Below are 54813 nucleotides of genomic sequence, written 5' to 3' on the forward strand. Positions count from 1 at the left end.
GATTGATGCCCTTATAGACCCAGACCAGGCTGCCATCCGGGTCCTTCAGGTCGGGCAAATTCGGCGCAAGCAGGACATCTTTGTTGCCGGCATACCCTGCGGAATGATTCTGGTCATATCCGACATCCGCCCCAAAATCCAGCGTCAGCCGGTTGTCGTTGGAAACATGATGGAACATGCTGTGAAGGGTCAGCCGCTGATCTGCAAAAATTCCCCGGATAATTGAAATCGGACCGGGTATATCCACCGGAAAAAATGAACGTGTTATTGTAACTACCACCCGATATGCTGGCGTGTATATCGGTGTTATTGGTCGTCCTGCCGTATATCTGCTTAGGCCAGTTGGTATATTTATTTGCATCGAAGACGGTCAGATCGGGCGCATATCCGCCGGTATACGGGGTATTGCTGGGCGTAACACTGTCCTGCGCAAGGGCCTCGCGCCGATATTTCAGGTATTGCTCCGTATTCATTACATGCAGTTCGCGCGCAGTACTGTTGAACCCCGTTGTGGCCGTCAGATTGAACATCGTCTTGCCGGCCTTACCCTTTTTAGTGGTGATCAGGATCACGCCGTTGGACCCCTGTGTACCATAGATGGAGGTGCCATCTGCATCCTTGAGGACCGTGATGCTCTCGATATCGGAAGGGTTGATGGAAGCAAAGGGGCTGACACCGCCGAACTGATTGATGCCGCCATTGCTGCTGCCATCCGTTCCAAAGTTACCGAACTGGCTGAGATTTTTATTTTGCGGCGCGAAGGGCACGCCGTCGATGATGATCAGTGGCTGGTCATAAGGCCGTTGGCCGTACGGCGCATTGGACATCACCGTATTCTGTCCCCTGATCTGCAGCAGAACCGTATTGGTCGGGACGCCGCTGGTAGCCGTGACGGCCAGACCGGGCACCTGCCCCTGCAACGCCAGCATCACATTGGTCACCGGCTGCTTCTCGATGGTAGAAGCATTGACGGTCGATATCGAGCCGACATTGAACCGCCGGCTCGTAGTGCCATACGCCTGGATCACCGTCACATCCAATTCGTCCTGGCTGCGCTGCAGCGTCATATAGTGATAGTTGCCGACACCCGCACCCACCGTAAACTCCCTGGTGACATAGCCCGTATAGGAGACAACCAGCGCCGTACCCTCGGGGACATGCTTCAACTTGAAATCACCATGGACATCCGACTGCGTCCCCTTCGTCGTACCCTTGATACGTATCGACGCTCCGACAAGAGGAGCGCCAAGGCTATCCGCCACCCGGCCGTGGACACTGTCCCCCGATGGCGCATCGACCAACCTCAATCTCCCGACCGCCGGAATCGTATCTTTCAGCACGACCATCTTGTCGATGATGGCATAGGTAAAAGGCTGGTCTTTAAAACAGATGTCCAGCACCTCCCTGAGAGCCGCATTGCGGACCGAGATACTGATATCATGCGTCTGTTTCATCCACTCATCGCGGTAGACGAATAAATACCCCGTCTGATCGGTTATCTTTTTGAAGACCTTGTCCAGCGGAACATGCTGTTCAGACAGGTTGATCTGCTGCGCCCGCGTATTCGCGCTGAGATGTAAACAGAAAGCCAATAATAAGAAAGTTGTCAATCTCACGACTAACAGAGTTTTGGTAAGGAATACATTCCTTTTGGTCATAGGAATGCTTCTCAATGCTGCTAAAAGCATACATTTGCAGTGTTTGGGTTTAACAATAAAGCAGTTTCCAACAATTGTGTTGCGTCAGACCTGAACGTCTCGCCGGGAGTGGTACCAACACTTCCGGTTTTCTTTTCAGGACTTCAACCAATATTCAGTAAAGGATGAGGTTTTATGGCATTACGCGGATCGTCCTGTCTTCAACTCTAAAATGAACGCCGCTGGTTTGCAATACCTGCAGGATATTCGACAGCATCGTCGACCGCGGCAGTTCTCCCGTGATATGCCCAGCGGGAACGCCCTTTTCAAAAACGATATCGACATCATACCAGCGACTGATCTCCCGCATAACCGTGGCAATATCCGCGCTGGTTAAGTAGAAATAACCGTTCTTCCAGGCAAGCACCGATTCGAGATCCGCATCGCCGGCAGTACCCAGCTGCGAGTCTCGCCATTCGGCCTGCTGACCAGACCTGTTCAGTGCGATCACACGCCCTGCGCCCCCCACTTCCGCCGCGCCGCCGGCCAGCGTGACCTTCATCGTCGGCTCCTCGCCATAGGCGTTGATATTGAACGAGGTTCCGATATCGCGAACGGTCAGCTCCTGTACTCCGACCTCGAAAGGCTGCTTCGCATCATGCACCACTTCGAAATAAGCCTGACCCGTAATGCTAACACGGCGCGTCTTCCCGATGAACGCGGTAGGATATATTATCGACGACGCAGCGTCCAGCCATACTTTAGTGCCGTCCGGAAGTGTCAGCCTGTACTGGCCACCCCTTGGCGTCGTCAGGGTATTATATAATACCGTCTTCTCCTTTCCTTCCGCCTCAGCCTGATAGTCAAGCTGACCATTCTGCTTCATGACCCGGTTACTCCCCTGCATCGCCAACAGACCGTTGGCCGCGCTGTCAAGGACTACCCGCTGACCATTTCCAAGCGTCAGCATGGCCCGGTTACCTCCCGGTCTTGCCTCGATAGCGATAGCCACCGGATTAATAGTATTGGTCTTTTCACCACTCCGCTGCCACAACAGCCAGCCACCCGCCGCTACGATCAACACCGACGCCGCCACTGCCCCATATCGCCGCCATCCAATCCGCCTGACCGGCACCCGCACTCCCAGTTCTTCCCTTATCTTCATCAACATCCTGTCACGAACAACCCCGGCCTCCTCCAAAACCACCTCTCCCTTGTACTCCTCCCCCAGCTCGGCAAACCATCCGTCCACCAATTCTCTCTCCGCAGCCGTACATTCCCCGGCCAGATAGCGCTGAAGCAATAATTGAGCATCCTGTGGCAACATAATAGATAGGTTCTATAGTATTAGTGACATCCCGGTATCCGAAGTGGTATCCTATATCAAGTTTTTTTAGAAAAAATGCGTGGTCAGCCAAAGAACCAGCCCCGCCGGCAGTCCCAGCCCTTCGCGCAGTATCTTCAGCGACTTGTATACCTGCTTCCGAACCGTCTCCTCCGATATCGAAAGCCGGTCGGCAATCTCCCTATAGGACAAATGATGCTTGCGGCTAAGGATAAAAACCTCTTTCATCTTTTCCGGCAACTGCCCGATCAGCCCATCGATACGCGCCTCCAGCTCACGCCCGAATATCGCGGATTCCACCCCCAGGCTTTCCCCGGAATAGGCTGTCATCTGTATGGCCAGCCGATCCAAATACCCGGCGTAGGTGCTGTTTTTTTCTATATGTCGGATGGAAATATACCTGGCGCTATTATACAGGTAGGTTGAAAGACTACGTTCGATTTGTAGTTCCTGGCGCCGCTTCCAGAGAGAAACAAATAATTCCTGAACAATATCCTCGGCGTCGGACTGCCGCCGGATAACACGCATGACATAAACTAGCAGCTTATCCCAATACCTCTCATATATGGCGGTAAAAGCATCAGGATCACCGCTCGTCAGAGCCGCAACCAGCGATTCATCCGTGTGGGGATTGTCCGGAGCCATTCGATAAAAGTAGGAAAAAAACAATGGCCTGGTGCTCACCTATCCCGGCTCATGATCAATGTCCCGTCTTCCACCGCGCATACCTCTCCGCCAGAAACCCGGTCCCCGCCGTCTGATACTCCGGCGTATTCAGCGTAAAATGATCCCCCGGATAATACTGAAACACAAATCGCGTATCCAGTTTCTTCATCTCGTCATCCAGCATATGCACGGCATAGTTCAGCAAAAAATTATCCTGATTACCCACCGATACCCTGATCTTGCCCTGCAATACCTTCTCGAGCGCCGGCCAGTTGCTGCGCAGATACGCACATATATCATAGGTCTTCCAGTGCTCCACACAGGACTTGTCGATGGCCCCCGTCACAGGGTCGCAGACCGGAACCGGCTGACCATCCGCTCCTTTCGCGCTGAACACCTGGTTGAACGAATGCATCTGCTCGCCCCGGTACAACACAAACTCCTGCTGATAACACTGCTTCATCGACGCGACCGGAAAATATCCCGCGATAGTGGCGACAGAATTCGAAGCTCCATCCTTCTTATAATAGATATTGTCTTCTTCATACAGGTTGACCCGCTGAAAATTCCGGAAGTCGACCGGATCGGGTGAGCTCGACCAGCAGCCCGCAAACACATCGGGATAATGCGTCTGCAGCCAGAGCACCGTCCACCCTCCGCTGCTATGCCCCCTCAGGAGCCTCGCCCCATTACAGCGATAGGTCTTTTCAAGTTGCGGGATGAATTCAGTAGTGAGAGCGTCCCCCCATGGGCCGTTATTATCGCTGTTGGCATATACAGAGTGACCACCGGCGCAATTACCATCCAGAAACACCGTGATACAGGCGACCGAATCGAACGGCCTGCTATAGAAAGTCGAATCGCCCGAATAGCGATGATAATCCCCGCCATATCCGGACACAATGAACATCACCGGAAACTGCCGCTCCGGCTGCGTATAATATTCGTGGGGGAGCAGCACCGCAGCATCCACCGTCATCTCCCTTCCCTGCGACTTCGACAAAAGCCGCGACGGTGCCTTCAGCTCCTTTACAAATTTGGTATCGGTAAACCCCTGCTTCGGCACCACCTGATCGCAATTCAGACTGAACGCCGCACCGGCTTCCTTCGTCAGTTTCACCTTCTGCGGCAAAGAATAAACATTCCCCGGACTCTCCGCGATCGCCCGCCCTCCCATGTTCCTGTCCCAAACCGCCTGTACATAGTACTCCCCCGTTCTATGTCCGACAACCGCGCGGGAAACGCCGCCGCCCGATCATCAAACGTTACGATCCCACCAGGCTTCACATCCTTCACCTCAACCGCAAAACAAGGAAAAGCCTCCGAGGTCGGCCATCGCATCCTTGGGGTTCCGGTTCTCCTTATTCAGATACAGGATCACCCTCCCACTAAACGGCCCATTCATTGCGGCCGCCGGATAACTTACCCGGAACGTCTGGGCTTGACCCACCGCACAAAAAGAGGCGGCGAGCAGCAGTAGCAGATATTGTTTTAGCATAGGGGGAAGTTACACCAATGCCCGTAATAATCTTGTGACGGCGTCCAAAATTTTCCACCCAAATCCGGGCAAACCAGGACTCGCACCCTGCCCGTAGGACACTGATTGGGCAATCCGTTCAACCCTTCCACCGACTTCCTCATTATCGGCGGATGCTTCCTGCCGTTAGGAAAAGTCACGATCCAAATGCTATCGAAATCACTACCTTGCCAGCTCAGCGAATCTTTACCCAGTCCGAGCGCGTGCCCCAGCCTGGGTATATTGGTGTGCTCCCAGACTACCAGCTGCAAACCGTTCTGCGTTTTCAGGAAGTCGGCAAGACCCTTTGTATTTGTTTCATCGAACTCGCTGTTGACGGCCACCGAGTCGGTCACAGCCAGCGGCGTAGCGGTCTGGAACATTCGGTCCTCCGAAGTAACGGCACCCGTTTTTACCGTTGGAACATAGATTACCAGCGGCCTCCCGAACTGCTTGTTAATAACGGCAGGTATATGCAGCGCCCGGTTCAGCCCCTTGCAGTTCAGGTTGCTGCCGGCCGCATATTTCTCGCCGTGGCGGATGATCACGATCGTCAGGTCATTTTTCGTTTTCCCGCCCTGATCCTTCGTCTTCCCCGCCTGGTTTTTCGTCTTCCCACCCTGCTCCTTCACTTCTCCACCCTGGCCCATACACTGGCATGCAACCACCGCCAACACGGCTATAAATAGATGTTTCATGATTTTATCTGTTCCTTTTTGCAAAATAGCTCCTAAATTTAGACAACTTTTCCAGGCTGGTCCCCCGTATAAACACCCATTTTCACTTATCGCAGCTAAAATCATCCTTGATGTCCTATTCTGCAACAGTATACCAGGTATTTATCGCCTCCCCTGGTGACCTCACCGAGGAACGGGCCATTGCCCGCCAGGTCATCCTCGACTGGAACAACGTCAACTCCGGGTGCCGTAACATTGTACTCCAGCCCATCGGATGGGAGCAGAACGCATTTCCGTCGATGGCCGACCGTCCGCAGGCCGTTATTAATCAGCAGCTCCTGGACTCAGCCGATATCCTCGTCGGGATTTTCTGGACACGCGTCGGAACACCGACGGGCAAGGCCGCCAGCGGCACCGTGGAAGAGATCGCGCAGCACATCGCAGCTGAGAAAGACACGCTGCTATACTTTTCCAAACGGCCCATCCAGCCGGAGTTGCTGGATCCCGTTCAGTACGCGGCAGTAAAACAACTCAAGACCGAATATCAGACAAAAGGCTTGACCTATGAATTTAACGACCCTGACCAGTTCAGACAGGATTTCCAGAACCACCTCGGCATGCTGCTCAATCAGGACAATTATTCTCACAACGAGCAACACGAAAGTTCCCCCGAAACCAGATCGTCCAATTCCACACTTAGCGACGACGCCAAAGAATTGCTGTCCGAAGGCGTCAAGGACGTGGCCGGACAGATCGTTAGGGTCAGATACCTCAACGGGGAAACCCTGTCGACAAATGACAGGGAATTTCTCACCGACACCACCCCCCGAACACTGACAAGATGGGATGGGGCCCTGGACGAACTGATAGAACACGATTTTGTCAACCGGCCATCCCCCGATGCCGAAGTCCTTTCGATTACCCGTAAAGGATATGCATTTGCCGACGGCCTCACTCCACCTCAATCGGAGCAATCCACCTGAACGTCCCCCACTCGAACAGGAGTTTACCATGCCGGTTATCGCCGGGAATAACAGATATCGTGAACGCCTCCACTGGCGTGGAGGCCACCTCACTGGTCATCCTTACTGACCCGAGGTCTTTTGAGCCATTGTAGTCTGTCCCCCACTCTCCGCTTTCCTTATTCACGATCAGATCGACCCCACCCGTATGCGGTGCGGTAAATAGCGTGTATCTACCCGCAGGCACGGCCATCCCTCCCATCTTAATCGGAACTGTCGTCGTGAACTGCGTAGCGGCATTGGCCCCCGTCCTCCATACCCGGTCATAAGGTATCAAATCACCCAGCAAGGTTCGTCCCCGCAACATCGGCCTGCTATAATCGATGGTTACTACGGCATTACCCACCTGCGCGCGCACGGAATCCCGGACGCTCAACGATTTCGCGACGCCGGTTGCCGCCTCTTTTGCCTCCCAGCTGGCGGCAATAACTTTTACCTCGGGAGCTATGTTCAGTCGCTTTACCTCTTCTTTATAGGTAGTCCGGACTCCCGAATACCTGAGCATGTCATTGGCGGAGTCCATCATGGCCTCGCCCGTTCCAGCGAGCCAGTCGTGTACAACCTCTACCTTGCCTTTCCCAACAGGGGTTACCGTGGCGTGCCCCAGCGGGAATCGGTCAAATTCCCGGTCGATATAGAACTGCCGCAGTTCCACAGGCGTTCCGGCTGCCAGCTTTGCTGACGCCGAATGCTTCAGCGCTGCGGCAAAGTACAGCTCATACAGGCTATACATCTGCGGCACATGTGCCACCACCATACTGCCACCCGTTGAGAAATCCCCTGGTTAGCGTTCCCGTACTGTCCGTTTTTGAAAGACGTACCTTGTTATCGGCGACATCCGCCACCACAGTCCGGTCCCGCTGGCCGGGTCGTTCACTGGGCGCGTGAATTTCCATTACCAGGTGTCGGATGCTGCCATCATCGTTCAGCTTAACCACGGTATGCCGTACTTGCACCCGGGGAAAGCGATCCACCTCGTCGCTTTCCAGTGTATTACCCTGGCGAATAACAGTTTCTGCCGATATCGTATCCTGCCCAAGCATCGTAACAAATCCATATCGTTTTGCCGGCGCTACATGGCAGGAACCCAGCAACATCGCACCAAGAAATATACAAATTGCGGCCGGCTCACCAGCCCGACGACTTATTGAAGGCTCAATTTTAGTATGCATGCATCAAATCTAGCCGATTTCCGCCCCCCGCACCACCACCCCCTTGTCAAGTTTGTTCAAGTTGGTTCATCCCCTATTCACGGAGATCCAGGGGCAGACCGGTGAGGGATTCACTCCCGGCCACCCCCCCAAAAAAAATCTACTTCCTCGTATCATTCTCCAGCGCGTCCGGAAAACTCGCGTCCGTTATGTTAAAGGACTGAACAAAATGATAATCCTCATACAACGCCTGCAAATCATCTGTAGTGATCCCCGCATACTTCCCGGGCGGGATAGCCGGTCCCCACCCTCGATCCACGCACTCTGCCACAACACGGCCATCGCATTGGAGCCCGACGCGATCACCTTGATCGTCCGCGCACCCAGTACTTTCCACGCCAGGTCATACTTGCCCCTTCCACTGATCTTCCCAAACTCCGTAATGATATCCATCGGCGACAGTGTGTCGAACGTCTTTTGCATCAGCGCGATCACGAACTGCGCCGCCCCATGACCACCCGTAATCAACTGGCTGTCCTTGACCTTATTATTCAGCGCATTTACCCCAGCAAACAACTTCTTACGGTTGGCCGCGATCATCTTATCCTCATACTCCCCGTGCACATTCGTCTCCTGACCGGGGATGCCGGCATGCAGATACGACACGTGCAGCGGCTGACAGGCATCACCTACATAATGGGTCATCGTACCGCCCGCCACCAGATATTCATCCACCTTCCCGGCCTTCAGCGACCGCACCATCTGCGTATACAACTGCCACACCCGGAACGGCAGTGACCCCGCCCTCGGACTCGGCACCTCTTCGTTCGTATCGCGATCGATCTTCGTTTTTGGATCGACTACGTCCATCTGCTGATAAAAATCTATCCATTGACCAATATCCACAAAAGCGGGATCCTTCGACAGCGCCAGCAGGTCTTTTCCGCCCATCACCTTTGGATTCGATTCGTCCATGTCCGCAAAATGATTATTCCCCTCCGTCTTGAACCGTTTGTACCGCCAGTAAAGGTCCGGCACATCGGCCAGCTGGATAAAATCCGTACTCTTCGCCATCGCAATATTCGTCTGGTCCAACAGGTCCTTATCCGAATTGCCGATCTTCTCCTGGTGTTTCTTCAGCAATTTCACCAGCCGCGGCTCAGTCACCAGTTCCGCAGACCGGTTACCGATCTTAAAATGGCCATCCTTCGCCCAGGTATAATCCTGGTCCAGGTTATAATCCCTGACGATATTCACCTCCAGCTCCCTGCATACATTACTCAGCGACGTTGCCATCACATAGGCGCGTTTCACCCGCTCCCTGCCTTCCAGGAACTCATGCTGCCCCCACACCAGTGCTATGGGCCGGCAGCTCACGGCGCCGGAATCTTTGTCCTCCTCTTCCATGACCAGCACGGTACCGCTATCTCCATGATGGATATTCAGATTGCTGCCGTTCTCGCCGCCGATGAGGAAATCGGCCATATACTCGATCCCGCCCACAGACTGGTACCGGTAGAACAGCGCCACGACCTCGCCCCGGATCTCACGGGAAACCGCGCCATATGCCCGCACCTTCTGGCTGATCAGGTCCAGGGACAGATTATACGTATTGAAATCCATCAGCTCCCCCAGGATCCCGATCTGGTAGATCTCAGTCTTCCAGTCCTTGATATCGTCGATCTCGATCAACCCGACATCGTTATTCACCATCATCGAAGCACCGGGCCAACCGGGGTATAACTTAGAAAATAGCTGCTTGCCAAGCGTATGCGCGCTGCTAACGCCGATCCTCCTTTCCTGCCCGTGAAAAACAGAATACACCGGCGTGCCAGGCTTTCCCACCACATGCTTATTTGTCACCGCATAATAGGCATTACCATCGCTCACCACGCACCCCACTGACGCGATCCGCCGTTCACCCTGCTGGTAAATTACCAACGGAAAACCTCCGCTGATCAGATTCCGGGGAAAGCGCAGGTCCGAGGGATTCACCGTCACATCAGACCGCTCCTCCTTCGGGGCCGCCACCACACAGATCGGCACCACCCGCCCGTCCGGCATATAGATCGACTTCGGGACGATATTGTTCCCGCCGTCATGGATCAGCTCCGTCTCGTCCTCCCAGCTTCTTCACAAACACCAGGATACAGGGCCAGCTGATATCTTCCATCACTACACTGTTCTCAAGCGTCCGCTCCTTCCTGGGGAACTTGTGATCCGGTGCATAGCGGCCGCCCCTGATATCTGTCTTGCGCATGCGGTACCGTCCAACCGCCGTCGCGATCACGTTTCGCTTGTTCATCAAATGCACATGGAACATCTCCCGTGCATCCAGCAGATCCCGCAGGGAAAGGCTCGAGAACTGTCGGCTATAGCCCGAATGCCGGGCGTCCGCACTTTTTCAGGGTCGTGGTGCTCATAAGTCGATTTTTGGGGGTTATAGGTATACCCTGAAAGGTCCGATATTCCTATCGTCCCACCACCCGTGAAAACACTAATGTCATTGACTTAAGGGTTTCACACGTCTTTGTAATTCATATGATACAGTCTTGGCGGTCGTCGCTTTCGGTTTTCATGCCTGCCAGGTCGAACGATTTCTGTGTTAGCGGCCACCTGTTTGTCGAAGACAGCAAGTGCTAATCTGATGGTCCTTTTAATGAACATGCCGATGAGGATACATTTGGTCGACCAATAAGCAAAGGTGCGGTTGATCTTTTTACGGTGCCTGATCTTGCCTTTCTGTTTATCTGCAGTGCTTTCTGCAATGACTTTTTCCTCTATAGGGAACGCCAGTGCTGCACATAAGGTCATCATCATCACCTTGGCATAAATATCCTGCTTAACGGCGGTAGCGGTCTTGCCGCTGAAGGCTTCCACCTGCACCCGGGCCTTGTACATCTTGTAACCTTCCTCCGCACCCCAGCGGATCTGATACAGTTCACCGAGTTCCGGCAGCTTGTATTTTACGGTATCTAATAACGAGGTGCCCAATATTTCCTCCTCTCCATTCTCCAGTGCTATCTTAACCAGCCTGCATTTGACTTCCCTTTTCATCGAGGGAACTGTTCGGCAAAGCTATCATAGTATTTATCCGGCACGGTCAACGTTACTATCGTATCCCGCTTGCGGCTGGCTCTAAACTCCCTGACCGGCAACCAGTGCTCCCTCATCCGGACGATGAAGTGAATGCCCTGGATTGCAAGCCGGCAAACAGCGCTGCGCCAGGATATCCGCGATCCAGCAGCAATATATCTCCCCGCTCCACCTTTGGCAGATGCTTCAATAACAGGTCTTGTTCGTTGCCATCCGTCGGACCGGTCTGCACATCCAACGTCAGATAGTTCACCGGATCATACAGCGCGGACAGCAGGCACATGCTCTTGGGCAGGTCTTTGTTCTTTCCCCTACCCATGCCTCTTCTGTCAAACTCCTCGTGGATGCTCGGATGGTTCGGCAGGTTCAGATAAGTGCCATCGACCGCCAACAGCTTCTGTCCATGATAACCGTAGTAATCGACTTCCTTATAGAAGTCCTTCCAGATAATATCGTTGAGCTCAAGGAACGCTTCGGGCGCCAACTTCCGTCTCGACCGGCTGAACCCACTCTTGGTGATCCTGCGGATGTTGAACTGCTCGTTCTCCGTCTCGCTTAAGAAGCGGTCCATCTCCCGTTGTAGTCCCGTCTTTCCCATTCTTAATATACTGATTATCAAATGACCAAACGGAAGCAGACGATTCCTGGTGAAGGCCCCTTCCTGGCCGTGCGTGTGACGGCCTTTGAATGCTTCGCTGTCATTGATATGGTAGTTTAGTTTGTTGGTTACTTTGATCCGGTAATCTTTTTTTGGTTTTCGGCGATCACACCGCCCCTTCTTATATACTCATTACAAATTACTTCATTATCAATACCCACCCCACCGTGAAAACACCTTTTCTTGCTTAAGTCAACGACATTAGTGAAAACACCCAATCTGTACGCACCTTCCACCACAGGCAGCCACAACTTCCACCGCGGGCGGTAAAACTTGCACCACAAAATGAAAAATCCTATCTTGACACGTTATGAAACCACCCCTGACCCCATTTATCCTGACAACCGTCCTGTTGATCTTCGCCACCCGTAACGCCTCCGCCCAGCAGCATACCCGAAAAGACACCTTTCGGATAGACCCTTCCAATCCGGTACTGCCGGCCCCAAGACAAAACCCTGAGGACCGGTCAGCGACTAAAAAAGAACCCGTTGCAGAATATCTGGAACCGACAGGACACCGAAACGGCAAATTCGTGGTGAAGCTGTATGAAACGTCCAAAACAATGCGCTATCGAGTTGATGTAGATTACGAGGGACTCCCCGGCGACGATACGCTTAGGTTTCCGGATCTCGGCACCGTGCCCCGCCCCGTCCTTAAAAAGGGATCCACACCCCTCTCATGCATCATCGGTTTCCTGGATAACGACAACCTTTTCCGCGAGGTGAAGCTGGTATATGTAACACCAAAAGGAAACCAGTTCAAGATCACGACGCTCCATCATTGGCACGTATCGACCCACTACCGGCTGGTGGGTAATTGATCGGTCCTGCGACCAGGCCACCGTATCTCGCCCGTATTCCCTCTTTAGGCCAAACTCTGTTGTATCTGATCGGAAATAGCAGACTTGATCTTCTTACTGAATACCTGTAGCATAAAGGGCACATAAAAGTCCAGCTCAACTGACCCGTCCCTAACCTCCAGATTGCCCGACGTGCCATATCCTTTCGCCTTCATCCGGATATGCGCCCTGTCACCGGCCCAGTCGACGACCAGTTCCTGCAGATCTGCTTTATATTCGGTTTTGTACCGTTCGATCAGTTGTTCGATCCGGTTCCTGGCTTCCGCTTTGGATAATATATGCTCGATTTGAATTGTCATAGTTGCATCCCTTTGCTGACCATTGCAAATAAGGTGCCCATTCCCCTTTTTCCAATCACCCAGGTCCGCTCCGGCTCCTGGGCTTTTCCGACTACCTGCTACAATCGATTATGTTTGAAATTGTTTAGCAAGTCTTCGTATTGCTCCTTCAATTCCAATTCACGGGAAGGTCGCATTTTTTTAGCTAATGTTTGTCTTTACGTGAAGCCGTAGAGAATGGTACAAAAAGAAAGAGGGTCCATCGGAAGCCAGACACTATTATTTCAAATTATGCGTTAAAGTAGCCTATTACAGCTGCATATAGCGTATCATTGCTTATTCAACCTCTTAGACAGGCCCCAATCACAATTTAAATCGCGAATATTTATGACTGAAGGGAAGTCCGTTGCGCTTTGGACGAAGTATTTACCCGCTATGAGGATCTTGCTAAAAAAGGCCATGACTGAAGAGCAGCAGCTCGCCTTTAGCAAAATAGAGCTACAAGCGGTCGATAATAGAAAGAATGTCAACTTCTCCTTCGATTTAGAAATCTCGAATGGAAAAGTCGAGAGTACCGTAGGCATTTCATCAATGGGTAAGGACCTCTTCAATGTGTTGAATGGCGATCCGCTCGTTAGAAAATTTATGGTCGATAAAAAGATAATGATCCAGATGACCAGATTGTCCTTATTGACATTCAGATGCAACTGACATTTGGTTTGAACATGAATGTCAATATCGCAATAAGGAAGACCCCAACATTTGAGAAAGTTCGATTTCCCTTCAGGCGTCAACAATAAGGCCCTGCAAATCAAAGAATTGCAGGGCCAATTTTTTCGTGGAGCTGAGGGGAGTCGAACCCCTGTCCAAACATATCCTCCAAAAGCTTTCTACATGTTTATTCCGTTATTATTTGTCGGGAAACAACAGGAACCGGACAAACCGATCATTTCCTTAGCTGGATGGTCTTAAGTGACGGGCACAGCCTTCCGCCACAGCATCCTGTATTTGTTTTGAGTCGGCGCGGCAGCGTGGTAACAGGCGAACCTGCTGCGGGGCCCAAATGACTATCTAATCACTGATTAGGCAGCCATGGCATACTGAGTATTGCCATTTGAAGTTTGAATATTCAGATTAACGTGCTAATTATCCAACGCACGACATGCTTACACCTTCAAAGATCTACGCTGTCAAAACCAGGGCAGCCCCAAAAATTTTATATCAACCACAAAATTACAAAAAAATCCTCACCCGTCAAACCCCTCGGTCCCCGCCACCCTATTTCCTCCCCGTCAAATGGAATATATCCAACCCCAGGGCATAAATCATCACCCCAAACAACAAAACCATCCCCGCCATCTGGGCGTATTCAATAAACTTATCACTCGGCTTCCTCCCCGAGATCATCTCCACCAGCGTAAACAACGCATGCCCACCATCCAGCGCCGGTATCGGCAACACATTCATAAACGCCAGCAGAATACTAAAGATCCCCGTCAGCGTCCAAAAACTTTCCCAGTCCCATACCTTCGGAAACACCCCCGCAATACTGATCACGCTCCCCAGATTGTCCTGCACCTTCACCTCCTTCGACGTAAACAGCAACTTCAGGTTGCGGATATAGTTCGAAAGCGTCTCGATACTCTTATGTACACCCGCCGGAATCGCCTGCGCCAGCGTATAGGAGATGTGGACATCGCCCAGCACGGAATCCATGCCTCTGTAATAGAAACCCAGCGCCTCATCTTCAGTCTGTGCCAGCGTAGAACGGATCGTATCCTTACCCCGCTTGAAAGTCACCTCCACCTCTTTCGCATTCTTCAGCGAAGCCAGATCAGCCTGATATTTGAAAAAGTCGGAACCAAACTCTATCGGATGTCCGCCATATGCTATCAGCGTATCCCCATTCTGCGGCGCCTCGCCCTTCAACACCTTCATGCTCTTCCCCGGCCCGCTCACGATCAACGGATAACGCGGCCTCGCCAGTCCCACAAGCCTGTTCTTGCTCAGATCCCTGATCGTGCCCTCCGGAACCTTCAGGTCGATCCGCTGTCCGTTGCGAACCACCGTGATCGTCTTCGCCTCGTTCATGATCATCTCCGATCCCACCGTTCCGGACCGCAATACGGGCTTGCCTTCGACGGCAATGATATTGTCACCATCCTGCATCCCCATTTTTCTCCCCAGGCTATCCGCCCATACGCCATATTTCAGATTCGAGACCGGCACATAGCTGTCACCCCAAACCCACATGATCATTATAAAGATTGCAAACGCCAGCAGCACATTCACCGTCACACCACCCAGCATGATGATCAACCGCTGCCAGGCCGGCTTGCTGCGGAACTCCCACGGCTCGGCCGGCTTCTGCATCTGCTCCTTGTCCATACTCTCGTCGATCATCCCGGAGATCTTCACATAGCCGCCAAACGGTATCCAGCCCAACCCGTATTCCGTCTCCCCGATCTTCTTCTTGAACAACGAAAACCAGGGGTTGAAGAACAGGTAAAACTTCTCCACCCGGCACTTGAACCACCGCGCAGGCAGAAAATGCCCCAACTCATGGAGTACGACGAGAATGGAGAAGGATAAAATGAACTGGAGCACCTGGATACCCACCGCACCCCATTTGATAGCTAATAGTGTCATATTTGTTTATTCGACTTCACCCCGGATTCCCAAGGCAAACCCCAGGCAAAACCCACCCAAAGGTGACTTGTAATCAAAAAAATTTTCCCAATATACCCTCTTTTTGGCCAATCCCCTCAACCGCTGACCACTTATAACAAACCCTTCACCCTGATTGTTCCGTGAACCGCGGCCACACCACACCAGCTGCGTGAACTGCCGCCACACCACCACCCTCTACCCCCAAAGGCTATAATTTAATCAGCGAAGCGGCAAAATTACGAGCCTCCCCATCGCTGTCAAAATATTCTTCCAGCGTCGGCCGCTCGATGAACGGCAACTCCTGCATCGTCCTCTCCACCAGATCCGTCATATCCAAAAACCCAATCCTATTCCGCAAAAAAGCGAACACCGCTATCTCATTCGCCGCATTCAACACACAGGGAAGACTCCCCCCTTTTGCAACGCCTCCGTCGCCAGCGTCAGGTTGCGGAACGTCTTCACATCCGGCTCCTCAAAAGTCAGCGTATTCGGCTTCCTGAAATCATACCTCGGGAAAGCGCTCGGCAGCCGCCTCGGAAACCCCAGCGCATACTGTATCGGCAGCTTCATATCCGGCAACCCCATCTGCGCCTTGATGCTCCCATCCTCGAACATGATCATGCTGTGGATGATGCTCTGCGGATGTATCACCGTCTGCACCTGGTCCGGCTGCAGCCCAAACAACCACTTGGCCTCGATCATCTCCAGACCCTTGTTCATCAGCGTAGCCGAGTCGATCGTGATCTTGGCCCCCATACTCCAGTTAGGGTGCTGAAGGGCATGATCCCGCTTTACATTCACCAGAAAATTCGGCTTCTTCCCCAAAAAGGCCCGCCCGAAGCGGTCAGCACGACCTTTTCTATACGACTCCGCGTCTCCCCTATCAAACACTGAAAAATGGCCGAATGTTCCGAATCCACCGGAATGATCGGCGCCTTGTGCTCCAGCGCCTTCTTCATCACGATATCCCCCGCCACGACCAGGGTCTCCTTATTGGCCAGCGCGATCGCCTTTCCATTCTCGATCGCACGCAGCGTCGGCCTGAGACCGGCAAAACCCACGATCGCCGCCAGCATCATGTCGTAATTGTCCATCGCCGCCACCTCTTCCAGCGCTTTCTCGCCCGCAAAAACTTTTATCGGCTCGGCAGCCAGCGCCGCCTTCACAATAGCATACTTTTTATCATCCCCGATCACCACGACGTCCGGCTTAAAATGCAGCGCCTGCTTCACCAGCAACTCGTCATTCGTCTGCGCCGTCAGCACCTCCACACTGAACACAGAAGGGTTGGCATCGATCACCTCCAACGCCTGCCGGCCAATGCTGCCGGTAGACCCAAACAACGCAATGCGTTTCTTAACTAACCCATTAGACATCATGATGCAGATATTTCAATATTATGGACCCGGCCCAATACCGGTCCCCTATTCAACAAATTTCTCGAGCTCCGTCACCAGTTTCCGGTCATTACTAAGCCGGGGCACCTTATTCTGCCCCCCCAGCTTCCCTACCGACTTCATGTAGTCGATGAAACCATTCTTCTTCACCGAACGTATCTTCAGCGGCTGCAGAATATTACCGGTGATCAGGTCGTCGTAATAAATGTTTTTTATGCGCAGATTATTGTCCACCCGCACGGCAAATTCATCCAGATCGGCCGGCTTATTCCCAAATTCGACGAACCATTCGTGATAGGACTTGCCCTTGTCCTGCTGGATCATCGGCGCCACCGTAAATTCTGTAATTTGGAGCCCCTCCTCTTCCGCCGCCTTCATCAGGCTGTACTCCACTTCTTCACCGATCACGTGCTCGCCAAACGCGGAGATAAAGTGTTTGGTCCTTCCCGTTACTACCAGCCGGTACGGATTCACGGAGACAAACCGGACCATGTCTCCGATACTATAACCCCACAAACCCGCATTGGTGCTCACCACCAGCGCGTAGTTCTCCCCTGGTTTAACGTCTTTCAGCGACAGCCGCTGAGGCTCGGCCTTTCCGATCTCGCCGGCCGGTATGAACTCAAAGAAAATACCACTTGTTGGTGTTCAGCAGCAGCCCCTCCTCCTCCCGCGTATCCTGAAAAGCAAAGAACCCCTCAGACGCCGGGAAGGTCTCGATGGTATCTATCTTCTTGCCAATACTCTCAAAAAGCCTGTGCTTATACGGCTCGAAATTCACCCCCCATGCACGAGCACCGAAAAATTCGGGAAAATATCCTTCACCGGCTTCTTCTTTATTTCCGTCAGCCGGTCGAAATACATCTGCACCCACGGCGGAATGCCGCTGATCAGCCGCATATCCTGGTCCACCGTCTCCCCGACGATCTTATCCAGCTTCGTTTCCCAGTCTTCGATACAGTTCGTTTCGTAGGACGGCAGCTGGTTCGTCCGCAGATAACCCGGCACGTGGTGATTGACGATGCCGCTCAGGCGTCCCGTAGGAATTCCCCCAACCCGCTCCAGTTCCGGCGAGCCGGACAAAAAGATCAGCTTCCCGTCCGAAAAGGCTGAATTACCCGTGGACGCCATATAGCACAACAGGGCGTTGCGGGCCGTATTAATATGGTTGGATATAGAATCCTTCGAGATGGGGATATACTTGACCCCGCTGGTCGTGCCGGATGTCTTGGCAAAGTAGATCGGAAGGCCCTTCCATAATATATTATGTCTGCCCTCTTTTACAAGATTGATATAGGAAGCGAACTGTTCATAGTCTCTGACCGGCACCGCCTGTTTGAACTCCTCATATGTCTTTACATCTCCCAATTTATGTTCAGTCCCAAAGACGGTCTGGCTACCCACCCGCAACAACTCCTTTAATATAGCCTCCTGATCTGCCACTGCCGTTGTCATCCCCTTCTGGACGGTCTTGTACACATAGGATGCAAAAGGCCTGGCAAGGAATGATTTGATCTTCATATTCATGCGGGCAAACCTACAAGAAAAATAGCAATAGACAATAAAAAGCCCTTAACCCGCACCCCACTTTCCCCAACCCCTTTTTCACCGGTCTCTCCCCCCTTTTTCCCCGCCCCGCCCCCAAACTTTTTCCCTCTTTCCCCTCCGCCTCATCCCATCCCTTTTTCACCGTTTCCCCCTTTCCCCGGCTTACTCCAACCCCTCTTCCCGGTTCCCCCTTCCCCGCTTCCGCCGACCCATCCCAATTCCTCGTCCCGCTTCTTCCCAAATTCCAGCTCCTTCCCCATAATCCTCCTCCCCGGGGCCTTCCAGTCTTTCCCCGACGAGTCCCCCACTTCCAACTTCCTCAAAATCACCCATAACCACCTCCAAAAACCTCCCAAACTTCAATTTCACCGCCTTTCTCCCCCAACGCCCGAACTTCACCCTCCAAATCACCCCTCCCCCCACAACAACGGTCCTAAGCCCACCCTGATCCAAAGAATTCCCCCTAATTTTATCCCCCTCCTCCAAAAAACCCGCAACAACCCCTTCTTTATTTGTTCAAATCCCCTTACCTTTGCAGCCCTAATATCAAATGTTATGTTAGCAGTTGTGAAAATAGCCGGCCAGCAGTTTAAGGTCCAAAAAGACCAGACTTTGTACGTTCCCCGTATCGCGGGCAACGCCGGTGACAAAGTTGAATTTGGTGACGTACTCCTGGCTGCCGGTGACGGTTCGCTTTCCGTCGGAAAAGACGTGAAGACTGTTATCAAAGCTGAGATCGTTGGTCACGTCCAGGGCGACAAAGTCATTGCCTTCAAAATGAAAAGAAGGAAAGGCTTCCGCAAGAAACACGGACATCGTACTCACTACACAAAAATTAAGATCAGCGATATCGCATAGTCGCGACCATCGATCGATCAAGTAATAACAAACTATCAAACTTATAAACCATGGCACACAAGAAAGGTGAAGGTAGTGTAAAGAACGGCCGCGACTCGCAAAGCAAGCGCCTTGGAGTAAAGATCTACGGTGGTCAGCCCGCTGTCGCAGGCAACATCATCGTTCGCCAGCGCGGTACTCAATATCATCCCGGAAAAAATATCGGTGTTGGTAGAGACTACACACTCTTCGCACTCACCGACGGCACCGTAGAATTCAGGAAAGGAAAAACGACAAGACCTTCGTCAGCGTCAACCCCGTTCCGGTAGGAGCTTAGTTCAAAAACATCGGTTACCCTATCGTACCGACTCGTTCAATATATAGGCTTAATAAAATTTTTGGAATTTTTCAAGAAAATTTTTTGGAACTTCCAAAGAAGTTTCTATTTTTATGAGTGTAAATTGTTTTACTAACCAATTTAAATTCTAAAAAAATGGCAACTGCAAAAAAAGCCGCTAAGAAAAAAGCAGCTCCTAAAAAGAAAGCTGCTCCTAAAAAGAAAGCCGCTAAGAAAGCTGCAAAGAAGAAATAACTTTCTTTCTGCAGAACAATATCAAAGTCCCGAAGCAATTCGGGACTTTTCTTTTTCCCCGTCACCCTCTCTCTACTCACCCAGCGCTTTCAAGCCTCATCTCCCCCAATCCCGCTCCCAGCCTCAGTTTCCCGCCCCTTGTAACAACCTCCTCATCTCCTGACCCAACTCCCGACTTCCATTCTCGCTCTCCCATCTCCCGCTCTCCCAGCTCCAGCACTACCTCACCTCTCCCTATCCCAAACTATCCGATCAATCATCTCCATTTCGAAGCACCAACGACCCAAAACACTACCTTCCCCATACGATAACACCAACCATCCACCACAACACGACCCACTCCTCTCCCACCCAGGCTCCCCCAGTGGAACCACCCCCCTCACCTACTACCCCCACCCTGAACGGATCCCACACCCATTCTCACCAACCGTGTCCCGATTCTACACCCAACTAACGCCTCCACCCGTGAACCAATCCCACAATCACACCACCCCCACACCACTCACATCACAATCATCCACACATCCGCCCCCCGTGAACCATCTTCTCCCCAAACATCCACTCCCCGTGAACCATCCCACACAATCCCTTCACACCACCAACTCACTCCCCCTGCCTTCACTGCCGTTCGGGAACCTACAAATCCCGTAACTTAGTCCCATGACAACCTCCATCTCCAATGATTTCATCGCCGACCAGTTCAGCCTCCTCTCCAAACTCATGGACATCCACGGCGAAAACTCCTTCAAGACCAAAACTTATTCCGTAGCAGCGTTCACCCTCGAAAAACTTCCCCAACCCGTCCGCGACCTCCCCTCGAGAAAATAACCACCATCAAAGGCATCGGCGACGCCACCGGCAAAAAGATCATGGAGATCCTCGAAACCGGCCAGCTCCGCCTGCTCAATGAATATATCCACAAAACCCCCACGGGCGTCATCGACATGCTCCGCATCAAAGGCCTCGGGCCAAAAAGATCTCGACCATCTGGAAAGAAATAGAGATCGAATCTATCGGCGAACTCCTCTACGCCTGTCAGGAGAATCGGCTGCTGCTGTATAAAGGCTTCGGCGAAAAACCCAGAACAACGTTCGCGAAGCCATCGAATTCATGCTCCGCAACAGCGATCACCATTTGTACGCAGAGCTGGAATCCTACACCCAAACCCTTCAGCAACGCCTGCGCGACACTTTCCCCTCGGATCAACTCTCGGTCGCCGGCGATTTCCTCCGCCAACTCGAAACGATCGACCGACTTTTATTCGTCACTACCGCCGACCCAACTGCGACGTCCACCTTCGTCGAAAAAGAAGGCTTCACCCTCAATCCGACGCCCCAACCCAATCCGACGCCACCCCCCGATAAAAAACTATAAATCCGCCGAAGGCATCCTCGTCCAATTCCTCCACACCACACCCGATAACTATACAATCACCCTCTTCGAAAAACAGCTGCAGCGGAGAATTCCTCGAAGCCTGGCGCGAAAAATTCCCCAATACACCATCCGCATCATGCCCCAACGAAGAAGCCCTCTTCTCCGCCGCGGGTATCAATTATATCCCCCCGTTCCTCCGTGAACAACGATCCATCCTCGAAAAAGCAACCACTCCCGCGCCAGCCTCCATCATCCAACCCTCCGACATCAAGTCCATTATCCACTCCCACAGCACCGGTCCGACGGCTCCAACAGCCTCGAAGAAATGGCCGCCGCCTGCATCCAAAAAGGCTTCGAATACCTCGTCATCAGCGACCACAGCAAAAGCGCTCTTCTATGCCAACGGCCTCAAAGAAGACCGCATCCGCGAACAACACGCCCTGATCGACGAACTCAACAAAAACTCGCGCCGTTCACCATCTTCAAAAGCATCGAGTGCGACATCCTCAACGACGGCGCCCTCGACTACACCGAGGACATCCTCGCCACCTTCGACCTCGTCATCACTTCCATCCACTCCAACCTGAAAATGACCGGGGAAAAAGCAATGAGCCGCCTACTCAGAGCCCTCGAAAACCCCTACACCACCATACTCGGCCACATGACCGGCCGCCTCCTCCTGAGCCGCCCCGGTTACCCCGTCGATCATCGGACAGTTATCGACACCTGCATAAAGAACAAAGTCGCCATCGAACTCAACGCCCACCCCCGCCGCCTCGACATCGACTGGCGCTGGATCAGCTATGCCCTCGACCGCGGAGCCCTCATCTCTATCGACCCCGACGCCCACTCCATCGACGGCTACAAAGACATCCGCTACGGCACCCTCGCCGCACAAAAGCCGGCCTCACACCAGCCCAAAACCTGAGCAGCTACAGTCTCGAACAATTCAAAAACTACCTAAAGGAAAGAAAAGCAGCCCGAGGCATTTAATTGGGCCAGCAGCAGGATCAAATCACAGACCCTCACTCCACCCGATCCGGCCCCTCCAACACCAAATTCCCCATTGACCATTTAACCCCGGCCCGGCGCCCACTACTCACCCGGGACCGACCACTCTTCGCTACTCTCCAGCCGACGCCGATTACTTCACCCCCTTCTTCCCCCTTCCACCCTCCACCACACGCCGCTCAACGGCAACCGCCGCCAAAACACAAGCTTTCAACTTCCTCCTCACTCTCACAATCTCCCTCACATCCACAAACCTCGCCTGCCTCCCCACCCTCGTGTTCGGCCCCGTCTTCACCAAAATCCCACCCGGATCACTCACCAGATAGCCCTTCACAAACAATAGCGCACAATAATCTTTAAAAGCCCGGATCACCACAATATTCTTCCCCTCCCACGTATAACACGGCTTCCCCCACTTCAACTCCTCATTCAACCCACACCCAAGCACCACCGACCGAAGCAGCTCTATCTCCTTCTTCCATCTCGTAGCCCGCTCGAAAAACGCATCAACTTTTGGATTCATAACAGAAATTTTACTGGTTAGCCAGAACTACCCGACGACCCGCCGGCCTGAAAACCCACGACACCACCAACAGCACTATCAGAAGTACCGACGGCCACACCTCCTTCAACCCATCCCCCACCGCAACATGCGCAACTACCGCCCCCGACATCAAAAAGAAAACCCCGCATACGCCCACTCCTTCACCAGCGCCAACCCCGGCGCCAACACCGCAGCCACCCCCAGCATCTTCCATACCCCGATCAAACCCAAAATATACACCGGCATCCCGAGATGCACAATGCCATAAGTCCCCGGCGGCGACACCTGCCCCTCCTGCGGAAGCCGCAGCAGCTGCACCAGCCCGGTAGCCACCATCCCCAGCGAAAGCCAGAGCGTAGCAATCCAATAAATGACCTTACTTCTTTTCATAACAAACTATTTTACCGTTGACATGACTTTCTCAATCCGATCATGCGCCATATTGATCCCCGGCGCGAAACCCCACCCCATCACCTGGTCCCGCTGCGCCACCGACTCATAAATAACATGCATCGTCAGCTTGCTCCTGTCGTCCGTCAACCCCTCGAACTGATAGACCTCCAGCTGAACCCCCGCCGGCGCATTCGCCATCTCAAACGTCCGGATGATCTTCCTCTCCGGAATGAACTCATGGATCACCCCGCCAGCCGCAAACACCACATTCCCCTTGTCATCCTTCTTCTCCAGCTGATAACTACCCCCTTCTTGTTCTCCAGCTTCACCACTTTGGAAGTCATCCACTCCCCGATAACCTCGGGATCGATATACGCCCTGAAAAGCAGATCCAAAGGCAGTTCAAACTCCCTCGTGATCACCAGGTCATGCTTGCCGTCTTCGGCAGCGATCTTCGTTTTCTGTTCCATATTATTTGGTTTTATATTTTTTCATAATGGCCTCGATCTTGTTGAACCGCTCGTCCCACATCTTCCGGAACGGCTCGATAAAATCCGCTACCTCCCTCATTTTCGTCGCATTGATGTGATAATAGATTTCCCTCCCGTTCTGCTCCTGACTCAACAACTCACACTCCGTGAGTATCGCCAGATGCTTCGACACCGTCGGCCGCGCCGTGTCAAAATTCGACGCGATCGCCCCCGCCGACATCGCCTGCGACGCCACCAACAAAAGTATCGCCCGCCTCGTCGGGTCCGCTATCGCCTGAAATACGTCTCTTCTCAAATTCATTGTGTAGCTATTTGACTACAAATATATGTGTAGCCATTCAACTACGCAAATTTATTTTTCGACCCCACCGCCCCTATTCATCACCAACCAGCTGGAAATAGCCAACGCAATCACCCCAACTCCCCCATACAACAAAACCCCCTCAAAACCATGCACCAGCGCCGCCCGCGCCACATCCCCCCGTCACCCCCACATTCTCCATCACACCCCCGGTCACATTCCCCTTCACACTTCCCCCCAACCACATGCCCCGCCGCAATCTCCTCCGCCAGCCGCCGCAACCCGGCCTCATCACCCCCCATCACCCGCGATAAATAAGAAAAAACCCCGTCCACCAAAATCACTCCCATCAATGCAATATTCACCGCCAGCGTGATCAGCCTCGCACTCATATCAATCCCACTCGCCATCCCCGCCCTCGCCTCAGAAACAACCCCCGTCGTCGTATTCGTTACCGGCGTATTCGTAAGCCCGAGCCCAATACCCGCTATCAACTCACCCGGCAACATCGTAAGCCAGCCTCCGCCCGAAACACCCCACCGCATAAGAACAAATCCAACACCGATCGTCAATAACCCCAGCGGGATCACCACACCAGGCCGCCACCGCAGCACCAGCCGCTCCCCACCGGCGCTACCACCAGCGTCGGCAGAGTATACGCTAACAGCGATAACCCCGCCCCCACCGTCCCATAACCCAACCCCATCTGAAAATAGATCGGCAGATAGATCATAAAAGGCCAAAAACTGAAATTCATGCCCATCGATCCCAAAATCGCACCCCCAAACTCACGGATACGAAACACCGAAAAGTCGAACATCGGATGCGCAAGCCCCTTCTCCACGACGACAAAAACAACCAGACTCACCACCGCCATCACCAGCGCAGCCACAGACCACCCACTAGGACCCTGCGTGATCCACCAGGTAAAACCAAACACCGCCACCGACAGACTTACCATCCCCCATACATCCAGCCGCTGCGCCGCAGGATCACCCGACTCCTCCACCCCGGTAAATATCAGGACCAGCGTAACCGCCGACAACACCACATGCACCAGAAACACCCACTCCCAACTCGACACCGCAACGATCACACCCCCGATGACCGGCCCAAAACCCAATCCAACGCCAAACACTATCCCCCACCACCCAAAAGCCCTGCTCCGCTCTCTCCCCTCCCGAAACAACTGCGAAAGCACCGCCACCTGACAGATCAGCATCGCACCCCCGCTCACACCCTGCAACAGCCGGCTGACGATCAGCACACCCACACTCTTCGCCAGCCCGCAGACCAGCGACCCCAGCCCAAACATCACCACCGTAATAATAAAAGACGCCGCCGCCCATACCGGTCGGCCAGCGTCCCCGCAGCCATCAGCACAGTCGTACAGGCGATCGTATACGCATTCATGATCCACTGCATATCCCGAAAATTGCCGCGCAGCACATTCTCCAGCGTCGGCAGTATCACCGGCACACTCGAGATCTCCAAACCAAACATCAGGGAAGACAGACAGGCCGCCGCAAGCGCGACCGATTTCCTTCCGGCCGCAGGCGCGACCATTCTTTTGTCAGATAAAACCGTTCTCATTGCTATTTTTACTAGCAAAATTAAACCGGAAATACGCCAAAAATCCAGTACAAATCAATGACAAAAAGGTAAATTTACACCATGACAAGAGAAAGACTGTACACCCCCGTCGAGGTCGTACACAGGAAAATAGCCGTCGGCACAACCGCCGACGGACAACTTACCTTCTTTCAAATGGCGTATGTCATCGCGGGCGAAGGACGTCTGCGCATCAACGGCAACCGAATTCCCTACGACACCGGCAACCTCATGCTCCTCACCCCCAACGACTCCCACTCCTTCGAGCCCCGCACCCCGTCAGAATTTCTCCTCATTCGCTTCAACAAATCTTATATAAAAGAATTCCAGTGGAAAAGCCTCGACCATATGGAAGTCCTCCTATACCACGCCACCCACCTCTCCGGCTGCATCCTCCGCTGCAAATCCGACGAGACCCTCGTCCGCTCCATCGTCGGCGCCATGCTCCACGAAATGAACCACAGCGGCCTCTACAACGAAGACCTCACCAGACACTTCGTCAACTCGCTCATCGTCATCGCCGCCCGCAACATCGCCATGATCAGACCCGCCAACCTCAAAGCCAATGCCGACCAGCGTATACTCGCCATCATCAACTACATCCAGCTCAATATCTCATCCCCCGAAAAACTAAGATCCACCGCCATCGCCAAAACATTCGGACTCTCCCACACCTACCTGGGCAGCTACTTCAAGAACCAGTGCGGCGAAACCATCCTCCACTATATCGCCAACTACCGCATCCGCCTCATCGAACACCGCCTCAAATTCAGCGATATGCGCGTCAACGAGATCGCAACAGAATTCGGGTTCACCGACGAATCCCACCTCAACAAATTCTTCAAAAACACCGCCGCCTCAACCTCACCGGCTACCGGAAATCCGCATCCCCTATACCATAATCCCCCTAACCCTCTTCAATAATACCCCAGCCTAAGGATTCGAATGCTTCATCACTATTGGTCCAGCAGCCAGCAGCCAAAAAGGCCAACCTATGTCGCCCTCAAAATAGGCAGCTCAACAAAGAAAGTCGTCCCCTCCCCTTCAACCGTCTCAAACCATATCTTCCCCTTAGCCTGCTCCACGATCGTCTTCGACATCGCCAACCCAAGCCCCGTCCCCGACGACTTCGTCGTAAAATTCGGCATAAAGATCTTATTCCTCATCTCCAGCGGCACCCCCTCCCCATTGTCCGTCACCTTGATGACGATCGTCTCCGGCCTGATTTCCTCACTCACACTGATCACCCTCCGCGTCTTCCCCACACAGGCCTCCAGCGCATTCTGCAGTAAATTAGTAAAAAGCCGGTTCAGCTGCGTCTTATCCGCATACACCATTATTCGCTGGTGTACCGGCACCCACTTGAACAATAAATTTTCCGTCGTCTCATACAACGAAACCAACGAATACAACATCTCGTGAAGATCGAACACCTCCTTCTTCGGGTTCCCGATATTCGCAAACTGCGAGAAGTCCGAGGCTATCTTCGACAAATGATCGATCTGCTCCACCAGCGTCTTGGCCACACTCGACGCCATTTCCTTCACATTCGGTGAATTATTGTCTATCGCCTTCTGCAAATACTGAATACTCAGCTTCATCGGCGTCAGCGGATTCTTGATCTCATGCGCCACCTGCCGCGCCATCTCCCGCCGGCGCCCTCGCGCTCGCTCTTCGCCAGCGCCGCCGCACTCTCCTCCAGCTTCTTCACCATCTTATTGTACTCCTTTACCAGTGCCCCCTATCTCGTCATTCCGGTTCCACTCGATCTCTTCATTCGTCTTACCAAGATTGATCTCCTGCATCTTCTTGGAGATTAAAAGAAAGGAGGACGTGATCCTGTTCGTCAGCACCAGCGCGATCGTACCCGCGATCAAGAAGATGAACGCATTCAGATTGATGATCGTCACCGAGGAAGTTTGAAATTTCCTCCTTCAACTCGTCTTGCGTAGTATAAGAAGGAATATTCAAATAGGCATATACATTCCCTGAATCATCCCGCAACGGCCGGTAGACGCTCACATACGGCACTCCGCCCACCTGCTCGATATTGGCAAACTGTATCGTGTTCAGCTGGTGAAGATTGTAATACGCCAGCGGATGCATCTTCTTGCTCAGGATTCCCTTATTATAAACGAATAGATGCGACGACACCTGCAAATTCCCTCCAGATCATAAATATTGACATCCGTACTGTGTACCTCCGCAATCTGCTCGATCAGTTTCTGTAGATCACTCCGCGACCCGCGGTTGTACAGCCTGCCCCCTCGCCATATCCCCCGCCTCCGACAGCTTGTTCTTGCACCTCGCTCACCATTACCTGCATCGCCCTGCTCAGCCGGTCCTGGTTATTCCGGTTGTACCGGTTGATAAAGAACACAATGGTTGCCACGCCGATCACCACGAAGGAGAACAGGCTGATAAATATGATCGTCGAATGTATCTGCGACCGGATATTCATTTGCCAGTACGCCTTCAGCTGACTCCAGTGCAGCCTCGACCAGATCAGCAGCGCCGTTCCCCTGAACAACGCCACCAGCAGCAGGAACGCACTGAATAGATACGCAAACAGCGTAATATCCTCGATATACGAATTGTCCCGCTTCACCACGACCACATAGTTGTCGTCCGTCACCCGGTGCCACAACTCATCAAACCCATCCTTTCGCACATGCACATAGTCTGTCTTCGGCATCTGCGCCTCGCTCAAATGCGTCGAGAAGGGATAGTCACTGTTGTCCGTCACCAGCTCCCGCTTGCTATAGATCGCGTAATAATCCGGCATGATCTCGCTCTTCTGCCTGAACAGCTCTGGCACCAGCGCATCATTGCCCTTATAATTCTTCGGCTCCGAAAGAATGAACATATACCCCGCCATCTTCCCGGTCGTATCATTTCGCAGTGACTTTCGGTAGATATACGTGTACTTGTCGAACGACTGCTCGAAATATTTCAGATCGGGAATACTCGTATTCTTCCCCTGCTGTGTAAAGATCGTATTCAGGGTGTCATACGACACCGGCCGCTCGTTGAACAAAGGCTTCTCATCCCCGTCGAAAGTATAGATATAGGTATCGAACTTACTCTGATACGCACTGAAATTCCGGTTGATCATACTGTCCTTCACGGCCAGATTCGATACCGGGTCTTTGAATCGGGAGAAATTCAGCGACAAAAAATCATTGTCGATGTACCCAAATCCGATATTCACCATCTTCTCGCTCGTCGGATCGGCCTGCTCCGCCAGCCGCTCAGCCATCACCTGCCGGTTCTGCTCCTCGATCTTCCGGTTCTCGAACAAAATAACTGCCGAAATAGACGTCGAAAAGATGAACAGCCAGAACAACACCTCCGAGACATTCAATCTGAATCTCAGATCGAAAAAGATCCTCCGCTGCATCAGCCACACATAAGCCAGCAGCCACACCAGCACAAAAATATCCAGTTCCACCGTCTCCGTTTTCTGGGTAAAGGTCAGCAGCAGCAACCCCATCGTCGCGATGAGAATATACAGGACGATCGACAACGCCCGTATCAGATACCCGATCAGCTGGAACAGCACCTGCGAAAGAAAAAATACCCCAGCGCCAGCGCCGCCAGCGCCAAAAAGCCGATAAAACTATAATTCGTCAGCAGGCTGAAGAAGTTCGTAACGTTAAAAGAGATCTTCGCATCCGTGACCAGCGACTGAACGATATTCGCAAACTCGAACGTCGTCACCACCAGTAGCGCAAGCCCGATCGTGATCCAGACCCAGTTCTTCCACGGATGTATCGACTGCGGAATCGTATACTCACTCAACTCCCGCCGGATGAAAAGAATGATCCAGAAAAACAAAAAGGCATTGATCACAAGGTCGCCCAGCGAACTCAACACCATACTGCTGCTATAGATCGTCGGGTCGAACAGTTCGAACTGCCGCAGATTCAGCCACCCCGGAAAAGCATACACACAGATCCGCAGCGTAAGGATGATCGCTATCAAAAACCCTACCCCCAGGCCGCCCCCCACTTCTCCCGTATAGTATGCGCAATATTGTGGATGATGACCAGTATCAGCAGCAAACCCAGCAGAACACTAAAAGGTATCGTCCAGTTATGCGCCGACGCATGATAGTTGGCCTTCTTGTTCAGGTAAAATAAAGTAGTTCCCTGCGAATTGAGCACCGGAAACTCCCCTGCCACCGTCGCAATCTCCACCCGCTCCTCCGCCGCCGAATTGTCGACAAACTCCGGGACCAGATTGGAAGTGGCGATATAATACTGCCAGCGGATCGGGATCAGCGCAATCGCCACCACCGGCCTCCCCTTTCCTACAGTAGAAGTATCCCCATTTCCCGCCAGCGTCCTCCGCTTCACCTCGTACTGCCCGTTACTCAGCCGCATAAAACTCGACCCGTCCGGACTGTTCACCAACGCAGGGGTAGGCAGCGACCGCTGGTCGTTCCAGAACCGCAGCGTATCCGGCGACCCCGTCGAATCCGTAGTATAAAGGAAAATACCGTATTTTTTCTCGACGACCTTCGCCAACTCCTGCGCCGAATACTGCCGCCCCGCCAGCCTGTTCACCAGCGCCGTATCCGCAGTCACCCGGTCAAAATCCTTCTCCCGCTCCCGCATAAAATTCTGTATCGAATTCCGCAGGACCGCCACCGAAGCATTGCTATTGAAATAAAGATTGAGAAAATAGCCACAAAGAAACAGCACGAAGGCAACTACGAGCAGATATACATTCCTTCGAAAAATATCAATAAAAAAAGACTTCAATCCTCTTTGGTTTGCTTTTTAAATGCCGCGGAGCCGCATCCCGCAAAAACACGCGTCTCCGCGGCATACGGCTAATGATTGTCCTAGGGACGAGAGCCATCCTGGCTCTTTATGTCATTCCACAATTCATCCATCTCCGCCAGACTCATATCCGCCAGCGACCGGCCCAGAGCCCTCGCCCGATCCTCCATCGCTGTAAATCGGCTGATAAATTTCCGGTTCGTCCTCTCCAGCGAATTCTCGGCGTCTATATGCAAAAATCGTGCGTAATTGATCAGCGAGAACGTCAGATCGCCAAACTCCTCCTCGATCTTCCCCTTGTCACCCAGCGCCACCGCCTCCTGCAGCTCCTCCATCTCCTCCTTTACCTTATCCCATACCTGACTCGTCTCATCCCACTCGAACCCCACCTTCCCCGCCTTCTCCTGCAGCCTCGTCGCCTTCACCGTCGCCGGCAGCGACACCGGCACCCCGCCAAGCACCGACTTCTTCCCCTCCTTCAGCTTCAGCTGCTCCCAGTTGCGCTTCACGTCCTCCTCATCCTTTACCTCAACCAGCCCGGGCTGCCCGGCCGTCGTACCATAGATATGCGGATGACGGGAGATCAGCTTATCACATATACCGTTGATCACCTCGTCGAGGGTGAACTTCCCCTGCTCCCGCCCGATACGCGCATAAAACACGATGTGCAGCATCAGATCCCCCAACTCCTCCCTGATCCCCTGCCAGTCCTCTCCCGTTATCGCATCCGCCAGCTCATAGGTCTCCTCGATCGTCAGCGGCCTCAGCGTCTGCACCGTCTGCTTCTTATCCCAGGGGACACTGCTCCCTCAACTCATCCATGATCTTAACCAATCGTTCAAAAGCTACACTATTCATAATTTATCAGATTGAAACCGCTGAAATAACCAAAAACACCATAAACAAAAAGATATTGATCACGGTCGCCACGCTGCATACGATGAAATATTTCAAGAAGGTCTTTGCCCTCCGCTGCTGATAAAACCCCCTCATCGCCTTGTACAGATAGATCAGCATATAGATGACGACCGCCACGATCAGCAGGGTAACGATCGTCTTCAGCCACCCCCAGGCCACTACCCCCTTCAACTGACCCAGCAATATGGCTGCCAGCAGCAGGATAAACGTCCCGCAATAAAGATGGATGGAAAAAATACCGTGATCGACGTATAGATACTGCTTGTGCCTGAAATAGAGAATATTCAGGATCATCGCGAATATCGGCAGCGAGACGAACAGGATCTTCGGGAAAGAATGCATCACATTCTCTATCAGATGCTCCCTGAACCGGACCCTGTCTGCGTGGTACTCCTCGTTCAGGGTGATCAGCCGGTGTGTGATACGCCTCTTGAGCCATCCATCCCGCAGGTCCTCCGGCAACTTCTGCTCGGCCGAATCATATTCTTCTACCGTCTTATATTCTCCGGAATTAAATCCCAAAAAACTCGTACCTGTTTCCGGGTTCTGTATCACCTTCACATACTTTTCGATCCGCTCGCGGTCCGCCGCCGACACCCCCGCAGCCACCAGACTGTCATTATAGGCCTGCAAAGTCAGCTCGTCCAGCTCACTCTTCGAAAAAGTCCTCTTAGCGCTATCCCCATAAACCTTCCGGATCTTCGCGATCTGTATATTCAACTTCCTCAGCGCCTCCGAATTGTCGTCGTCATCATCGTCCTTCGAAGCCTTCGCCTTCGCCAGGTCGGCCTGCCTGATCTGCAGCTGAGCCAGACTCTTCGGCTTCACGCCCGATCCGACCATATCCTCCGGTTTCTTCAGCGAAAAAAGGAAAATAAAAAAGATCGCCGAAGTAAACACATACATCCTTATTGGGTTCAGATAACTCATCCGCCGGCCGGCCATATACTGCTTCGACAAAAACCCCGGCTTCCACATCAGAAACTTCACCGTCTCGAAGAACTTCCCGTCAAAATGCGTAATATCGTTAAAAAAATGCTGTATAAGGTGCCAAACAGTCTCCTTCGGTTCCAGGTTCTCCTGACCGCAGACATGACAATAACGGCCAACAACCTCAGCGCTACAGTTCAGACAGTTCTTTTCCTTTCTTTCCTTTAAGTGCGACACAGCGGGTAAATTTTTTTCCTAAAATAAGTTAAATCCTACAGCTTCAACGTATTAAAAAACTGATTTTTTCGTTCCTTTATATCATGAAGACAAATCTCGGATTACCGCTCCTGTTGTTGATCGCACTGACCCAGACTTGCTCTGCCCAATATTACTACAAAGACCTCATAAGTACCCAACAAAACGACGCCCGCTGGCGCCTGTACAGGGACAACCGGGTTAAGTCTGTCAAGCTCAGTAGCTTTGAAAAGGACGGCAATCCCACCGAGGGCTTCGCCGGCGAACAGGACGTCAGCTCCGACGGCGCCCGCATCAGCACATTTACAAAGTCCACCGGCAACGCCGAATCCTGGATCATCGCCTCCTATAACCCCCAGGGTCAGACCCTCCGGATCACCGATACCAGCGATACCTACCGCAGCGTATCCGAGTATCAGTATGACGCTCAGGGACGTATAGCATCAATTACTAATACCTCCATCGAGACCGACAACCATTTTAAGATCGTCGAACAACACCTGTGGTCCTACGACGCCTCCGGCAAACCGTCGTCCATGCTGAAGATAAAGAACGGTACCGACACCACCTATATCCGCTTTGTCCCCGACGAAAAAGGCAACACCGCCGAAGAAAGGGCCTCCCGCAACGGCTCCCCCTGCCCACCATCTATTACTACTACGACACCGATAACCGCCTCACCGACATCGTCCGCTATAACCTCAAGGCCGGAAGACTCCTCCCCGACAATGTGTTCGAATACGGCAACGACGGGAAACTATCCTCCATGCTCGTCGTCCCCGACGGCAGCAACGACTACCTCAAATGGTACTATGAATACAACGAAAAAGGCCTGAAAATAAAAGAATCCTGCTTCAGCCGCCAGAAAGAACTGCTGGGAAAGATCGAATATCAATACAGCTTTAAATAACAAAAGAGTATGCGAATCATCACTATCATCCTCCTTTTTTTGGCCGGAGGCTCGCTGATGGCCCAGGACCTCGACTACCCCGACTTTCGCAGCAAAAAAGATAACTTCGCCAAGATCAACGACCAGATCATTCGCGGCGACGTCGCCTCCTTCGCTCTGGCCGGCATCGACGAGAGCATCGGGAAAGCGCAGCTGCAGACCGTCCCCGTTCTGGACTATAGCCAGAACACCATGAAATACGGCAACGATAATATCCAGGTCGTCATAAAAACCAGCTTCTTCATGCCTACTAAGCACAAGCTGCAGTTCACCGAAAAACACCTGGTAAAGATCGACGGCAAACCCTACTACGGCGGCGTCTACGGCGAACAGCCCCATACTATAATAGAATCGGTGACCGTCCTGGTCGGTAAAGATACCGTGTCCATTCCGGCCACCGCCTATAATGATCTCTACGAACCCAAATTCAGCTTTAATGAGAACGGAGCCACCCGCTCCCGTAACGGCGTCTATCTGTCAAACGACAAACACACGTTCTATATCTATATGCTCAATATAGACAACGGGGGCGCCGAATACACATGGGTCATCCGCGACAAACAATTCATCCGCCGCGTAGTCGACTTCGGCTTTCTCTCGAAATAGCGGGGCCCACCCTGGTCTCCGGGCCCCGTCCCTTCCGCGATTCCGCTTCAGCGGTCTTCGACATGATATAACTATTCACCCCATACATCAACACCGCACACACGAAAAACGCCCCAATCGTCACCCACCCCAGAATATCATAGTGGACCAGCAGCCCCTCCGCATTCTGACCGATGATCCAACCGCCGATGACCGACGCGATCCCCCCACCCAGCTGCTGTACCGACGAATTGATGCTCATGAACGCCCCCTGTCCTTCGCATCCGGCACGCCCGATATCATCGCCTGACTCGGTATCATTCGCGAGAATACCGCCGTATACATCGCCGTGTTCAGAATGAGTACCTCCCACAACGGCGTTATCGAAAGATGCGTCATTATAGGTACCAGCAGCGAGGCCAGCACACTGCCCGCAACAAACATCCTGAACTTCCCGATCCGGTCGCTGAATTTCCCGATGAGCGGCCCCGTAAAAAGCCCCACAAAACCCGCAACCACAAAGACGATCGGCAATACTTTCTCATCAACCCCCACATTATGTACAAGGAAAGCGCTCGAATAAGGCATCATTAAAAAACCACCCGTCGACAACAACGCCGTCGCCACAAAAGCCCTCACATACCGCATCTGGCTGGCCGTATTCATCAGGTGTACCAACGGCCGCTGCGCCGCCCTTTCCTTCAAATGCATATCGATCGGCTTCATCCACTGAAATATCACAACACCCACAGGTATCCCGAACCCCGCAATCATCAGAAAAGGCATATGCCACCCATACTTTCCCGCCAGGAACAACCCCATCGGTATCCCTGCCACCTGGCTAACGGCAAAGGCCATCTGCACAAACCCCATCACCCGCCCCCTCTTCTCCAGCGGGAACAGATCGGCAACTATAGCCATATTTATCGAGAACAGCACACCCCCGAACAGCCCGGTAACCACCCTCGCCGCCAGCAGAAAATGATACCCCGGCGCTATCCCGCAAAGAAGGGTCCCGCCGACAAACCCCGCATAAAAGAACAATAGCATCTTCTTCCTGTCAAACCGGTCCGCAAACCCCGCCGCCAGTATCCCCGCGATCCCCGCACTAAACGCGTAGGCCGACACCACCCATCCGAACTGCGAAGGCGTGATCTTCAATATCCGGATCAGCTGCGCCCCCAGCGGTGCCATCACGATAAAATCCAGTATGACCGTGAACTGCAACAGCGAGACGATCAGGATCACAAACACCTGATACCTGCTAAACACCCTTTCTTTTATCATATCCTTATTCATAGTTTAAACTTTAAATGAACATTCATTTATTTTATAAACCCAAAAAAACGTCTAATCACCAATCTCCTGCCTACGGCCTTAGCGCCTTCAGCACCAGCGCGAGCGTCTGCTCCAGCATCTCATCCGTCAATACGAACTTCTGCCCCGCCATATTTTTCCCCGCCTTATGCCACTTCACCAGATTGTACAACGGGGCAAAAGCCACCGACCAATATACCTCCAGCGGCATCTTGACCAACTCCCTATTCTCGATCGCCCTCGTAATGAACCGGTGCATCACATCCACAAACCGCGACCGGTGCGTCACCACGGCCTTTTCATTCAGCGGCGTAAAAGAAAAATGCTCCATAAAATGCGCCTTGTCCGGATTGTCGATTATATACTGCGCCCTCCGCTTCCACTGCACCGACAAACCCGTCGCAAAATTCCACTCCGGATCGAACCCGTCCAGCACATAGTCAAAGTACTTGTCTACCTCCAGCTGATACAGCTGCAACAAAAGATCATCCCGATCCTTAAAATAGATATAGATCGTCGCCGGAGATACCCCCGCCGCCTTAGCCAGCTTCTGCATGCTCAAACCGTCAAAACCCTCCTCCACAACCATCTTCAACGCCTGCTGCAGAATCGCTTCCACCTTGTTTTCATCCCTGACCCTCATAACATTTCAAAGATAAGTGAATATTCATTCATTTATAAAATATTTTTTCCTCTTTCCCGCTCCCCTAAACACTAACCCTTATAAATCTTTTCTATCCCCAGTTTCTTCATCTTAGATTTCAACGTCGAAGCAGGCAGGTTCAACAACTCCGCCGCTCCCCCGGCCCCCGAGATCCTCCCCTTACAGGTCCTCAGCACCGACAATATATGCTCCCGCTCCATCTCCGCGATCGTCTTCACCTGCCCGCCGCCCGTCTCCTGCCTCCTCACCTCGGGCGCCGGGACGCCGATGAACGACAGGTTCCTCAATATCGTCTCGTTGCTCATCAGCACACTCCGCTCGATCAGATTCTGCAACTCCCGCACATTCCCCGGCCAGGAATAATCCATCAGCCTCGCCAGCGCCTCACCCGCAATACCCTCCGTCGGCCGGTTCGCCTTCTTCGCATACATCTTTATAAAATGATTGACCAGCAAAGGAATGTCGTCCTTCCTCTCCCTCAGCGGCGGCAGGATCACCGGAAAAACATTCAGCCGGTAATAGAGGTCGAGCCTGAACTTACCCTCCGCGATAGCCTTCTCGAGGTTGACATTCGTAGCGGCGATGATCCGGACATCCACCTTTATCGTTTCCCTTCCCCCGATGCGTTCGATCTCCTTTTCCTGCAACACCCTCAGCAGCTTCACCTGCAGCGACGGCTGCATCTCCCCTATCTCATCCAGGAACAGCGTACCCCCGCTGGCCTGCTCGAACTTCCCGATCCTCTTGTCATAAGCTCCCGTAAACGCCCCCTTCTCATGGCCGAACAACTCCGACTCCACCAGATTGGGCGGCAGCGCCGCGCAGTTCAGCTTGATCAACGGATTCTTTCTGCGACCCGAGAGTTCATGGATACAATTGGCGATCCCTTCCTTGCCGGTCCCGCTTTCCCCCAATACCAGCACCGAGGTATCCATCGGCCCAACCTCCTTCACTAACTCGAATACCCGAAGCATCTCCGGGCTGTTGCCGATGATCCCCTCCCTCACTTTCCCGTCTTCCCTCACCGCATCGGCCCCCTTCATTTGTTTCTTCAGATCATGCCGGTACCGCGCGATATCCAGCGTCACCAGCAGATCCCTTTCCCTGAACGGCTTCACGATAAAACCCGAAGGCTGCGTCACCTTCGCCATCTCCAGAACACCCGTATTACAGTTTGCCGAAAGATAGACGAAAGGTATATCCCGCTTGTTCAGCTCCCCGCCAGGTCGATCCCCGTCAGCTCTCCCTTCAGAAAAATATCCAGCACCACCAGATCCGGTGGCCTGGCCGTAATGATCTCCATCGCCGATTGATAAGACCGCGCCACACCGGCAACGGCATAGCCTGCCCGCTCCAGCGTCAGCCGGATATCGCCGGCGACCACCAGCTCGTCTTCCACTATAAGGATCGATTGTTGCATGTACCACAAAATAGATCATTTTTTTCACCCCCACCCCCTTCGTCCCATTTCCCTACCTTTGACCAACCTTTTCTTTATGCCAACAGTATCGCTCGGAAGCCCGGCCGGCAGATGGGTAATGGCTTCGACCATCATGGCCTCCGCCATGGCCTTCATCGATTCCACCGCCCTCAACGTCGTCCTGCCCTCACTCCAAAAAGACCTCGGCGCATCCGGCCCCGACCTGTTCTGGATCCTCAACGCCTACCTCCTTATACTCGCGGCCCTGATCCTCGTCGGCGGCTCACTCGGCGACCGCCTCGGACGCAAAAGATCTTTATGATCGGGATTCTCGTATTCATCCTCGGCTCTGCTGCCTGCGGACTCGCGCCAACCGTCGGCTACCTCATCGCCTTCCGCATGATCCGGGGCACCGGCGGCGCACTGATGATCCCCGGCAGCCTCTCCCTCCTCTCCTCTTCCATCGAACCCAACCAGCGGGGCAAGGCCATCGGCACCGGTCAGCGATCACTACCGTCGTTACCATGGGCGGCCCCATACTCGGCGGCGCACTGGCAGACGCCGGACTTTGGCGCTATATTTTTTTCATCAACCTCCCCATCGGACTGGCCGCCCTCGTCATCCTCCGCAACAAAGTCTCCGAAAGCCGCAGCGACACCACCGCCGCCCCCATCGACTTCCCCGGCGTCATCACCATCGCCCTCGGCCTCGCCTGCCTCACCTTCGGCTTCCTCCGCATGCCCGCACTCGGTTTTGGCAACTGGCAGGTCTGGTTCACTCTCTTCGCAGGCCTCCTGCTTCTGATCCTCTTCATCGTCATCGAAAAGAAAAGCGCCTCCCCCATGATGCCGCTCGCCCTGTTCGCCAACAGCAATTTCTCCGGCGCCAACCTCCTCACCCTCTTCCTCTACGCCGGCCTCGGCACAGGCATGCTCTTCCTCTCGCTCAACATGATCCAGGCCCGAGGCTATACACAACTGCAATCCGGTCTTACGTTCCTGCCCTTTACCGTCCTGATGATCACCATCGCCCGCCCCGCCGGGACCCTCGCCGACAAATTCGGCCCCCGCCGGCTCCTGATCCTCGGCCCCGCCGCCGCCGGCGCCGGCCTCCTGATCCTTTCCTTCGTCAAACAGACAAAAGGCGCCCCGGACTATATGACCAGCTTCCTCCCCGGCATCTTCCTCTTCGGCGCCGGCATGGCCTTCACCGTCGCACCACTCACCACCACCGTCATGCGATCCGTATCCGACGAATTCTCCGGCACCGCCTCGGGCATCAACAACGCCGTCAGCCGCATCGCCAACGTATTCGCCAACGCCGTCTTCGGCGCACTCGCCGTCGTCTTCTTCTCCACCTCCATCCAAAAACACCTTCCGCAAAATTTCCCCGACCGCCCCGCGATCATTAAACAATCTGCCAACCTCGGCAACGCCGCACCGCCCGCCAGCCTCGACGCCACCTCCGCCGCCACAGCCAGACAGGCCTACCGCGAAAGCTTTATCGAAACTTATGGCAGGATCACGCGCTGCGCCGCCGCACTCGCCTTCCTCGGCTCCCTTATGGCCCTCCTCTTCATCCGCCGTCAGCGACCCAAATAACCTTTCATTCCCCAACATTTTATAAATTGTCACAAAATTCAACGATGCCCCAGTCGAGACGTTCTTTTCTCCGTAACAGCGCAGGGGTTGCAGCCCTTGCCGCCTTAGGTCGGTATCCCTTCACATCACGCCCACCGAAAACCTGCGGTATCCAGATAGGCCCCGACTGTTTCGCCGACGAAGGCACGGAAAAAGTCCTCGATATTCTGCAGGAAAAAGGCGCCGTCGACACACTCTATCTGAGCACCTTTACCTATGACCGCGGCATCATCGGCCGCACCCCGGCAAAGACTATCCCGGCCACGGCGTCGACGCTTCCGACAAAAGCTATTTCCACGGAGGCAACTACGCCACCCCGCACGCAAAATTCTACACCGGCACAGCTATAAAAGGCGAACGGCTGAAAGCACCCGACTTCGGAGACCGCGACATGCTTGCCGAAGTATTGCCAAAGGCGAAACGCCGCGGCATGAAAACCATCTGCTCGATCCAGGACGGATTCAGCTACCCCGCCGACATGCCCTTCGTGGAAGATATGCACGAGACCGACCTTCAGGGCCGGAAAGGCAGCGCACTCTGCTTCTTCAACCCCGACGTCCGCGAATTCTGGACCGCCGTAGCCCGCGACCTCTGCAGCTCCTACGACATCGACGGCGTCCTGCTCTTCAACGAACGCAACGGCCCCCTCCTCAACGCCATCGGCGTAAGCCACGCCCAGGCCATCGACTCCGCAGGTGTCACCTGTTTCTGCCCCCACCACGAACGCGCAGCCCACAGCCATGGCATCGACTTTCAGCGCGCAAAAGAAGGCTACCGCCAGCTAAACCTTTTCGTACAACAGGCCCTGAAAGACCAGCGGCCTTCCGACGGCTACTATGTCGAATTCGAACGCCTCATGCTGACCTGGCCCGAGATCATGGCCTACAACCAGCTCTTCGACATCGGCAAGAGTCAGATCCTGAAAGACATGTATACTTCTGTAAAAGCGATCCGGAAAGACCTTCAGGTCGGCTTCCACATTGAACACACCAATTCCTTCAACCCCCTCTACCGCGCTACCCGCGACTATGCGCAGCTGGCAGAGCTCGCCGACTTCCTCAAGGTCGTAGTCTACAACAACTGCGGCGGCGAACGCTACGTCAATTTCATCCACAACATCTGCCAGACCGTCTTCCGCGACGTCCCTCCCGGCGAGCTCATGAAAATGAACAACCACCTGCTCAACTACGCCAATGAGGCCCCCATCGAAACCCTCGCCACGGCCGGCCTCTCCCCCGACTACGTTCTCCGGGAAACCCAGCGCGCCGTCGCCGGCGTAAAAGGCAAATGCCGCATCCTCCCCGGTATCGACGTCAATATCCCCACCGGCGAACACAGCCGCAAAGCTACCCCCGACGACACCTATCAGGCAACCCTAAGCGCCCTGAAAGGCGGCGCCGATGAGCGTCATCCTTTCCCGTAAATATTCTGAAATGCGTCTCGACAACCTGGCCGCCGCAGGCCGCGCCTTCCGCGAGACGATGCGCTAGACAATATCATTCCGAGCGAAGGCTTTTTACCGGATTGGCCAGCGCCGCCTTTATCGACTGCAGACTCACAGTCAGCAGCGCGATCAGGACCGCCAGCGCTCCCGCAAGGCCAAAGATCCACCACTCGATCCCTACCCTGTAGGCATAGTCCCTCAACCAGGCATGCATCGCCCACCAGGCCAGCGGCGAGGCAATGACAAGGGCGATCACCACCAGCACCATGAACTCTCCTGACAGTAGTCTCAGCAGCGACAGCGCATTTGCCCCAAGCACCTTACGGATGCCGATCTCCTTTCTCCGCTGCTCGGCGGTGAACATCGCAAGCCCAAGCAGACCCATACAGGAAATGAAGATCGCCAGCGCCGCAAAACAATTCGAAAGCCGGCCCACGATCACGTCGCTGTCATACATCTTCCGGTATTCGTCGTCAGTAAAAAAATACGTGAACGGGAATTGCGGATTCAGCGCACCCGATAGTTTCGACAGTCCCGCCACCACCCGCTGAGTGTATTGGGGGTCGACACGCACAAGCGCATTGCCCCAGGTCGGCCTGAACATCCTCACGATCAGCGGACGTATCGGCTCGTGCAGGTTCGTGAGATGGAAATTTTTGAGCACTCCGACAATATGGCCCTTCTGGCCCCACACCGTGAGCGGCTGCCCCACCGGGTTCTTGTAGTGGAACACAGCGGCCGCCTCTTCATTGATCAGATAGTTGGCGGTATCCGTAGAATAGTCGCGGGAGAAATCGCGGCCCCCGGCGAGTTGCAGGCTCATCGTTTTGACAAAATCATATCCGCTGGCGGTCACGGTGAATTGCGCATTACTGCCGGGAGGCTTCCCCGACCATTCTACACTGCCCGTAATATCCCGCCCTATCATGAACAGGACGGTCCTGCATCGAAGAAACCATCTTAACCCCCGGCAACTGAGCCACCTGCTCGCGGAAGACATCGAATTTGCTGCCAAGCGCGCCTTCGATCGGCATATAGATAAGATTATCCCTGTTGTAGCCGATATTGGCCGTCTGGACATAATTGATCTGGCGGGCGACAACAATGGTTCCGATGATCAGAACGATCGACAGGACGAACTGGAAGACGACAAGCCCCTTGCGTAAAAACACCGGACCACCGCTGAATTTGAGCGCTCCCTTAAGGACGCGCACCGGCTGCAACCCCGACAAAAACAGCGCGGGATACAGACCCGCAAGAGTACCCGTAGCAACCACAAGCCCCAGCAGACCGGTATAAAACGTTGGCGAAGAAAAAGGCATCTGAATAGACTTGTTCGTCAGCTGATTGAATAACGGCAATACGGAAGACACGATCAGCAGCGAAATGACAGCAGCCAGGGCAGTCAGCAGGATGGCCTCGATCAGGAATTGCCGCGTCAGCGAACCGCGAACAGCCCCGAGACTTTGCGGATGCCGATCTCCTTAGCCCGGCGACCACTCCTCGCCGTTGTCAGGTTCATAAAATTGATACAGGCGATGAACAGGATGAACACAGCTACAAGACTGAACAGCCTGACATATTCGATCCTGCCGCCGGCCGGCTTGCCATCTGCAAAATTACTGTGGAGGTAGACCTGATTGAAAGGCTGCATACCCAGGTCGAGACGGAAGCCCCTTGTGAACGAATGATTATAAGCGTCCAGAAAATGATCCAGTTTTGCAAGCACCCTTTCCGGATTGGCGCCCGGCCTGAGCATGATTGCGGTACTGGGACTGTTGTTGTCCCAAATTTTCAGCCATGGATTGTCTTCCAGATACGCCATCCAGTTGATGACGAAGTCGAATTTGAGCGAGCTGTTGTGGGCCACATCGGCGAATACCGCGGCAACGGTAAAATTACGCCGGTCCTCGCAACGGATGGTCCTGCCCATGGCCGAGTGGGCATTGCCAAAGAATATACGGGCCATCTTGTCGGAGATGGCGATGGACGCGGGTGTGTTCAGGGCTGACTCCGCGCTGCCTTCCCACCAGCGGATAGCTGAAGATCTTGAAGTAGTCGCTGTCCGCATCCAGTCCATCCATCTTCATTTTCTTGTTGCCTACCTCGAAGTTGGTCCGTTCGTCGTCCATGATGGCGCTGCCGTATTGGATCTCGGGGATCTTCCGCTTCAGTTCCTGGACAAGAAGACCCGGCGTCCAGTATCCTCCCACGCGTTTGCCATCGATCGACTCCGTCTCATACATCATATAGATCCGGCTCACGTCCTTATGAAAATTGTCCGTACCCAACTCGTCGGCGACCCAAAGTACGATCAGCAGGCTGCAGGCCATACCCAGGCTAAGGCCGAATATATTGATAAAGGAGAAAGCCTTGTTGTTAACAAGCGCCCGCCATGCGACCCGAAAATAGTTTTTGAACATTTGTTGGCAATTTGGAACCCACATCCCCGCGCGAAACCAATACCATTTCTCTAACTAATTGATTCACGCCGATTTGCAAAAATACCTCGACTCCCTGGTGTTCGGATTTGCAACACTCAGTGTCCGAAAAAACCGTGATCCCCACTGGTGTTTCAACCCGGATCATTTTGCTTCGGTACTTCGCGGAGATAACAGGTTTTGCACCTTTACATAATTGTCCGACGGGTTCGTCATGATCAGATTCCAGTTGGCCCGCCCGGTTTCCAATACCAATATGCGCGATCTGGGATCGATCTTTGGAAAAGCGTTTAGCTAACACAACCCTGCTGGTTTATAGGCTGGTATTCGTCCAACTGGCTAGCTAGCAAAAATTTGTTCGGATTTTTTCCTATATTGGCATTACACAATCAGGGTGCCTCAACTTACATACATTCGTCCCTTCTTCTTTTACCAACCCAAACGGCCTGCTTATGAGATGGACGACCACAATATGGACGATGATCCTTTTGCATACGAGCGTTGCGGCTGTGAGCCAGATCACGCTACAGGAAAAGAATGCGCCTTTGCAAACCGTTCTGGCGCACATCGAGAAACAAACAAAATATGTTTTTCTCTACGAACCCGACCAGCTACGGCTACCACCTTTCAACATTTCTATAAAGAATGCAACCCTGGAGCAAACGCTTGAAAAATGCTTCAGGGGACAGCCGGTCGAATTCTCGATCCTCGGGAATAATGTCCTGCTCAAAGGCCGGGCTGTTCCGCCGGCAGCGACTCCACGCCGGATGTTGGTCAAGTGGAAGGGTCTTCGACGAAGCCGGCCATCCCATGGAAGGGGTTACCGTATATAGCCGGCAGGAGGAAAAAGCAACGGTCACGGATAGCAGCGGCAGCTATTCCCTCGAGGCAAAAAAGGGGGATATTCTTACTGTCAGTTTCGTCGGTTACAGGGAGAAACAAATAAAGGTCGGCGATCTGACCCATACGGCCGTCGCGCTTGAGGTAAATCCTTCAAATCCCGAACAGGTGGTGGTCGTCGGTTATGGGAGCAGCAGAAGAAAGGATCTCACGGGCGGGGTTTCGGTCGTGAATATAAAGGGAATGGATGCGCTCCCATTCTTTACGGTGGACAATGCGCTTGCGGGTCAGGCGGCAGGCGTCGATGTAACGAAGACCGACGGAACACCGGGGGGAATGGTGCGGGTCAGGATCAGGGGCGCCAGCTCGCTGCTCGGTGGAAATGATCCGCTGTATGTCGTCGATGGGATACCCGTGCAGGTGAGAAACAATTTCATTATGCCTGGCTACCAGATCCCGACGCCGCTTGGTTTTTTAACCAATGTTTCTCCGTCGGTGACCAACGGCGTCAGGGTGGCTTTGCCAGCTTCGTTTGTCAACAGCCTCAACAGCCTTAGCGGCCCGGACCCGGACGATATAGAATCCATCACTATCCTGAAAGACGCCTCGTCCGCGGCGATCTATGGAGCAAAGGCCGCCAACGGCGTCGTGATCATCACGACAAAAACAGGCAGGTCGAATACGCCACCCAGCGTACAACTTTCTTACTCGTCTGTCGTAAGCACGCCTTACAGAACGCCAAAATTGCTGAATGCATCCCAGTATCGAACCCTGATCACCGAGGCGGCGCAAAATGCCTTTATGGATGACACCGTCGGCGGTCCACCATATTTTCACCTGGGAATTACAGATTCTGTGCTGAAGAGCCAAACCTGGTTTGGTACGGCCAATACGGCCTGGATCAAACAGGTCACCCGCACTACCTTCTCGAACCATGTCGGGCTTTCCATTAGCGGCGGCGGTCAAACTTCGAAATATTTTGCTTCCATAGCTTACAATAACACGCCGGGCATTGTGGACAATACGAATTACCGCCGTATCTCCGGAAAGTTCAACCTGGAAAATCAGATCGGCTCCCGGATTCGAATCGCTGCCAATCTTCTCGCAGGATTTACCAGCCAGGACATCGGAGACGGCGAATATACCCAGGCATTATTGGCAAGACCGGATCTGGCACCGCGTGATGCAGCCGGGAACCTTTCGAATTTCAATCACTGGCTGGCAGGCGCAACCGCAGAGACCGGTCTTCTTAACCCCGCAGCATTGCTCACGGCGACGAATAATAGCAAGACGGTGAACCTGCTGGGCACGCTCTCGGCCGGCTACACGATCTCCAGGGCGCTGTCGTTCAGGAGCGCGGTATCGATTAACACGCAGAGTTATAACCAACGTAATTATGTTCCTGGAGATATCGAGGTGCTGGTGGCGGCAAGCCAACCTTCTTACACCCGAGGGGTGAGCAGCGAAGGCAATAGCCGGCTGTCCAACTGGCTCCTGGAAAATACGCTCAGCTATCACAAACAATTTACTCAAAAACATGTCTTGAATGTCGTCGTTGGTCAATCGTATGAGTCATCAAAGTATAGCTGGTTTACGGCTACAGGAGGCGGCTTCCAGAACAACAACTTCACCAACCTCTCTTCGGCCGACACGATGCTCCATATTGGCGGCGACGAACCGAAGTCCCCGCAGAGCTATCTGCTGTCCTTTTATGCGAGGACAAATTACAGCTATGCTGACAAATATCTGGTGACCTTTACCGGCCGGGCCGACGGCTCATCAAAATTCGGCTCCGACAAGCTGTATGGCTATTTCCCTTCGGGCGCGCTGGCCTGGCGGATCTCCCGTGAGTCTTTTCTGTCCCGGGCCCGGTGGTTAACGGACCTGAAAATAAGGGGAAGCTATGGACTAACGGGGAATCAGAACATCGGCGATCAGACAAAACACACCTTATATACTTCTGTTACGTATGGGGGTAGCAGCGGTCTGATACCCACGATCCTCGGCAATGAGATCGTCGAACCGGAGATCACAAAGTCGGCCGACATCGGGATGGATATTTCGCTGTTTCAGGACCGGCTATATGCCACGATGGACTATTACAACCGGCATACAAGCAATGCCATCTTATCGCTGCCCATTTCGCCAAGTAGCACCTACCCGATCCTGGCGCAGAACGCCGCAGGGATCCGGAACCGGGGTTTTGAGTTACGTATCGGCGGGGATATTGTGCGAAGCAGGAATGTCAAATGGAGCATGACTGTCAACGTCACCTGGAACAAAAGCCTGGTCACTGACCTGAGTTCCACTGCAGATCTGACACAGATAACCAGCGCAAGCGGCTCGGAGACCACCGGCCAGGCCAATGGTCTTCAAAGCATCGGCACCTGGGGAAATACGGCGCTGATAAAAGGACAGCCGCTGGGTCTGATCACAGGATCTTACATCACCGGCATCATAAAGTCCCAGGCGGAGGCGGAGGCATACAGGCACCAGACAGGGGATTCTCGCCGCCTCACATCGGCGACGCCATGTTCAAGCTAGATACTTCTACAGCAGCCCTTGGCTTCCAGTTCCCGCAGCACAATGTGATACTGGGCAAAGGAGCTCCGGAATATTATGGGGGCATGACACAGGAGATTGGCTATAGGCGGTGGGGCCTGCAGTGTTTTTTCACCTTCTCACACGGCGGCCATTTGCTCTGGACGGAAAGTGTCACCAGTCATTCGTTCTACAGCATAGCCAATTCTGTCGTGTCCATGCTCGACCGATATACGCCCAGCCATACGTCTTCCCGTTCGCCAAGGCTGGATCTCGATGCCCCGCTCTCATTCCCCACCAACCTGGACGTCTTCGGTTCTCCGTTCTTCAAGTTGAGAAGCCTTGTGCTGAACTATCAACTGAGTCAACCTGATCTGAAGATAAAGACCGCGATCAAGGCCCTGCGGCTCTTTGTGTCGGCGACCAACCTTTTTACCATTACGGAAGTATCCTGGCAGCGATCCGGAGACATCCGACGACGCCTATAGCGTCAATGGCGGCTACATCGATGCGGGTATCTACCCTGCCGTGAGAACTTTTCCATCGGATTAAAAGCAGCGTTCCAATGAAACATGATCTTATTAAAATATCGATCTTTCTGGCCATTGGCCTGTTGCCCGGCGCCTGTAAAAAAGACCTCCAGGTATTTCCGGACAATGCGAACGTAGATGGAGATGTGATAAAGGACCAGGCCTCGGCTCAGCGTGTGTGCTGGTCGGCGTTTATTACCGGTTTGCCAATGGTAGTTTCGACGATCAGGGCAATCTCAGTACAAAATGGACGGATATATTTGAGTATGTTCCGTCCCAAATGGCGGGGTCTATTTATGATCCTGAAAATGCTCCCGCCGTGCCGGATTTCCAATTCAGTCCTTCCTATTATGCGATCGATTCCGCCTGGGTATACGGGTTTAGCCTTGTCAATGCCGCCAATGGATTTATAGAAAATGTCAGCCCGGTCAGTGCCATTCCGGATGGGGCAAAACAACAGATGCTGGCTGAAGCCAGATTTCTGCGGGCTTTTGGAAATGCGGAGCTGCTGTGGTACTCTGCCCAATACCGGGACCCATCCAGCAAGTACGGCATCATCTTAAGGGATAACTTTGTAACGGCCGCCACGGTGAATTTGCCACGGAGCAGCGTATCGGCCGCCTATACCTCCATTCTCGCCGACCTGGACATCGCCATTCATGCGCTGCCGTCATTGAATTCGACGATCTATCTTGCCAATGTCTGGGATGCCAAATTACTGAAAGCGCGTGTGCTGATGAACAAGGGAGCGGCAGGGGATCTTGATCAGGTGATCACCCTGACAAAGGATATTATTGCCAACGGGCCTTTTGTCCTTGAGGACAGTCTTAAAGATCTATTCCGGACCAGGGGCTATTCTAAGCAAAGAGGTCATGCTGGCTATTCAGCCATATAACGGCGAAAATTATAAATGGGCAAATTTTTACTGGCGGCCCACAGACTCGCTTTTAAGCCTGATCAGGGATGATGGCCGTAACCAGTGGTTGTACACAACGGATAACAACCCTACTCACCTTATATAAAGATCACAAAATATGCGCCGATCGGCCCCGTTATCCAGTGACGCCACCATTAAGTGTCAATTGCTATGCTTTCCGTTTGACAGAGGCATATCTGTTGGAAGCCGAGGCTATTGCTCTTTCCGGTGTTGATCCGGGTGTTGCTAAAATGCTGCTTAAAACCGTTATGTCTCATGCGGGTGCCGGTGTCACGGAACTTGCTGCGGTAGACGAGGCGACAACGCCGGAGGCGTTGCAACTGGAAATCGTCAAAGAGTACATGCGGAATTTTATTTACGAAAATGGGGTAGACTGGCTGGCGTTGAAGAGATTGCCATTTGCGACTATGCAACGCCTGAATCCGAAGATAATCGATCCGAATAAATTGATCTTTCCTATTCCGCAGAAGAGCTTGAGTATAATAATGTTATCCAGAACCCCGGCTATTAAGGCACACTTTTTTCGACTGCGCTGTCACCCCTGCAATCAAAAAAAGCCTTGTAAACCATTCGTTTACAAGGCCCTAAAAATCTACCTAAGTGCGCGGGATGAGATTCGAATTTCTCTCGGCACCTTCTTAGTCGCCTTATTCATTGGTATTTAGTTTATTACAAATTCACGTAAATATAATTTAACGCATCTTTAGTCACTGAATTGGTAACTGTTTCGGCCACTATTTGAGCAAATTAAGATAAAAATTAGACTACGGCTTTGGGAAGTACTACATTTTCAAGCGGTAGTAGTCCGACCTTTTTCTAACATTGTATTTTTTATTTTTGTCTATGCTTGCCGTAATAAGGTCGACGACATTATTCATTACATGCAAATAATGAAGGAATTTTTCCTTATCTATATCTACTCCGAACTCAAATCTATGTACAACACCATGTCGGCGTTCAATTATTTCAATTAGTTGATCGTATATTTTACCCGTGGTTTTATAAGATTTACGTTTTATAATTAAAATTGGATATAATTCAAATCCCAGAAAGTCTTTAAAAGATTTATTGGCTTGCTCGAAATTTTGAAAGTTCATGTGAAGGCTTCCCCAAAACTGTAGCGATGTAATTTGAAAATTAATCGCTAAAATTGGGAAGCAAAATGAAAAAGACAAAGTTTACGGAGAGCCAGATAATTGGCATTTTAAAGGAACAAGAATCGGGCAAGTCGGTGGCTGATATCTGCCGGAGCCATGGGATCAGCCAGGGCAGCTTTTATGGATGGAAGACCAAGTATTCGGGCCTGGAGATCAACCAGGTTAAGCGGATGAAGGAGCTTGAGTCCGAACTGGCTCAATACAAGAAGATCGTTGCCGAGCAGACATTGCATATTACGGTACTCAAAGATGTGATCGAAAAAAGCTCTAGGGCCTGCTGAAAAGCGAGAACTGATCACTTATGTCCACGAGGAACACAAGATCAGCATTCGGCAGGCCTGTAAGCTCTTTGGCACGCACTGTTCAATGTATTATTATAAGGCACATTTCCAGTGATGACGAACCGATCCGGCAAGCGCTGTCGACGATGGCTATCCAGCACAACCGTTGGGGCTTTTGGATGATGTTCGAGCGCCTGCGGTTGCTGGAGTATAAAGACAATCACAAACGTGTCTATCGGATCTATACCGATATGAAGCTGAACTTGCGTCGGAAGCACAAAAAACGGCTGCCGGCGAGGATTTTAGAGCCACTCGCCCAACCGATCCGGCCTAACCTCCATTGGTCAATGGATTTTATGCACGACGGATTGATTGGCGGAAGGCCATTCCGGTCCTTCAACGTGATCGACGAATTTAACCGGGAGGCCTTGAACATTACTCTGGATACCAGTCTGCCGGGTCCCCGGATCATCCGTGAAGCTGGACAACGTGATCGAATGGAGAGGTAAACCCAAATGGATCAGGTGTGATAACGGCCCGGAATATGTATCGCAGGCATTACATGATTGGGCGAATGCCAACGGTATCGGGCTGATCTTTATACAGAAGGGAAAGCCGCATCAAAATGGCTACGTAGAAAAGGTTCAACCGAACTTACCGGGAAGAAGTACTTGATAACTATGCTTTTGATACTCTGGCCCAGGCAAGACTAATAACGCAAGCCTGGATCTGGATATATAACAACGAACGACCTCATAGCTCTCTCGGATATAAAACACCCGGGGGTTCCTGTTGAAATATGGTAAATGCCCAAACGCACAAGACCCGGACGTCGCATTTCCCACATTCCAACAGGACGAAGAAAATACATGGGAATCTATGTTTAAAACCGCTACATACTAAGGGAAGCTTTCATAATCATCTATCGCGCCCTTTAGCTGATAGATTTGCCTTTTTACTCGCTCGTAGGCCATAGCAATCCCTGCTTCCTCGATTGTTATTAAGGAAGAGGGATCGATTTTTGTATAAATGTTTGTTCCTTCGTGATCGTTGTAAAATGAACCTCCGAATTGTTGCCTTGCTTTACGAGCTACATTATTTTTGCTTTTCGATATCTACAGCACTTGCGCCCGCACGTGTCCTTAAGTGAAGCTTCCACTTCTTGGGGTGGCCTGCTTTTTCTTCCGGATAAACGATCGCTTCTACTCCATCCAAAGAGTGATACTTCTCGGGACTAAACCAACTATACCCTAAGCCGCCGTCTGGAAGTGCGTTCAGAAACCATTTAGCCCTTACAAATCCTTCTCCTTGGATAAATTTCTTCAAAGCATGTTGAGTGGCTGCTTTAGGAGTAAAAAAGATTTCTATACTCAATGTTTTGCCTTTTGATTACGGATAAACGCAGCTAAATATAAGCTATCAGGTTTGGAAAAAGATTACCTAATTTTTATTTCTACAGTATTGGAATAATCTAATAGTAGATGAAAAAGATCAATGGGGGCTAACTTATTATTTCTTTTATGGGTCGACTTGTAAGAAGCTGGAAACTTGTTTTCTAATTCGTTATACTCCAAAAAAAGAAATAGTCTTAATGGAACTATGATTCTTCAGTTTTTCATTTATTGCCTCTTTGACGGATTCAGGCGATCCCTTAAAAATAAATCCGATCATACCAGCCACTGAAAGTTGTGAGGCGTATTTCCCTTCCACGTAACTTATTATTCCATTTCTATTTATGTATTGATCAACACCGATAATTTTACATTCAATCGTTATTCTTTTGTCAAAGTCATTCGATGGCTGACTTAGAACCTCTAACGTAATTATTGTTATATCAATCCGGACGTTATCTTTATCAAGGTTTCTAGACTCAGTATCGAAAGTTAGCACAATCCCTTCCCTCTTTGCGGGGATATGCCTAACTAAGTCATCTCGAAGACTATTCTCATTGTAGTCATCATTATATTTTATTTCCGCACTTACGCGACTAAATCCAGTCGCAAGCATGTTCATTGCTTCTTGCAAGTACATTGCATGAAATCCATCACCAAAGGAAAATATGGAGGCGTCTAATGAACTATTCATTTGAGTATCATTGGGGGTTTGGCATTCTTTTTAAAATAGCTTCGACAAACTCCATTAAGTCTAAATGGGCAACTGCTGGATGCCAGTTTTTTGCTTCATTTGGCTTTATAACGTAAAAAGAATCGCTCTCGAAACCCTTAATATCTTTCTGCATGAAAAGATCATTAGTGATTTTTTCCGGCGTCGAAAAAATTCGGTTGATAGTTGTAAAGAACTGCTGGTTGTCGTTTAAAGATTCATCTGTAGTAACAGCTTGTGGCTTTTCAGATACAATTCGAAAGTGTATTGCTAAGAAATATCGCTTGAAATATACATCGATTTTGAAATGTTCACCTTGCTTATTATATCGTTTCAGAAAGTATTTTTGGAAAACTGATGTATACTGTTTGATCGAAGATATATTTTTGACGGTGGAGTACGGGGATATTTCGCCTCTAAATAAAGGGATTGAAATATCATTTACGTAAGAAATCAAATCTTGTTCATCTTGAGAAAAATCATATAACTTGAACAAAGATATATTAAGCTGTTTTTCTTTTTCTTCAATTTCAGCCTGCAAAAAATCATCTTTAAATGTAGACTCTTCATATTTTTTTGTAAGAATCTCAATTTCTTTGACCCGAGGAAGAAATTTCATTATTAATCAATACCGGAAACAGAAATTTTTCATCTTCATTATGAGCTTGTTCTCGTTCAATGCCAGTAGATGTTCCTGTCATTAGTGTGAAATAAGGGAAAAGTCTAGAATTAATGCAGCCTTCTAGCGATCTTAAAAGATCTTTTTGCTTACTTGTACCTCTTATGGCAGTTATTGAATCAGTAAAAACACAACGCTTTTCACTAACGGCTGAAACAAGCTCAAAATCAGTTGTAAGCCCCTTTTTAATTAATAAAGCTGGCGGATTGAATACTTGAGGATCACGAGGTCTGTGAATCTTTTTTAAATTCCATTTTGATGCATTTTTAAAATCAATATAAAATCTACGAAGCTGCTTTTTGCTTTTTGACGTATCAATGAACGGAAATCCTACCAAATGGCTTGAGTCATTTTTATCACCGCCGCCAATCTGGACACCCTGCCTAGCTTTTAGATTGTGCTCACTGATTACTTTATTAATATTATCATACTCAGTTTTTAATCTCTTTAAAAGAGGAAGTCAAGTATATTTCCATACACGAAAACTTTCCATGCCCAATCATATTCATAAAAATATTTTTGCAGAATCTTCTTATAATCAAATTTTTCAATAACAATATTTTTGAATAGCTCGAAGTGGCGATTGGGCTTTAACTGAAATATGATGAACTACATTTCCTAAATTGGCCGTTTTGTCATTACAATATTGAAAAAAAATAACCGCACTAGGTCCGATTGCGCCCTTAAAAATCAATTCTCTAACGGAAGACAATTCCAATACGGAAAACACTTTATAATTTTCTAGAAAATACTTTCTAAAATTTTGCGCTTGAAGGTTATAAAGTATTTTACTTGTAATTACAAAGGCACATTTTGTCTTTGGACTACTAAAATTTTTGATGTTTACAATAAAACTTTGTGCAATTTGAAAATCGCTAATAATATGAGAATAGGAATTTACAAATTGAGCATGTTCGGAATCTCCGGTTATACTTTTCCACGGTGGATTTCCTATTATAAAATCAAACTTTTTACCTTCTATTTTTTTCAACAAACTTGATGCGAAAAAATTAAGTTCAAAGAAATTGCTATCTCGTAGTGGTGGGAATTTGAAATTCTTGATTTCTTTTGGGTTCTTATAGTCTAAAAGCGTCAAATAAAGTGAAAAGATAGCTACATTAATAGCATTTATTTCTCTATCGATTCCGAAAATATTTGATGTTAGAAGTTCTTTTAGTTTATCGTCGCTAATAGCTTTTTTATTTGAAAGATTTTTCTCTATTATCTTTCTAAGGGTTTCTACAAGAAAAATTCCTGAACCGCGAGCTGTGGGTCCAAGACTTTACATGAAGAGTTGCTCTTCAAGAACTCTTCTGACGGTATCTTTTAAAATATAGTCTACTAAGAAAGACGGTGTATAGAATGATTGAGAAGAGTCTCGTTCGTCTTTTGCCAATAAACCGTTCATATATGTTACTAATTAATTCAATGGGTATAATATTAAAATCATACAAATTGAATAGGCTGGTTTGTCCAGTTTTTAAGTCATCGCCGCTAAAAAGATTATACAAAATCTTTGAATGCTTAGTATTAAATTTGTTTTTTTCTTCCTTGGTGACAGGGAATAAATGACCATTAAATTCATCTTGTAGATAAGTAAAAAAGGAGTATAATTTTTGAGGTGTTAAAATAAGTTCTAAAAAACTTTCACGTTCAGCATTTTTCTTAATAATCTTAGGATCAAGTTCAACACCTCTGTCGATCAAATAGCGGGTAAAAATTAATCGTCCGATGACGCTATTTGCCGCTTCCCGATTTAGTCCTTCGTCACGAAGTAATTCTATTGCTGCTGAAATATTTTCAAGCAAATAAGTATCGAGGCGCTTTTTTTGAATGCGCTACTATATTTTTCCCATGTTTTACCCGAATGAAGATTCCAAAAGGAAAAATCCTCAATGTGGCCTTCATCAGTTAGCTTGTCTAAGAAGATCTTGTTTTTTGAGAGAGAAAAGCCGTTATAAATTTGCCATTCATTACCATTGTCAATAATAACTACTGGTGCTTGAAAATTCCAGTGCTTGATTGTGAATTTTCTCGATTTCTTGTGCATTGTCCGCAGCAAAAAATAGCAAAAAAGGCTCATCGTTTATCGAATAAAAAGCATATGGCTTCGATGGCCTCAAGCGCCTTTTTTACGCGATAAGAGAACCCATTCTCTTGCCAGTGAGATTGATGAAAATAATATAATCCACCACCTTGCGATAAACCAAGCCGATTAATTAATTGATCTATTTTGGGATAAGAAGTAGCCATACTAAACAAATTACTCAAAATTATTCAAAAATACTAATAAAGTTAGTATTTTTGTATTTTGTATTCCGCGGTAAAGTTGAAAGATAATACTTAGTTCAATACCAGATGCTTGAAAGGAATACCATGCCTTGAAAGTGGGTATATATGGCTAGGAAAACCACAAAACTTTTGTCATAACTGATTTCTTACGCTTCGATAACATTAACCGGCCAGCACAGATCTTATTGAAATAAGGTCTTAAAACTTCCGACTGCTCTGATTGACAGCGTCAGGGTCACCTTCCCTACCAAGGTCGCGCAAATACGCGGAATATGCCTCATATGTCGTATGTACCGTAAGCTGCATGATATTCGGGTCGTTACCACCGTCACTCTTTAAATAGATAATCAGTGAATGCTTAACCCGTATAGCATGTGATCACTCGTAAATACGGCCAGTTGCTTGATTTTCGCAAAACGCGCTGACAGG

71 protein-coding genes, 1 other RNA gene and 3 pseudogenes (1 of these 75 only partly in view) are annotated in these 54813 nt (G+C 51.4%); 22 read left to right on the forward strand and 53 right to left on the reverse strand.

Annotated features, from left to right (window positions below):
• The 7 genes from ACQ86N_RS34250 to ACQ86N_RS34280 all read right to left on the reverse strand — a co-directional run.
• On the reverse strand, nt 1-178 hold the start of the coding sequence (locus ACQ86N_RS34250) for a hypothetical protein (RefSeq protein WP_431210971.1). 1142 nt of this gene lie to the left of the window's left edge; only the first 178 of its 1320 coding nucleotides appear in the window; it begins with the start codon at nt 176-178; its stop codon lies beyond the left edge, outside the window.
• Complete coding sequence (locus tag ACQ86N_RS34255) at nt 114-1616, reverse strand: carboxypeptidase-like regulatory domain-containing protein (RefSeq protein WP_431210972.1); 1503 nt, start codon at nt 1614-1616, stop codon at nt 114-116. The genes ACQ86N_RS34250 and ACQ86N_RS34255 overlap by 65 nt, the downstream gene beginning before the upstream one ends.
• 214 nt (nt 1617-1830) lie before the next feature.
• Nucleotides 1831-2964 carry a FecR family protein gene (locus tag ACQ86N_RS34260; protein ID WP_431210973.1) on the reverse strand — a complete coding sequence of 378 codons (1134 nt, stop codon included), beginning with the start codon at nt 2962-2964 and terminating at the stop codon, nt 1831-1833.
• Nucleotides 2965-3030: 66 nt separating this feature from the next.
• A complete protein-coding gene (locus ACQ86N_RS34265) occupies nt 3031-3627 on the reverse strand; it encodes an RNA polymerase sigma factor (protein ID WP_431210974.1) in 597 nt (198 codons plus the stop codon).
• A 55-nt stretch (nt 3628-3682) separates the two neighbouring features.
• Nucleotides 3683-4825 (reverse strand): alpha/beta hydrolase-fold protein, encoded by a 1143-nt coding sequence (locus ACQ86N_RS34270; protein WP_431210975.1) that lies wholly within the window; start codon nt 4823-4825, stop codon nt 3683-3685.
• Nucleotides 4826-4945: 120 nt separating this feature from the next.
• Nucleotides 4946-5146 carry a hypothetical protein gene (locus ACQ86N_RS34275; protein WP_431210976.1) on the reverse strand — a complete coding sequence of 67 codons (201 nt, stop codon included), beginning with the start codon at nt 5144-5146 and terminating at the stop codon, nt 4946-4948.
• Nucleotides 5140-5862: a hypothetical protein gene (locus ACQ86N_RS34280; RefSeq protein WP_431210977.1), complete on the reverse strand. Its 723-nt coding sequence runs from the start codon at nt 5860-5862 to the stop codon at nt 5140-5142. Before ACQ86N_RS34280 ends, ACQ86N_RS34275 begins: the two co-directional genes overlap by 7 nt.
• Before the next feature lie 110 nt (nt 5863-5972).
• Here ACQ86N_RS34280 and ACQ86N_RS34285 point away from each other — a divergent pair, with 110 nt between their 5' ends.
• Complete coding sequence (locus ACQ86N_RS34285; RefSeq protein WP_431210978.1) at nt 5973-6824, forward strand: DUF4062 domain-containing protein; 852 nt, start codon at nt 5973-5975, stop codon at nt 6822-6824.
• On the opposite strand, the gene ACQ86N_RS34290 is transcribed toward ACQ86N_RS34285, so the two are convergent.
• The 5 genes from ACQ86N_RS34290 to ACQ86N_RS34310 form a co-directional block, all read right to left on the reverse strand.
• Complete coding sequence (locus tag ACQ86N_RS34290; RefSeq protein ID WP_431210979.1) at nt 6793-7620, reverse strand: DUF2911 domain-containing protein; 828 nt, start codon at nt 7618-7620, stop codon at nt 6793-6795. The two genes, ACQ86N_RS34285 and ACQ86N_RS34290, sit on opposite strands and share 32 nt — an antisense overlap.
• A gap of 601 nt (nt 7621-8221) precedes the next feature.
• Nucleotides 8222-10078, reverse strand: a complete 1857-nt coding sequence (locus tag ACQ86N_RS34295; protein ID WP_431210980.1) for a hypothetical protein — start codon at nt 10076-10078, stop codon at nt 8222-8224.
• A 34-nt stretch (nt 10079-10112) separates the two neighbouring features.
• Nucleotides 10113-10337 carry a hypothetical protein gene (locus ACQ86N_RS34300; RefSeq protein ID WP_431210981.1) on the reverse strand — a complete coding sequence of 75 codons (225 nt, stop codon included), beginning with the start codon at nt 10335-10337 and terminating at the stop codon, nt 10113-10115.
• Nucleotides 10338-10534: 197 nt separating this feature from the next.
• On the reverse strand, nt 10535-11071 hold the full coding sequence (locus tag ACQ86N_RS34305; protein ID WP_431210982.1) for a hypothetical protein: 537 nt from the start codon (nt 11069-11071) through the stop codon (nt 10535-10537).
• A gap of 112 nt (nt 11072-11183) precedes the next feature.
• Complete coding sequence (locus ACQ86N_RS34310) at nt 11184-11681, reverse strand: transposase (RefSeq protein WP_431210983.1); 498 nt, start codon at nt 11679-11681, stop codon at nt 11184-11186.
• Nucleotides 11682-12078: 397 nt separating this feature from the next.
• Between ACQ86N_RS34310 and ACQ86N_RS34315 the strand changes: the two genes are divergently transcribed.
• Nucleotides 12079-12588: a hypothetical protein gene (locus ACQ86N_RS34315; protein WP_431210984.1), complete on the forward strand. Its 510-nt coding sequence runs from the start codon at nt 12079-12081 to the stop codon at nt 12586-12588.
• 44 nt (nt 12589-12632) lie between these two features.
• Here ACQ86N_RS34315 and ACQ86N_RS34320 read toward each other — a convergent pair whose 3' ends face one another.
• Nucleotides 12633-12926 carry a polyhydroxyalkanoic acid system family protein gene (locus tag ACQ86N_RS34320; RefSeq protein WP_431210985.1) on the reverse strand — a complete coding sequence of 98 codons (294 nt, stop codon included), beginning with the start codon at nt 12924-12926 and terminating at the stop codon, nt 12633-12635.
• Nucleotides 12927-13292: 366 nt separating this feature from the next.
• Here ACQ86N_RS34320 and ACQ86N_RS34325 point away from each other — a divergent pair, with 366 nt between their 5' ends.
• Nucleotides 13293-13616 (forward strand): hypothetical protein, encoded by a 324-nt coding sequence (locus ACQ86N_RS34325; protein ID WP_431210986.1) that lies wholly within the window; start codon nt 13293-13295, stop codon nt 13614-13616.
• Between the two features lie 125 nt (nt 13617-13741).
• On the opposite strand, the gene ssrA is transcribed toward ACQ86N_RS34325, so the two are convergent.
• The 7 genes and pseudogenes from ssrA to ACQ86N_RS34360 all read right to left on the reverse strand — a co-directional run bounded on the left by ssrA (nt 13742) and on the right by ACQ86N_RS34360 (nt 19006).
• Nucleotides 13742-14114: a transfer-messenger RNA gene (gene ssrA, locus ACQ86N_RS34330) on the reverse strand.
• Nucleotides 14115-14183: 69 nt separating this feature from the next.
• Nucleotides 14184-15554: an RIP metalloprotease RseP gene (gene rseP, locus ACQ86N_RS34335; RefSeq protein WP_431210987.1), complete on the reverse strand. Its 1371-nt coding sequence runs from the start codon at nt 15552-15554 to the stop codon at nt 14184-14186.
• Nucleotides 15555-15783: 229 nt separating this feature from the next.
• Nucleotides 15784-16954, reverse strand: a pseudogene (locus ACQ86N_RS34340) (1-deoxy-D-xylulose-5-phosphate reductoisomerase).
• A gap of 45 nt (nt 16955-16999) precedes the next feature.
• Entirely contained in the window at nt 17000-17605 is a 606-nt protein-coding gene (locus ACQ86N_RS34345) for a hypothetical protein (protein ID WP_431217709.1), read from the reverse strand.
• Nucleotides 17595-17753 carry a hypothetical protein gene (locus ACQ86N_RS34350; protein WP_431210988.1) on the reverse strand — a complete coding sequence of 53 codons (159 nt, stop codon included), beginning with the start codon at nt 17751-17753 and terminating at the stop codon, nt 17595-17597. Before ACQ86N_RS34350 ends, ACQ86N_RS34345 begins: the two co-directional genes overlap by 11 nt.
• The gene (locus ACQ86N_RS34355; protein ID WP_431210989.1) at nt 17750-18493 is read right to left on the reverse strand and encodes a GH3 family domain-containing protein; all 744 of its coding nucleotides are present in this window, start codon (nt 18491-18493) and stop codon (nt 17750-17752) included. Before ACQ86N_RS34355 ends, ACQ86N_RS34350 begins: the two co-directional genes overlap by 4 nt.
• A gap of 189 nt (nt 18494-18682) precedes the next feature.
• A complete protein-coding gene (locus ACQ86N_RS34360) occupies nt 18683-19006 on the reverse strand; it encodes a hypothetical protein (RefSeq protein ID WP_431210990.1) in 324 nt (107 codons plus the stop codon).
• 69 nt (nt 19007-19075) lie between these two features.
• Here ACQ86N_RS34360 and rplU point away from each other — a divergent pair, with 69 nt between their 5' ends.
• Both rplU and rpmA read left to right on the forward strand, forming a co-directional pair.
• Nucleotides 19076-19378 carry a 50S ribosomal protein L21 gene (gene rplU, locus ACQ86N_RS34365; RefSeq protein WP_431210991.1) on the forward strand — a complete coding sequence of 101 codons (303 nt, stop codon included), beginning with the start codon at nt 19076-19078 and terminating at the stop codon, nt 19376-19378.
• Nucleotides 19379-19428: 50 nt separating this feature from the next.
• Nucleotides 19429-19686, forward strand: a complete 258-nt coding sequence (gene rpmA, locus ACQ86N_RS34370) for a 50S ribosomal protein L27 (protein WP_431210992.1) — start codon at nt 19429-19431, stop codon at nt 19684-19686.
• A gap of 79 nt (nt 19687-19765) precedes the next feature.
• Here rpmA and ACQ86N_RS34375 read toward each other — a convergent pair whose 3' ends face one another.
• Nucleotides 19766-20014 (reverse strand): hypothetical protein, encoded by a 249-nt coding sequence (locus tag ACQ86N_RS34375; protein WP_431218022.1) that lies wholly within the window; start codon nt 20012-20014, stop codon nt 19766-19768.
• A gap of 595 nt (nt 20015-20609) precedes the next feature.
• Between ACQ86N_RS34375 and ACQ86N_RS34380 the strand changes: the two genes are divergently transcribed.
• The 4 genes from ACQ86N_RS34380 (at nt 20610) to ACQ86N_RS34395 (ending at nt 22251) form a co-directional block, all read left to right on the forward strand.
• Entirely contained in the window at nt 20610-20777 is a 168-nt protein-coding gene (locus ACQ86N_RS34380; RefSeq protein ID WP_431210993.1) for a helix-hairpin-helix domain-containing protein, read from the forward strand.
• A 41-nt stretch (nt 20778-20818) separates the two neighbouring features.
• Complete coding sequence (locus tag ACQ86N_RS34385; protein ID WP_431210994.1) at nt 20819-20950, forward strand: hypothetical protein; 132 nt, start codon at nt 20819-20821, stop codon at nt 20948-20950.
• A gap of 109 nt (nt 20951-21059) precedes the next feature.
• Nucleotides 21060-21323 (forward strand): hypothetical protein, encoded by a 264-nt coding sequence (locus tag ACQ86N_RS34390; RefSeq protein WP_431210995.1) that lies wholly within the window; start codon nt 21060-21062, stop codon nt 21321-21323.
• A gap of 325 nt (nt 21324-21648) precedes the next feature.
• A complete protein-coding gene (locus tag ACQ86N_RS34395; protein ID WP_431210996.1) occupies nt 21649-22251 on the forward strand; it encodes a PHP domain-containing protein in 603 nt (200 codons plus the stop codon).
• 216 nt (nt 22252-22467) lie between these two features.
• Here the strand turns inward: ACQ86N_RS34395 and ACQ86N_RS34400 are convergent, their stop codons facing one another.
• The 9 genes from ACQ86N_RS34400 to ACQ86N_RS34440 form a co-directional block, all read right to left on the reverse strand.
• Nucleotides 22468-22857, reverse strand: coding sequence for a DUF1801 domain-containing protein (locus tag ACQ86N_RS34400; protein WP_431210997.1), 390 nt, complete (start codon nt 22855-22857; stop codon nt 22468-22470).
• A 10-nt stretch (nt 22858-22867) separates the two neighbouring features.
• Nucleotides 22868-23008: a hypothetical protein gene (locus tag ACQ86N_RS34405; RefSeq protein ID WP_431210998.1), complete on the reverse strand. Its 141-nt coding sequence runs from the start codon at nt 23006-23008 to the stop codon at nt 22868-22870.
• The gene (locus ACQ86N_RS34410) at nt 23008-23268 is read right to left on the reverse strand and encodes a DoxX family protein (RefSeq protein WP_431210999.1); all 261 of its coding nucleotides are present in this window, start codon (nt 23266-23268) and stop codon (nt 23008-23010) included. Before ACQ86N_RS34410 ends, ACQ86N_RS34405 begins: the two co-directional genes overlap by 1 nt.
• Before the next feature lie 6 nt (nt 23269-23274).
• Complete coding sequence (locus tag ACQ86N_RS34415; protein WP_431211000.1) at nt 23275-23538, reverse strand: SRPBCC family protein; 264 nt, start codon at nt 23536-23538, stop codon at nt 23275-23277.
• Nucleotides 23514-23741: an SRPBCC family protein gene (locus ACQ86N_RS34420; protein ID WP_431211001.1), complete on the reverse strand. Its 228-nt coding sequence runs from the start codon at nt 23739-23741 to the stop codon at nt 23514-23516. The genes ACQ86N_RS34415 and ACQ86N_RS34420 overlap by 25 nt, the downstream gene beginning before the upstream one ends.
• Before the next feature lies 1 nt (nt 23742).
• The gene (locus tag ACQ86N_RS34425) at nt 23743-24063 is read right to left on the reverse strand and encodes an ArsR/SmtB family transcription factor (RefSeq protein WP_431211002.1); all 321 of its coding nucleotides are present in this window, start codon (nt 24061-24063) and stop codon (nt 23743-23745) included.
• A gap of 110 nt (nt 24064-24173) precedes the next feature.
• Nucleotides 24174-24677 (reverse strand): hypothetical protein, encoded by a 504-nt coding sequence (locus ACQ86N_RS34430; protein ID WP_431211003.1) that lies wholly within the window; start codon nt 24675-24677, stop codon nt 24174-24176.
• Nucleotides 24650-25378: an MFS transporter gene (locus tag ACQ86N_RS34435; protein ID WP_431211004.1), complete on the reverse strand. Its 729-nt coding sequence runs from the start codon at nt 25376-25378 to the stop codon at nt 24650-24652. Before ACQ86N_RS34435 ends, ACQ86N_RS34430 begins: the two co-directional genes overlap by 28 nt.
• Nucleotides 25378-25656: a hypothetical protein gene (locus tag ACQ86N_RS34440; protein ID WP_431211005.1), complete on the reverse strand. Its 279-nt coding sequence runs from the start codon at nt 25654-25656 to the stop codon at nt 25378-25380. Before ACQ86N_RS34440 ends, ACQ86N_RS34435 begins: the two co-directional genes overlap by 1 nt.
• Before the next feature lie 81 nt (nt 25657-25737).
• On the opposite strand from ACQ86N_RS34440, the gene ACQ86N_RS34445 reads away from it, so the two are divergent.
• The gene (locus ACQ86N_RS34445; RefSeq protein WP_431211006.1) at nt 25738-26598 is read left to right on the forward strand and encodes a helix-turn-helix domain-containing protein; all 861 of its coding nucleotides are present in this window, start codon (nt 25738-25740) and stop codon (nt 26596-26598) included.
• A gap of 68 nt (nt 26599-26666) precedes the next feature.
• Here ACQ86N_RS34445 and ACQ86N_RS34450 read toward each other — a convergent pair whose 3' ends face one another.
• From ACQ86N_RS34450 to ACQ86N_RS34480, 7 genes are all read right to left on the reverse strand, one after another.
• On the reverse strand, nt 26667-27320 hold the full coding sequence (locus ACQ86N_RS34450; protein WP_431211007.1) for a sensor histidine kinase: 654 nt from the start codon (nt 27318-27320) through the stop codon (nt 26667-26669).
• Nucleotides 27321-27389: 69 nt separating this feature from the next.
• Complete coding sequence (locus ACQ86N_RS34455; RefSeq protein WP_431211008.1) at nt 27390-27584, reverse strand: hypothetical protein; 195 nt, start codon at nt 27582-27584, stop codon at nt 27390-27392.
• A 308-nt stretch (nt 27585-27892) separates the two neighbouring features.
• The gene (locus ACQ86N_RS34460; RefSeq protein WP_431211009.1) at nt 27893-29236 is read right to left on the reverse strand and encodes a hypothetical protein; all 1344 of its coding nucleotides are present in this window, start codon (nt 29234-29236) and stop codon (nt 27893-27895) included.
• Nucleotides 29221-29685 (reverse strand): hypothetical protein, encoded by a 465-nt coding sequence (locus ACQ86N_RS34465; protein ID WP_431211010.1) that lies wholly within the window; start codon nt 29683-29685, stop codon nt 29221-29223. Before ACQ86N_RS34465 ends, ACQ86N_RS34460 begins: the two co-directional genes overlap by 16 nt.
• Complete coding sequence (locus ACQ86N_RS34470; protein ID WP_431211011.1) at nt 29664-30440, reverse strand: hypothetical protein; 777 nt, start codon at nt 30438-30440, stop codon at nt 29664-29666. The genes ACQ86N_RS34465 and ACQ86N_RS34470 overlap by 22 nt, the downstream gene beginning before the upstream one ends.
• An 83-nt stretch (nt 30441-30523) precedes the next feature.
• Entirely contained in the window at nt 30524-31237 is a 714-nt protein-coding gene (gene mazG / locus ACQ86N_RS34475; protein ID WP_431211012.1) for a nucleoside triphosphate pyrophosphohydrolase, read from the reverse strand.
• Between the two features lie 88 nt (nt 31238-31325).
• Complete coding sequence (locus ACQ86N_RS34480; protein ID WP_431211013.1) at nt 31326-32546, reverse strand: DUF3667 domain-containing protein; 1221 nt, start codon at nt 32544-32546, stop codon at nt 31326-31328.
• Nucleotides 32547-32629: 83 nt separating this feature from the next.
• Between ACQ86N_RS34480 and ACQ86N_RS34485 the strand changes: the two genes are divergently transcribed.
• Nucleotides 32630-33400, forward strand: coding sequence for an RHS repeat domain-containing protein (locus ACQ86N_RS34485; RefSeq protein ID WP_431211014.1), 771 nt, complete (start codon nt 32630-32632; stop codon nt 33398-33400).
• Between the two features lie 83 nt (nt 33401-33483).
• A complete protein-coding gene (locus ACQ86N_RS34490) occupies nt 33484-34119 on the forward strand; it encodes a hypothetical protein (protein ID WP_431211015.1) in 636 nt (211 codons plus the stop codon).
• Here ACQ86N_RS34490 and ACQ86N_RS34495 read toward each other — a convergent pair.
• The 5 genes from ACQ86N_RS34495 to ACQ86N_RS34515 form a co-directional block, all read right to left on the reverse strand.
• Nucleotides 34079-34360, reverse strand: a complete 282-nt coding sequence (locus ACQ86N_RS34495) for a hypothetical protein (RefSeq protein ID WP_431211016.1) — start codon at nt 34358-34360, stop codon at nt 34079-34081. The genes ACQ86N_RS34490 and ACQ86N_RS34495 overlap by 41 nt on opposite strands.
• Nucleotides 34357-35397 carry an MFS transporter gene (locus ACQ86N_RS34500; RefSeq protein ID WP_431211017.1) on the reverse strand — a complete coding sequence of 347 codons (1041 nt, stop codon included), beginning with the start codon at nt 35395-35397 and terminating at the stop codon, nt 34357-34359. Before ACQ86N_RS34500 ends, ACQ86N_RS34495 begins: the two co-directional genes overlap by 4 nt.
• Before the next feature lie 70 nt (nt 35398-35467).
• Nucleotides 35468-36034, reverse strand: a complete 567-nt coding sequence (locus tag ACQ86N_RS34505) for a TetR/AcrR family transcriptional regulator (protein ID WP_431211018.1) — start codon at nt 36032-36034, stop codon at nt 35468-35470.
• A gap of 95 nt (nt 36035-36129) precedes the next feature.
• Complete coding sequence (locus ACQ86N_RS34510) at nt 36130-37230, reverse strand: sigma-54 dependent transcriptional regulator (RefSeq protein WP_431211019.1); 1101 nt, start codon at nt 37228-37230, stop codon at nt 36130-36132.
• A gap of 59 nt (nt 37231-37289) precedes the next feature.
• A complete protein-coding gene (locus tag ACQ86N_RS34515) occupies nt 37290-37499 on the reverse strand; it encodes a response regulator (RefSeq protein WP_431211020.1) in 210 nt (69 codons plus the stop codon).
• A 76-nt stretch (nt 37500-37575) separates the two neighbouring features.
• Here ACQ86N_RS34515 and ACQ86N_RS34520 point away from each other — a divergent pair, with 76 nt between their 5' ends.
• The 4 genes from ACQ86N_RS34520 (at nt 37576) to ACQ86N_RS34535 (ending at nt 40562) form a co-directional block, all read left to right on the forward strand.
• Nucleotides 37576-37821 carry an MFS transporter gene (locus tag ACQ86N_RS34520; protein WP_431211021.1) on the forward strand — a complete coding sequence of 82 codons (246 nt, stop codon included), beginning with the start codon at nt 37576-37578 and terminating at the stop codon, nt 37819-37821.
• Between the two features lie 202 nt (nt 37822-38023).
• A complete protein-coding gene (locus ACQ86N_RS34525; protein ID WP_431211022.1) occupies nt 38024-39100 on the forward strand; it encodes an MFS transporter in 1077 nt (358 codons plus the stop codon).
• A gap of 44 nt (nt 39101-39144) precedes the next feature.
• On the forward strand, nt 39145-39489 hold the full coding sequence (locus ACQ86N_RS34530; RefSeq protein WP_431211023.1) for a twin-arginine translocation signal domain-containing protein: 345 nt from the start codon (nt 39145-39147) through the stop codon (nt 39487-39489).
• Nucleotides 39490-39569: 80 nt separating this feature from the next.
• Complete coding sequence (locus ACQ86N_RS34535; protein ID WP_431211024.1) at nt 39570-40562, forward strand: hypothetical protein; 993 nt, start codon at nt 39570-39572, stop codon at nt 40560-40562.
• Between the two features lie 73 nt (nt 40563-40635).
• On the opposite strand, the gene ACQ86N_RS34540 is transcribed toward ACQ86N_RS34535, so the two are convergent.
• From ACQ86N_RS34540 to ACQ86N_RS34560, 5 genes are read right to left on the reverse strand one after another with little or no spacing between them, the layout of a single operon-like run.
• Nucleotides 40636-41511 (reverse strand): ABC transporter permease, encoded by an 876-nt coding sequence (locus tag ACQ86N_RS34540; protein WP_431211025.1) that lies wholly within the window; start codon nt 41509-41511, stop codon nt 40636-40638.
• Nucleotides 41453-42025 carry a hypothetical protein gene (locus ACQ86N_RS34545; protein WP_431217710.1) on the reverse strand — a complete coding sequence of 191 codons (573 nt, stop codon included), beginning with the start codon at nt 42023-42025 and terminating at the stop codon, nt 41453-41455. Before ACQ86N_RS34545 ends, ACQ86N_RS34540 begins: the two co-directional genes overlap by 59 nt.
• Nucleotides 42022-42552 (reverse strand): ABC transporter permease, encoded by a 531-nt coding sequence (locus tag ACQ86N_RS34550; RefSeq protein WP_431211026.1) that lies wholly within the window; start codon nt 42550-42552, stop codon nt 42022-42024. Before ACQ86N_RS34550 ends, ACQ86N_RS34545 begins: the two co-directional genes overlap by 4 nt.
• Nucleotides 42482-43006 carry an ABC transporter permease gene (locus ACQ86N_RS34555; RefSeq protein ID WP_431211027.1) on the reverse strand — a complete coding sequence of 175 codons (525 nt, stop codon included), beginning with the start codon at nt 43004-43006 and terminating at the stop codon, nt 42482-42484. Before ACQ86N_RS34555 ends, ACQ86N_RS34550 begins: the two co-directional genes overlap by 71 nt.
• Entirely contained in the window at nt 42963-43325 is a 363-nt protein-coding gene (locus ACQ86N_RS34560; RefSeq protein WP_431211028.1) for a hypothetical protein, read from the reverse strand. Before ACQ86N_RS34560 ends, ACQ86N_RS34555 begins: the two co-directional genes overlap by 44 nt.
• 151 nt (nt 43326-43476) lie before the next feature.
• On the opposite strand from ACQ86N_RS34560, the gene ACQ86N_RS34565 reads away from it, so the two are divergent.
• The 6 genes and pseudogenes from ACQ86N_RS34565 to ACQ86N_RS34590 all read left to right on the forward strand — a co-directional run bounded on the left by ACQ86N_RS34565 (nt 43477) and on the right by ACQ86N_RS34590 (nt 50106).
• Complete coding sequence (locus ACQ86N_RS34565) at nt 43477-43857, forward strand: STN domain-containing protein (protein WP_431211029.1); 381 nt, start codon at nt 43477-43479, stop codon at nt 43855-43857.
• A complete protein-coding gene (locus tag ACQ86N_RS34570) occupies nt 43835-46408 on the forward strand; it encodes a SusC/RagA family TonB-linked outer membrane protein (RefSeq protein WP_431211030.1) in 2574 nt (857 codons plus the stop codon). Before ACQ86N_RS34565 ends, ACQ86N_RS34570 begins: the two co-directional genes overlap by 23 nt.
• A complete protein-coding gene (locus ACQ86N_RS34575; RefSeq protein ID WP_431211031.1) occupies nt 46396-46893 on the forward strand; it encodes a hypothetical protein in 498 nt (165 codons plus the stop codon). Before ACQ86N_RS34570 ends, ACQ86N_RS34575 begins: the two co-directional genes overlap by 13 nt.
• 220 nt (nt 46894-47113) lie before the next feature.
• Entirely contained in the window at nt 47114-47830 is a 717-nt protein-coding gene (locus tag ACQ86N_RS34580; RefSeq protein ID WP_431211032.1) for a RagB/SusD family nutrient uptake outer membrane protein, read from the forward strand.
• 71 nt (nt 47831-47901) lie between these two features.
• Nucleotides 47902-48537, forward strand: coding sequence for a RagB/SusD family nutrient uptake outer membrane protein (locus ACQ86N_RS34585; protein ID WP_431217711.1), 636 nt, complete (start codon nt 47902-47904; stop codon nt 48535-48537).
• 497 nt (nt 48538-49034) lie between these two features.
• Nucleotides 49035-50106: pseudogene (locus ACQ86N_RS34590) on the forward strand (IS3 family transposase).
• A 299-nt stretch (nt 50107-50405) separates the two neighbouring features.
• Here the strand turns inward: ACQ86N_RS34590 and ACQ86N_RS34595 are convergent.
• The 6 genes and pseudogenes from ACQ86N_RS34595 to ACQ86N_RS34620 all read right to left on the reverse strand — a co-directional run bounded on the left by ACQ86N_RS34595 (nt 50406) and on the right by ACQ86N_RS34620 (nt 53900).
• Nucleotides 50406-50684 carry a hypothetical protein gene (locus ACQ86N_RS34595; protein ID WP_431211033.1) on the reverse strand — a complete coding sequence of 93 codons (279 nt, stop codon included), beginning with the start codon at nt 50682-50684 and terminating at the stop codon, nt 50406-50408.
• Between the two features lie 189 nt (nt 50685-50873).
• Nucleotides 50874-51395: a hypothetical protein gene (locus ACQ86N_RS34600; protein WP_431211034.1), complete on the reverse strand. Its 522-nt coding sequence runs from the start codon at nt 51393-51395 to the stop codon at nt 50874-50876.
• 7 nt (nt 51396-51402) lie between these two features.
• Nucleotides 51403-52032, reverse strand: a complete 630-nt coding sequence (locus tag ACQ86N_RS34605) for a hypothetical protein (protein ID WP_431211035.1) — start codon at nt 52030-52032, stop codon at nt 51403-51405.
• Nucleotides 52001-52429, reverse strand: a complete 429-nt coding sequence (locus ACQ86N_RS34610) for a hypothetical protein (RefSeq protein ID WP_431211036.1) — start codon at nt 52427-52429, stop codon at nt 52001-52003. The genes ACQ86N_RS34605 and ACQ86N_RS34610 overlap by 32 nt, the downstream gene beginning before the upstream one ends.
• Before the next feature lie 210 nt (nt 52430-52639).
• A pseudogene (locus ACQ86N_RS34615) lies at nt 52640-53347 on the reverse strand (Eco57I restriction-modification methylase domain-containing protein); the annotation flags it as partial.
• A 46-nt stretch (nt 53348-53393) separates the two neighbouring features.
• The gene (locus ACQ86N_RS34620) at nt 53394-53900 is read right to left on the reverse strand and encodes a hypothetical protein (RefSeq protein ID WP_431211037.1); all 507 of its coding nucleotides are present in this window, start codon (nt 53898-53900) and stop codon (nt 53394-53396) included.
• Nucleotides 53901-54813 lie beyond the last annotated feature (913 nt).

Source organism: Puia sp. P3, assembly GCF_050632245.1.
Classification (GTDB): Bacteria; Bacteroidota; Bacteroidia; order Chitinophagales; family Chitinophagaceae; genus Puia.

Coding starts and splice junctions, on each gene's coding strand:
- ACQ86N_RS34260 (WP_431210973.1), bottom strand. CDS start 2,964: ATGTTGCCACAGGATGCTCAATTATTGCTTCAGCGCTATCTGGCCGGG.
- ACQ86N_RS34265 (WP_431210974.1), bottom strand. CDS start 3,627: ATGGCTCCGGACAATCCCCACACGGATGAATCGCTGGTTGCGGCTCTG.
- ACQ86N_RS34270 (WP_431210975.1), bottom strand. CDS start 4,825: ATGGGAGGGCGGGCGATCGCGGAGAGTCCGGGGAATGTTTATTCTTTG.
- ACQ86N_RS34275 (WP_431210976.1), bottom strand. CDS start 5,146: ATGCTAAAACAATATCTGCTACTGCTGCTCGCCGCCTCTTTTTGTGCG.
- ACQ86N_RS34280 (WP_431210977.1), bottom strand. CDS start 5,862: ATGAAACATCTATTTATAGCCGTGTTGGCGGTGGTTGCATGCCAGTGT.
- ACQ86N_RS34285 (WP_431210978.1), top strand. CDS start 5,973: ATGTCCTATTCTGCAACAGTATACCAGGTATTTATCGCCTCCCCTGGT.
- ACQ86N_RS34290 (WP_431210979.1), bottom strand. CDS start 7,620: ATGGTGGTGGCACATGTGCCGCAGATGTATAGCCTGTATGAGCTGTAC.
- ACQ86N_RS34295 (WP_431210980.1), bottom strand. CDS start 10,078: ATGCCGGACGGGCGGGTGGTGCCGATCTGTGTGGTGGCGGCCCCGAAG.
- ACQ86N_RS34300 (WP_431210981.1), bottom strand. CDS start 10,337: ATGTTCCATGTGCATTTGATGAACAAGCGAAACGTGATCGCGACGGCG.
- ACQ86N_RS34305 (WP_431210982.1), bottom strand. CDS start 11,071: ATGAAAAGGGAAGTCAAATGCAGGCTGGTTAAGATAGCACTGGAGAAT.
- ACQ86N_RS34310 (WP_431210983.1), bottom strand. CDS start 11,681: ATGGACCGCTTCTTAAGCGAGACGGAGAACGAGCAGTTCAACATCCGC.
- ACQ86N_RS34315 (WP_431210984.1), top strand. CDS start 12,079: ATGAAACCACCCCTGACCCCATTTATCCTGACAACCGTCCTGTTGATC.
- ACQ86N_RS34320 (WP_431210985.1), bottom strand. CDS start 12,926: ATGACAATTCAAATCGAGCATATATTATCCAAAGCGGAAGCCAGGAAC.
- ACQ86N_RS34325 (WP_431210986.1), top strand. CDS start 13,293: ATGACTGAAGGGAAGTCCGTTGCGCTTTGGACGAAGTATTTACCCGCT.
- rseP (WP_431210987.1), bottom strand. CDS start 15,554: ATGACACTATTAGCTATCAAATGGGGTGCGGTGGGTATCCAGGTGCTC.
- ACQ86N_RS34355 (WP_431210989.1), bottom strand. CDS start 18,493: ATGAAGATCAAATCATTCCTTGCCAGGCCTTTTGCATCCTATGTGTAC.
- rplU (WP_431210991.1), top strand. CDS start 19,076: ATGTTAGCAGTTGTGAAAATAGCCGGCCAGCAGTTTAAGGTCCAAAAA.
- rpmA (WP_431210992.1), top strand. CDS start 19,429: ATGGCACACAAGAAAGGTGAAGGTAGTGTAAAGAACGGCCGCGACTCG.
- ACQ86N_RS34380 (WP_431210993.1), top strand. CDS start 20,610: ATGACAACCTCCATCTCCAATGATTTCATCGCCGACCAGTTCAGCCTC.
- ACQ86N_RS34385 (WP_431210994.1), top strand. CDS start 20,819: ATGGAGATCCTCGAAACCGGCCAGCTCCGCCTGCTCAATGAATATATC.
- ACQ86N_RS34390 (WP_431210995.1), top strand. CDS start 21,060: ATGCTCCGCAACAGCGATCACCATTTGTACGCAGAGCTGGAATCCTAC.
- ACQ86N_RS34395 (WP_431210996.1), top strand. CDS start 21,649: ATGGCCGCCGCCTGCATCCAAAAAGGCTTCGAATACCTCGTCATCAGC.
- ACQ86N_RS34400 (WP_431210997.1), bottom strand. CDS start 22,857: ATGAATCCAAAAGTTGATGCGTTTTTCGAGCGGGCTACGAGATGGAAG.
- ACQ86N_RS34405 (WP_431210998.1), bottom strand. CDS start 23,008: ATGTCGGGGGCGGTAGTTGCGCATGTTGCGGTGGGGGATGGGTTGAAG.
- ACQ86N_RS34410 (WP_431210999.1), bottom strand. CDS start 23,268: ATGAAAAGAAGTAAGGTCATTTATTGGATTGCTACGCTCTGGCTTTCG.
- ACQ86N_RS34420 (WP_431211001.1), bottom strand. CDS start 23,741: ATGGAACAGAAAACGAAGATCGCTGCCGAAGACGGCAAGCATGACCTG.
- ACQ86N_RS34425 (WP_431211002.1), bottom strand. CDS start 24,063: ATGAATTTGAGAAGAGACGTATTTCAGGCGATAGCGGACCCGACGAGG.
- ACQ86N_RS34435 (WP_431211004.1), bottom strand. CDS start 25,378: ATGTTTGGGCTGGGGTCGCTGGTCTGCGGGCTGGCGAAGAGTGTGGGT.
- ACQ86N_RS34440 (WP_431211005.1), bottom strand. CDS start 25,656: ATGAGAACGGTTTTATCTGACAAAAGAATGGTCGCGCCTGCGGCCGGA.
- ACQ86N_RS34445 (WP_431211006.1), top strand. CDS start 25,738: ATGACAAGAGAAAGACTGTACACCCCCGTCGAGGTCGTACACAGGAAA.
- ACQ86N_RS34450 (WP_431211007.1), bottom strand. CDS start 27,320: ATGGCGCGGCAGGTGGCGCATGAGATCAAGAATCCGCTGACGCCGATG.
- ACQ86N_RS34485 (WP_431211014.1), top strand. CDS start 32,630: ATGAAGACAAATCTCGGATTACCGCTCCTGTTGTTGATCGCACTGACC.
- ACQ86N_RS34490 (WP_431211015.1), top strand. CDS start 33,484: ATGCGAATCATCACTATCATCCTCCTTTTTTTGGCCGGAGGCTCGCTG.
- ACQ86N_RS34495 (WP_431211016.1), bottom strand. CDS start 34,360: ATGAGCATCAATTCGTCGGTACAGCAGCTGGGTGGGGGGATCGCGTCG.
- ACQ86N_RS34500 (WP_431211017.1), bottom strand. CDS start 35,397: ATGAATAAGGATATGATAAAAGAAAGGGTGTTTAGCAGGTATCAGGTG.
- ACQ86N_RS34510 (WP_431211019.1), bottom strand. CDS start 37,230: ATGGCGAAGGTGACGCAGCCTTCGGGTTTTATCGTGAAGCCGTTCAGG.
- ACQ86N_RS34515 (WP_431211020.1), bottom strand. CDS start 37,499: ATGCAACAATCGATCCTTATAGTGGAAGACGAGCTGGTGGTCGCCGGC.
- ACQ86N_RS34520 (WP_431211021.1), top strand. CDS start 37,576: ATGCCAACAGTATCGCTCGGAAGCCCGGCCGGCAGATGGGTAATGGCT.
- ACQ86N_RS34525 (WP_431211022.1), top strand. CDS start 38,024: ATGGGCGGCCCCATACTCGGCGGCGCACTGGCAGACGCCGGACTTTGG.
- ACQ86N_RS34530 (WP_431211023.1), top strand. CDS start 39,145: ATGCCCCAGTCGAGACGTTCTTTTCTCCGTAACAGCGCAGGGGTTGCA.
- ACQ86N_RS34535 (WP_431211024.1), top strand. CDS start 39,570: ATGAAAACCATCTGCTCGATCCAGGACGGATTCAGCTACCCCGCCGAC.
- ACQ86N_RS34540 (WP_431211025.1), bottom strand. CDS start 41,511: ATGATAGGGCGGGATATTACGGGCAGTGTAGAATGGTCGGGGAAGCCT.
- ACQ86N_RS34550 (WP_431211026.1), bottom strand. CDS start 42,552: ATGGCCCGTATATTCTTTGGCAATGCCCACTCGGCCATGGGCAGGACC.
- ACQ86N_RS34555 (WP_431211027.1), bottom strand. CDS start 43,006: ATGTTCAAAAACTATTTTCGGGTCGCATGGCGGGCGCTTGTTAACAAC.
- ACQ86N_RS34565 (WP_431211029.1), top strand. CDS start 43,477: ATGAGATGGACGACCACAATATGGACGATGATCCTTTTGCATACGAGC.
- ACQ86N_RS34570 (WP_431211030.1), top strand. CDS start 43,835: ATGGAAGGGGTTACCGTATATAGCCGGCAGGAGGAAAAAGCAACGGTC.
- ACQ86N_RS34575 (WP_431211031.1), top strand. CDS start 46,396: ATGTTCAAGCTAGATACTTCTACAGCAGCCCTTGGCTTCCAGTTCCCG.
- ACQ86N_RS34585 (WP_431217711.1), top strand. CDS start 47,902: ATGGCCGTAACCAGTGGTTGTACACAACGGATAACAACCCTACTCACC.
- ACQ86N_RS34600 (WP_431211034.1), bottom strand. CDS start 51,395: ATGAATAGTTCATTAGACGCCTCCATATTTTCCTTTGGTGATGGATTT.
- ACQ86N_RS34605 (WP_431211035.1), bottom strand. CDS start 52,032: ATGAAATTTCTTCCTCGGGTCAAAGAAATTGAGATTCTTACAAAAAAA.